52 protein-coding genes, 2 tRNA genes and 1 riboswitch (1 of these 55 cut by a window edge) are annotated in these 55,951 nt (G+C 71.3%); of the genes, 25 read left to right on the forward strand and 29 right to left on the reverse strand.

Annotated features, from left to right (window positions below):
• Positions 1-114: 114 nt before the first annotated feature.
• Complete coding sequence (locus tag ACZ4A5_RS20815; protein WP_398870390.1) at positions 115-705, reverse strand: PPA1309 family protein; 591 nt, start codon at positions 703-705, stop codon at positions 115-117.
• A 145-nt stretch (positions 706-850) separates the two neighbouring features.
• Here ACZ4A5_RS20815 and ACZ4A5_RS20820 point away from each other — a divergent pair, with 145 nt between their 5' ends.
• From ACZ4A5_RS20820 to ACZ4A5_RS20835, 4 genes are all read left to right on the forward strand, one after another.
• On the forward strand, positions 851-3,730 hold the full coding sequence (locus ACZ4A5_RS20820; RefSeq protein WP_467586135.1) for a UPF0182 family membrane protein: 2,880 nt from the start codon (positions 851-853) through the stop codon (positions 3,728-3,730).
• A 54-nt stretch (positions 3,731-3,784) separates the two neighbouring features.
• Positions 3,785-3,858 (forward strand) — tRNA-Met (locus tag ACZ4A5_RS20825).
• A gap of 235 nt (positions 3,859-4,093) precedes the next feature.
• Positions 4,094-5,977: a tetratricopeptide repeat protein gene (locus ACZ4A5_RS20830; RefSeq protein WP_467585916.1), complete on the forward strand. Its 1,884-nt coding sequence runs from the start codon at positions 4,094-4,096 to the stop codon at positions 5,975-5,977.
• Positions 5,978-6,252: 275 nt separating this feature from the next.
• Positions 6,253-6,326: transfer RNA gene (locus ACZ4A5_RS20835), tRNA-Met, on the forward strand.
• A 61-nt stretch (positions 6,327-6,387) separates the two neighbouring features.
• Here ACZ4A5_RS20835 and ACZ4A5_RS20840 read toward each other — a convergent pair.
• Positions 6,388-6,810 (reverse strand): Fur family transcriptional regulator, encoded by a 423-nt coding sequence (locus ACZ4A5_RS20840; RefSeq protein ID WP_361535283.1) that lies wholly within the window; start codon positions 6,808-6,810, stop codon positions 6,388-6,390.
• A gap of 159 nt (positions 6,811-6,969) precedes the next feature.
• Between ACZ4A5_RS20840 and ACZ4A5_RS20845 the strand changes: the two genes are divergently transcribed.
• Positions 6,970-8,445 carry a catalase gene (locus ACZ4A5_RS20845; RefSeq protein WP_467585919.1) on the forward strand — a complete coding sequence of 492 codons (1,476 nt, stop codon included), beginning with the start codon at positions 6,970-6,972 and terminating at the stop codon, positions 8,443-8,445.
• Positions 8,446-8,590: 145 nt separating this feature from the next.
• On the opposite strand, the gene ACZ4A5_RS20850 is transcribed toward ACZ4A5_RS20845, so the two are convergent.
• Complete coding sequence (locus ACZ4A5_RS20850) at positions 8,591-8,992, reverse strand: CBS domain-containing protein (protein ID WP_467585922.1); 402 nt, start codon at positions 8,990-8,992, stop codon at positions 8,591-8,593.
• Positions 8,993-9,176: 184 nt separating this feature from the next.
• Positions 9,177-9,971, reverse strand: a complete 795-nt coding sequence (gene hisN / locus ACZ4A5_RS20855) for a histidinol-phosphatase (protein ID WP_398870396.1) — start codon at positions 9,969-9,971, stop codon at positions 9,177-9,179.
• Between the two features lie 125 nt (positions 9,972-10,096).
• On the opposite strand from hisN, the gene ACZ4A5_RS20860 reads away from it, so the two are divergent.
• A complete protein-coding gene (locus ACZ4A5_RS20860; RefSeq protein WP_467585926.1) occupies positions 10,097-10,756 on the forward strand; it encodes a TetR/AcrR family transcriptional regulator in 660 nt (219 codons plus the stop codon).
• Positions 10,757-10,919: 163 nt separating this feature from the next.
• Here ACZ4A5_RS20860 and ACZ4A5_RS20865 read toward each other — a convergent pair whose 3' ends face one another.
• The 4 genes from ACZ4A5_RS20865 to ACZ4A5_RS20880 all read right to left on the reverse strand — a co-directional run bounded on the left by ACZ4A5_RS20865 (position 10,920) and on the right by ACZ4A5_RS20880 (position 14,454).
• Positions 10,920-11,243, reverse strand: coding sequence for a DMT family transporter (locus ACZ4A5_RS20865; RefSeq protein ID WP_361531828.1), 324 nt, complete (start codon positions 11,241-11,243; stop codon positions 10,920-10,922).
• A gap of 87 nt (positions 11,244-11,330) precedes the next feature.
• Positions 11,331-12,335, reverse strand: coding sequence for a ribosome small subunit-dependent GTPase A (rsgA, locus tag ACZ4A5_RS20870; RefSeq protein WP_398870398.1), 1,005 nt, complete (start codon positions 12,333-12,335; stop codon positions 11,331-11,333).
• A gap of 18 nt (positions 12,336-12,353) precedes the next feature.
• A complete protein-coding gene (gene aroA / locus ACZ4A5_RS20875) occupies positions 12,354-13,712 on the reverse strand; it encodes a 3-phosphoshikimate 1-carboxyvinyltransferase (RefSeq protein WP_467585929.1) in 1,359 nt (452 codons plus the stop codon).
• 28 nt (positions 13,713-13,740) lie between these two features.
• A complete protein-coding gene (locus tag ACZ4A5_RS20880) occupies positions 13,741-14,454 on the reverse strand; it encodes a M50 family metallopeptidase (RefSeq protein WP_467585933.1) in 714 nt (237 codons plus the stop codon).
• A 41-nt stretch (positions 14,455-14,495) separates the two neighbouring features.
• Here ACZ4A5_RS20880 and ACZ4A5_RS20885 point away from each other — a divergent pair, with 41 nt between their 5' ends.
• The 8 genes from ACZ4A5_RS20885 to def all read left to right on the forward strand — a co-directional run bounded on the left by ACZ4A5_RS20885 (position 14,496) and on the right by def (position 22,236).
• The gene (locus ACZ4A5_RS20885) at positions 14,496-15,308 is read left to right on the forward strand and encodes an SOS response-associated peptidase (protein WP_467585936.1); all 813 of its coding nucleotides are present in this window, start codon (positions 14,496-14,498) and stop codon (positions 15,306-15,308) included.
• A 249-nt stretch (positions 15,309-15,557) separates the two neighbouring features.
• Positions 15,558-16,184, forward strand: a complete 627-nt coding sequence (locus tag ACZ4A5_RS20890; protein ID WP_467585939.1) for an alpha/beta hydrolase family protein — start codon at positions 15,558-15,560, stop codon at positions 16,182-16,184.
• 279 nt (positions 16,185-16,463) lie between these two features.
• On the forward strand, positions 16,464-17,144 hold the full coding sequence (locus ACZ4A5_RS20895) for a sigma-70 family RNA polymerase sigma factor (RefSeq protein ID WP_467585942.1): 681 nt from the start codon (positions 16,464-16,466) through the stop codon (positions 17,142-17,144).
• Positions 17,141-17,488 carry a mycothiol system anti-sigma-R factor gene (gene rsrA, locus ACZ4A5_RS20900; protein ID WP_467585945.1) on the forward strand — a complete coding sequence of 116 codons (348 nt, stop codon included), beginning with the start codon at positions 17,141-17,143 and terminating at the stop codon, positions 17,486-17,488. The genes ACZ4A5_RS20895 and rsrA overlap by 4 nt, the downstream gene beginning before the upstream one ends.
• A gap of 204 nt (positions 17,489-17,692) precedes the next feature.
• Complete coding sequence (locus tag ACZ4A5_RS20905) at positions 17,693-19,021, forward strand: HD-GYP domain-containing protein (protein WP_467585948.1); 1,329 nt, start codon at positions 17,693-17,695, stop codon at positions 19,019-19,021.
• Positions 19,018-20,292 carry an HD-GYP domain-containing protein gene (locus ACZ4A5_RS20910; protein WP_467585951.1) on the forward strand — a complete coding sequence of 425 codons (1,275 nt, stop codon included), beginning with the start codon at positions 19,018-19,020 and terminating at the stop codon, positions 20,290-20,292. The genes ACZ4A5_RS20905 and ACZ4A5_RS20910 overlap by 4 nt, the downstream gene beginning before the upstream one ends.
• Before the next feature lie 257 nt (positions 20,293-20,549).
• Positions 20,550-21,536, forward strand: coding sequence for a tetratricopeptide repeat protein (locus tag ACZ4A5_RS20915; RefSeq protein ID WP_116215906.1), 987 nt, complete (start codon positions 20,550-20,552; stop codon positions 21,534-21,536).
• A 70-nt stretch (positions 21,537-21,606) separates the two neighbouring features.
• Positions 21,607-22,236 carry a peptide deformylase gene (def, locus tag ACZ4A5_RS20920; RefSeq protein WP_398870406.1) on the forward strand — a complete coding sequence of 210 codons (630 nt, stop codon included), beginning with the start codon at positions 21,607-21,609 and terminating at the stop codon, positions 22,234-22,236.
• 236 nt (positions 22,237-22,472) lie between these two features.
• Here the strand turns inward: def and ACZ4A5_RS20925 are convergent, their stop codons facing one another.
• The 9 genes from ACZ4A5_RS20925 to ACZ4A5_RS20965 form a co-directional block, all read right to left on the reverse strand.
• The gene (locus tag ACZ4A5_RS20925; protein WP_467585960.1) at positions 22,473-23,720 is read right to left on the reverse strand and encodes an RNA polymerase sigma factor; all 1,248 of its coding nucleotides are present in this window, start codon (positions 23,718-23,720) and stop codon (positions 22,473-22,475) included.
• Positions 23,721-23,733: 13 nt separating this feature from the next.
• Entirely contained in the window at positions 23,734-24,162 is a 429-nt protein-coding gene (locus ACZ4A5_RS20930; RefSeq protein WP_467585965.1) for a YciI family protein, read from the reverse strand.
• A gap of 123 nt (positions 24,163-24,285) precedes the next feature.
• Entirely contained in the window at positions 24,286-25,299 is a 1,014-nt protein-coding gene (locus ACZ4A5_RS20935) for a ribonucleotide-diphosphate reductase subunit beta (RefSeq protein WP_467585968.1), read from the reverse strand.
• Positions 25,299-27,677 carry a ribonucleoside-diphosphate reductase subunit alpha gene (locus ACZ4A5_RS20940; RefSeq protein ID WP_467585973.1) on the reverse strand — a complete coding sequence of 793 codons (2,379 nt, stop codon included), beginning with the start codon at positions 27,675-27,677 and terminating at the stop codon, positions 25,299-25,301. The genes ACZ4A5_RS20935 and ACZ4A5_RS20940 overlap by 1 nt, the downstream gene beginning before the upstream one ends.
• 169 nt (positions 27,678-27,846) lie before the next feature.
• A riboswitch (adenosylcobalamin-variant (AdoCbl-variant) riboswitch) is annotated at positions 27,847-27,945 on the reverse strand.
• Between the two features lie 466 nt (positions 27,946-28,411).
• Positions 28,412-30,037 (reverse strand): monocarboxylate uptake permease MctP, encoded by a 1,626-nt coding sequence (mctP, locus tag ACZ4A5_RS20945; RefSeq protein WP_467585976.1) that lies wholly within the window; start codon positions 30,035-30,037, stop codon positions 28,412-28,414.
• A complete protein-coding gene (locus tag ACZ4A5_RS20950; RefSeq protein WP_398870413.1) occupies positions 30,034-30,312 on the reverse strand; it encodes a DUF3311 domain-containing protein in 279 nt (92 codons plus the stop codon). Before ACZ4A5_RS20950 ends, mctP begins: the two co-directional genes overlap by 4 nt.
• 111 nt (positions 30,313-30,423) lie before the next feature.
• Positions 30,424-31,293 (reverse strand): hypothetical protein, encoded by an 870-nt coding sequence (locus ACZ4A5_RS20955; protein WP_467585979.1) that lies wholly within the window; start codon positions 31,291-31,293, stop codon positions 30,424-30,426.
• A 293-nt stretch (positions 31,294-31,586) separates the two neighbouring features.
• A complete protein-coding gene (gene cutA / locus ACZ4A5_RS20960; protein WP_467585982.1) occupies positions 31,587-31,910 on the reverse strand; it encodes a divalent-cation tolerance protein CutA in 324 nt (107 codons plus the stop codon).
• Positions 31,911-31,960: 50 nt separating this feature from the next.
• Positions 31,961-32,737, reverse strand: a complete 777-nt coding sequence (locus ACZ4A5_RS20965; RefSeq protein WP_467586138.1) for a GntR family transcriptional regulator — start codon at positions 32,735-32,737, stop codon at positions 31,961-31,963.
• Between the two features lie 240 nt (positions 32,738-32,977).
• Here ACZ4A5_RS20965 and ACZ4A5_RS20970 point away from each other — a divergent pair, with 240 nt between their 5' ends.
• From ACZ4A5_RS20970 to ACZ4A5_RS20985, 4 genes are all read left to right on the forward strand, one after another.
• Positions 32,978-34,249: an extracellular solute-binding protein gene (locus ACZ4A5_RS20970; RefSeq protein WP_467585985.1), complete on the forward strand. Its 1,272-nt coding sequence runs from the start codon at positions 32,978-32,980 to the stop codon at positions 34,247-34,249.
• A gap of 91 nt (positions 34,250-34,340) precedes the next feature.
• Positions 34,341-35,312 (forward strand): carbohydrate ABC transporter permease, encoded by a 972-nt coding sequence (locus ACZ4A5_RS20975; protein WP_467585988.1) that lies wholly within the window; start codon positions 34,341-34,343, stop codon positions 35,310-35,312.
• Entirely contained in the window at positions 35,309-36,139 is an 831-nt protein-coding gene (locus tag ACZ4A5_RS20980) for a carbohydrate ABC transporter permease (protein ID WP_467585992.1), read from the forward strand. Before ACZ4A5_RS20975 ends, ACZ4A5_RS20980 begins: the two co-directional genes overlap by 4 nt.
• A gap of 11 nt (positions 36,140-36,150) precedes the next feature.
• Entirely contained in the window at positions 36,151-37,626 is a 1,476-nt protein-coding gene (locus tag ACZ4A5_RS20985) for a glycoside hydrolase family 3 protein (RefSeq protein WP_467585995.1), read from the forward strand.
• Positions 37,627-37,930: 304 nt separating this feature from the next.
• On the opposite strand, the gene nagB is transcribed toward ACZ4A5_RS20985, so the two are convergent.
• Entirely contained in the window at positions 37,931-38,716 is a 786-nt protein-coding gene (nagB, locus tag ACZ4A5_RS20990; RefSeq protein ID WP_398870506.1) for a glucosamine-6-phosphate deaminase, read from the reverse strand.
• 531 nt (positions 38,717-39,247) lie between these two features.
• Between nagB and ACZ4A5_RS20995 the strand changes: the two genes are divergently transcribed.
• Complete coding sequence (locus ACZ4A5_RS20995) at positions 39,248-40,717, forward strand: sensor histidine kinase (protein WP_398870507.1); 1,470 nt, start codon at positions 39,248-39,250, stop codon at positions 40,715-40,717.
• Positions 40,718-40,953: 236 nt separating this feature from the next.
• On the opposite strand, the gene ACZ4A5_RS21000 is transcribed toward ACZ4A5_RS20995, so the two are convergent.
• The gene (locus ACZ4A5_RS21000) at positions 40,954-41,211 is read right to left on the reverse strand and encodes a WhiB family transcriptional regulator (RefSeq protein WP_004937597.1); all 258 of its coding nucleotides are present in this window, start codon (positions 41,209-41,211) and stop codon (positions 40,954-40,956) included.
• Positions 41,212-41,532: 321 nt separating this feature from the next.
• Positions 41,533-42,501: a diacylglycerol/lipid kinase family protein gene (locus tag ACZ4A5_RS21005; RefSeq protein WP_467585999.1), complete on the reverse strand. Its 969-nt coding sequence runs from the start codon at positions 42,499-42,501 to the stop codon at positions 41,533-41,535.
• A gap of 126 nt (positions 42,502-42,627) precedes the next feature.
• Between ACZ4A5_RS21005 and ACZ4A5_RS21010 the strand changes: the two genes are divergently transcribed.
• A complete protein-coding gene (locus ACZ4A5_RS21010; protein ID WP_467586002.1) occupies positions 42,628-43,122 on the forward strand; it encodes a hypothetical protein in 495 nt (164 codons plus the stop codon).
• Between the two features lie 47 nt (positions 43,123-43,169).
• Here ACZ4A5_RS21010 and ACZ4A5_RS21015 read toward each other — a convergent pair whose 3' ends face one another.
• From ACZ4A5_RS21015 to ACZ4A5_RS21030, 4 genes are all read right to left on the reverse strand, one after another.
• Positions 43,170-44,105 carry an RNA polymerase sigma factor SigF gene (locus ACZ4A5_RS21015; protein WP_467586005.1) on the reverse strand — a complete coding sequence of 312 codons (936 nt, stop codon included), beginning with the start codon at positions 44,103-44,105 and terminating at the stop codon, positions 43,170-43,172.
• A gap of 16 nt (positions 44,106-44,121) precedes the next feature.
• Entirely contained in the window at positions 44,122-44,535 is a 414-nt protein-coding gene (locus ACZ4A5_RS21020) for an ATP-binding protein (RefSeq protein WP_361524905.1), read from the reverse strand.
• A gap of 209 nt (positions 44,536-44,744) precedes the next feature.
• Positions 44,745-45,290, reverse strand: a complete 546-nt coding sequence (locus tag ACZ4A5_RS21025) for a GNAT family N-acetyltransferase (RefSeq protein ID WP_467586009.1) — start codon at positions 45,288-45,290, stop codon at positions 44,745-44,747.
• Positions 45,291-45,353: 63 nt separating this feature from the next.
• Positions 45,354-45,614, reverse strand: a complete 261-nt coding sequence (locus ACZ4A5_RS21030; protein ID WP_467586012.1) for a UBP-type zinc finger domain-containing protein — start codon at positions 45,612-45,614, stop codon at positions 45,354-45,356.
• Positions 45,615-45,670: 56 nt separating this feature from the next.
• Here ACZ4A5_RS21030 and ACZ4A5_RS21035 point away from each other — a divergent pair, with 56 nt between their 5' ends.
• Positions 45,671-47,272 (forward strand): Na+/H+ antiporter, encoded by a 1,602-nt coding sequence (locus tag ACZ4A5_RS21035; RefSeq protein WP_467586015.1) that lies wholly within the window; start codon positions 45,671-45,673, stop codon positions 47,270-47,272.
• A 359-nt stretch (positions 47,273-47,631) separates the two neighbouring features.
• Here ACZ4A5_RS21035 and ACZ4A5_RS21040 read toward each other — a convergent pair whose 3' ends face one another.
• Together ACZ4A5_RS21040 and ACZ4A5_RS21045 are read right to left on the reverse strand one after the other, a co-directional pair.
• A complete protein-coding gene (locus ACZ4A5_RS21040; RefSeq protein ID WP_467586018.1) occupies positions 47,632-48,549 on the reverse strand; it encodes a 1-aminocyclopropane-1-carboxylate deaminase/D-cysteine desulfhydrase in 918 nt (305 codons plus the stop codon).
• Between the two features lie 31 nt (positions 48,550-48,580).
• A complete protein-coding gene (locus ACZ4A5_RS21045; protein ID WP_467586021.1) occupies positions 48,581-49,171 on the reverse strand; it encodes an N-acetylmuramoyl-L-alanine amidase in 591 nt (196 codons plus the stop codon).
• A gap of 166 nt (positions 49,172-49,337) precedes the next feature.
• On the opposite strand from ACZ4A5_RS21045, the gene ACZ4A5_RS21050 reads away from it, so the two are divergent.
• Both ACZ4A5_RS21050 and ACZ4A5_RS21055 read left to right on the forward strand, forming a co-directional pair.
• Positions 49,338-50,249, forward strand: coding sequence for a glutaminase (locus ACZ4A5_RS21050; RefSeq protein ID WP_467586024.1), 912 nt, complete (start codon positions 49,338-49,340; stop codon positions 50,247-50,249).
• 54 nt (positions 50,250-50,303) lie between these two features.
• On the forward strand, positions 50,304-50,516 hold the full coding sequence (locus tag ACZ4A5_RS21055) for a hypothetical protein (RefSeq protein ID WP_467586027.1): 213 nt from the start codon (positions 50,304-50,306) through the stop codon (positions 50,514-50,516).
• Between the two features lie 267 nt (positions 50,517-50,783).
• Here ACZ4A5_RS21055 and ACZ4A5_RS21060 read toward each other — a convergent pair whose 3' ends face one another.
• From ACZ4A5_RS21060 to tatA, 3 genes are all read right to left on the reverse strand, one after another.
• Entirely contained in the window at positions 50,784-51,722 is a 939-nt protein-coding gene (locus ACZ4A5_RS21060; protein ID WP_467586030.1) for a beta-ketoacyl-ACP synthase III, read from the reverse strand.
• 176 nt (positions 51,723-51,898) lie between these two features.
• Positions 51,899-53,278: an alkaline phosphatase gene (locus tag ACZ4A5_RS21065; protein WP_467586034.1), complete on the reverse strand. Its 1,380-nt coding sequence runs from the start codon at positions 53,276-53,278 to the stop codon at positions 51,899-51,901.
• A 97-nt stretch (positions 53,279-53,375) separates the two neighbouring features.
• Entirely contained in the window at positions 53,376-53,636 is a 261-nt protein-coding gene (tatA, locus tag ACZ4A5_RS21070; protein ID WP_467586037.1) for a Sec-independent protein translocase subunit TatA, read from the reverse strand.
• Between the two features lie 186 nt (positions 53,637-53,822).
• Between tatA and ACZ4A5_RS21075 the strand changes: the two genes are divergently transcribed.
• Positions 53,823-55,328 carry an LCP family protein gene (locus tag ACZ4A5_RS21075; protein ID WP_467586039.1) on the forward strand — a complete coding sequence of 502 codons (1,506 nt, stop codon included), beginning with the start codon at positions 53,823-53,825 and terminating at the stop codon, positions 55,326-55,328.
• A gap of 191 nt (positions 55,329-55,519) precedes the next feature.
• Positions 55,520-55,951, forward strand: partial view of a hypothetical protein gene (locus ACZ4A5_RS21080; protein ID WP_467586042.1) — the beginning only. The gene runs 924 nt beyond the window's last position; only the first 432 of its 1,356 coding nucleotides appear in the window; it begins with the start codon at positions 55,520-55,522; its stop codon lies beyond the right edge, outside the window.

Genomic DNA, 55,951 nt, shown 5'->3' on the forward strand with positions numbered 1-55,951 from the left:
CCCCCCACCCCCCCCCCCCCCCCCCCCCCCCCCCCCCCCCCCCCCCCCCCCCCCCCCCCCCCCCCCCCCCCCCCCCCCCCCCCCCCCCCCCCCCCGCCAAGGGAGCGGTGAGGGTCAGTCCTCGAAGGTGGCCGCCAGGGCCTCCGCCAGACCCGGGACCAGATCGGCGCCGGTGAGGACCTCCGTGGGGGAGTCCTTCTCGCGCAGCCGCACCGCGGACTCGCGGGCGCCGTCGCGCAGCACCGCGACCGTCATCCGGACCTCCTGGCGGTCCGGGTGCGCGGCGACCCACTTGGCGAGCTGCTTCTCGTTCAGCCCGTTGGGCACGGTGCCCTCCGCCGACGGCGGCAGCATCAGGCGCTCCACGGTCAGGGCGCAGCCGGTCACCGCGTCCGGCCAGGCGATGGTGCCGAGGAACTTGTCCAGGGCCGTGCCGGCCGGCACCTCGTCCTGTTCGATCGGGGTGAGCGAGGACGTGGCGTTCTCGTCGAGGCCGAGCTGGGAGGCCAGGCCGGGCTCCTGGGCGCGCAGCTTGGCGGTGTCGACCAGGGCGAAGAGCCGGGCGGGCTGGTCCCAGCCCAGGGTGGAGGCGTACTCGTCGATCTCGAGCACGGCGCGGGTGAGCGGGCCGGCCGCCATCGGGGTATTGGGCAGCGCGGGCCCGGAGGAGTCGGCGGGGTCGGGAATGCTGGAAGTGCTGGACATGCTCAATATCGTGCCCTGAGAGTGACCAAAAATGGGAACTGAGTAAAGCCTCGGTAAGTTGCCACACTGGGCCCTAGGATCGCTGGGCCCTGATCGACAAGCTCCACTCACAGCGAACTTCGAGGTGCGCACCTTGGCTTTCCAGATGCCGGACCGCGGCGGAGGCCCGACAGGGCCACGTATCAGAGTCGGCCGCCCGTCCCGGCGGATCCGGACCCTGCTGATGACCTTGGGCGTACTGGCCGCGCTGGTCATGCTCTTCGTGATGTTCGCCGGGTTCTGGACGGACTGGCTCTGGTACCGCTCGGTGCGGTACTCCTCCGTCTTCACCACCACGCTCGGCACCAAGGTCGGCCTCTTCGCCGTCTTCGGGGTGCTCATGGCGCTCGCGGTGGGGATCAACATCTGGCTGGCGCACCGGCTGCGGCCGCCGCTGAGCGCGATGTCGATGGAGCAGCAGAACCTCGACCGCTACCGGATGAGCATCGCGCCGTACAAGAAGTGGGCGCTGCTGGCGGTCGCCACCCTCGTGGGGCTGGTGGCGGGCGCGTCCGCGGCCGGGCAGTGGCGCACCTGGCTGCTGTGGATCAACGGTGTGCCGTTCGGGCAGAAGGACCCGCAGTTCCACAAGGACATCTCCTTCTACACCTTCGACCTGCCGTGGTTCCGCTTTCTGCTGAGTTTCGGCTTCGCGGCCGTCGTCCTCTCGCTGATCGCCTCCGCCCTGGTGCACTACCTCTACGGCGGCCTGCGGCTCACCAGCCCCGGCGGCCGGGCCACCGCGGCGGCCACCGGGCACCTTTCCGTGCTGCTCGGCCTTTTCGTGGGCCTGAAGGCCATCGCGTACTGGCTGGACCGCTACGGGCTGGCGGTGAAGTCCAGCGGGCTGAAGTCGACCGACGGCTGGACCGGCCTGCGTTATGTCGACGCCAATGCCTATCTGCCGGCCAAGACGATCCTCTTCATCATCGCGCTGATCTGCGCCGTGCTGTTCTTCGCGACGCTGTGGCGCCGCACCTGGCAGCTGCCGGTCATCGGATTCGGTCTGATGGTGCTCTCGGCGGTGCTGATCGGCGGGCTCTATCCGGCGATCGTGCAGAAGTTCCAGGTCCAGCCCAATGAGCAGGCCAAGGAAGCGCCGTACATCAAGAAGAACATCACGGCGACCCGCGAGGCGTACGGGATCGACGGCACCGATGTGAAGGACTACGCGGGCAAGGGCGACCCGAAGGACAAGGACAAGCTGCGCGCGGACGTGAACGACACGGCCAGCCTGCGGCTCCTGGACCCGAATATCGTCTCGCCCACGTTCCAGCAGCAACAGCAGGTGCGTGGCTATTACCAGTTCCCGTCCACGCTCGACGTCGACCGCTACAAGAAGGACGGCAAGGAGCAGGACACGGTCATCGGTCTGCGCGAGCTGAACATCAAGGGGATTCCCGAGCGCAACTGGATCAACGACCACTTCAAGTACACCCACGGCTACGGCGCCATCACCGCGAACGGCACCTCCATCACGGGTGAGGGTGAGCCGGACTTCACCGAGAAGAACCTGCCCACCGAGGGCATGCTCGGGAAGTACGAGCAGCGGATCTACTACGGCGAGAAGACCAGCCAGTATTCGATCGTGGGCGGCCCCCAGGCCGAGCTGGACTACTCCAGCGACCAGGGCGAGAAGGGGTACACCTACCAGGGCAAGAGCGGTGTGAACCTCTCGAACCCGGTCAACCGCGCCGCTTACGCCGTGGCCTTCGGTGAGCCGAAGATGCTCTACTCGGGCGCCATCGGCAAGAATTCGCGGATTCTCTACAACCGCACGCCCAAGGAGCGCGTCGAGGCGGTCGCCCCCTGGCTGACCATCGACGGCGACGCCTATCCGGCGGTCGTGGACGGCCGTATCCAGTGGATCGTGGACGCGTACACCACGACCAACGGCTATCCGTACGCCTCGCGCACCACGCTCGGTGACACCACGGCGGACTCGCTGACCACCGGAGCGCGCTCGGTGGTGGCCCAGCAGAACCAGGTCAACTACATCCGCAATTCGGTCAAGGCGACCGTGGACGCCTATGACGGCACGGTCAGCCTGTACCAGTGGGACACCAAGGACCCGGTGCTGAAGACCTGGATGAAGTCGTTCCCGGGCACGGTGAAGCCGAAGAGCGAGATCAGTTCCGCGCTGATGGACCACCTGCGTTATCCGCAGGACCTCTTCAAGGTGCAGCGTGAGCTGCTGACCCGCTATCACGTGACCGACCCGGGCACGTTCTACACGGGCAGCGAGCGCTGGCAGGTGCCGGACGACCCGACCACCAAGGAAGGCAACGCGGTCCCGCCGTACTACCTCAGCATGAAGATGCCGGACCAGCAGAAGCAGACCTTCTCGCTGACGACGACCTTCACGCCGAAGAGCCGGCCGAACCTCGGTGCGTTCATGGCCGTCGACGCCGACGCGAAGAGCCCGGACTACGGGGCCATCAGAGTGCTGAAGCTGCCGTCCGAGACCACGGTCTGGGGTCCGCAGCAGGCGCAGAGCAAATTCAACAGCGACGCGGCCGTCGCCAATGCCATCAACATCTGGAAGAAGGGCGATTCCGAGGTCGAGTACGGCAATCTGCTGACCGTCCCCCTGGACGGCGGGCTGCTGTACGTCGAGCCGGTCTACCTGCGCGGCGCGGGCACGAATTACCCGCTGCTCAAGAAGGTGCTGGTGAACTACGGCGAGAAGATCGCCTTCAAGGACACCCTCGACGAGGCCCTCGACGAGGTCTTCGGCGGGAAGGCGCCGGACAACGGCACCAAGCAGCCGCCGGGGCAGCCCTCGGGCCAGCAGCCGCCCGCGAACCAGACGGTCAAGCAGGCCGTGAAGGACGCTCAGGACGCCTATGACGCCGGTCAGAAGGCGCTCGGGGACAAGGACTGGGGCGCGTACGGCAAGGCCCAGAAGGACCTGAAGGACGCCCTCGACCGGATCGCCAAGGCGGAGACCGGCTCTTCGGACAAGAACGGCAAGCCGGGCAGCTGACACCCATTCGGGAGATCCACCCCGCGCCACCGTGGTACGGTTGTCACACAACGGCGCGGGGTGGAGCAGCTCGGTAGCTCGCTGGGCTCATAACCCAGAGGTCGCAGGTTCAAATCCTGTCCCCGCTACTCAAAGACAAGGCCCGGAGTCCTCGGACTCCGGGCCTTGTCGTGTGCCCGGAGTCCGAGCGGTAGTAGTACCGCGAGGTGTCCGGGAGGGCGCGGTGTGTGCGGGTTGTGTGCGGGGCTTCTGTGGAGAGTTTGGAGCCCCGTCGTGTCGGGAAGTCGGGAAGTCGACAAAACGCTGAAGTGACCTCACTGGCTGCGGCATACCAGGTGTACGCGGGTTGCGGGTGGTGCGACGATGGGGCTTATGGGGGACAGGACGAGGCTGTGGGAGACACGTCGGCTTGTAGAGGCTCCCGGTGACGGGAGCGAGCAGGATCTGACGGCGTACGGGCCGCAGGCGGCGACCGCCGACGCAGGCGACCCCGCCGACCTCGAGTTGGAGACCGCGCGCCGCCGGGCCGCGGAGGCCGGCGACCCGGCTGCCCTGAGCATGCTCGGCGCGCTCCTGCTGCGCCGTGGCGACCTCGACGGCGCCGAGCGCCACCTGCGGGCCGCCACCGCCGACGGGGACCGCTCCGCCGCCAACAACCTCGGCGTGCTGCTGCACCAGCGCGGCTACGGCGACGAGGCCGCCGGCTGGTGGCGCATCGCCGCCGTGGCCGGCTCCGCCGCCGCCGCGCACGCGCTCGGTCGCTACCACCGCGAGCGCGGCGACGAGCCCGCCGCCGAGTACTGGCTGCGCCAGTCGGCTGAATCCGGACACGCGCTGGGCGCCTATGCCCTGGCCGACCTGCTGGAGCACCGCAGCGACGTCGGCGCCGAGCGCTGGTTCCGGGCCGCCGCCGAGCGCGGCCACCGGGAAGCCGCGTACCGCCTGGCCCGCATCCTGGACGGCAGGGCGCCCCGCGCCCGCGCCGAAGGGCTCGCCGGCGGCCTCGGCCCCGGCGGGGTGGAGACCTCCGTCCGCGAACTGCGGGCCGCCGCCGCGGACGGCCGCGAGGGCGGCCCCGCCCGTGAGGCCGAGCAGTGGTACCGGCAGGCCGCCGCCCGCGGCCACCGCCGCGCCGCGCTGCACCTCGGCACGCTGCTGGAGGGCCGCGGTGAGACCCAGGAGGCCGCGCGCTGGTATCTGACCTCCGCCAAGGACGGCGAGTCGCGTGCCGCGTGCGCGCTCGGCTTCCTGCTGCGCGACGCCGGTGACTGCGAGAGCGCCGCCGTCTGGTGGCGCCGCGCCGCCCAGGACGGCGACGGCAACGCCGCCAACGCCCTCGGCGCCATGCACGCCGACCGCGGCGAGTCCGGCGAGGCCGAGCGCTGGTACCGCACGGCGCTCGACCACGGCGACGTCAACGGCGCGTACAACCTCGGCCTGCTCTGCGCCGAGCAGGGCCGCACCGCGCAGGCCGAGCAGTGGTACCGCCGCGCCGCCTACGCCGGGCACCGCGAGGCGGCCAACGCGCTGGCCGTGCTGCTGCTCCAGGGCGGCGACGCGGCCGGTGCCGAGCCGTGGTTCTCCAAGGCGGCCGAGGCGGGCAGCGTCGACGCCGCGTTCAACCTGGGCATCCTCTACGCCGGGCGCGACGAGGAGCGCACGGCCCTCCAGTGGTACGAGCGCGCGGCCACCGCCGGGCACACCGAAGCCGCCCTCCAGGTCGCCATCGCCCTCCTGCGCGACGGCGACGAGGAGGCCGCGGAGCGCCATCTGCGGATCGCCGTGCGCGGCGGCAGCGCCGAGGCCGCCTTCCGGCTGGGCTCGCTGCTCGACCGCGACGACCACGCGCGCGAGGAGTGCGAGGAGTGGTACGGCCGGGCCGCCCGGCAGGGCCACCGGCGCGCCCAGGTGCGGCTCGGCATGCTCGTCGCCGAGCGGGGCGACGTGGTCGAGGCCGCGCACTGGTACCGCGAGGCGGCCGAGGCGGGCAGCCGCAACGGCGCCTTCAACCTCGGGCTGCTCCTCGCCCGCGAGGGCAGCGAGCCGGAGGCGGCCCTCTGGTGGGCGCGGGCGGCGGAGGCCGGGCACGGGCGCGCGGCGCTGCGGCTGGCCCTGCTGGCGGCGCGGCGCGGCGATCTGACCGAGGGGCGGCACTGGTGCGACTGCGCGGTGCGGCTGGGGCCCGCCGAGGTCGCGGAGCGGGCCGCGCGGCTGCGGGACGCCCTCCAGCAGGAGCTGACCGCCTGAGCGCCCCGCCGGAAGTGCCGTGAGACGTGTAGTGAGACGTGCCGTCGGCCGTCCGCGGCGCCGTCGTGGCCGGTCGCGCCCACGCGGCGGAGCCGCTCATGGCCACAGCCCCGAGCCCCTTCAGGGCGCTGCCGAACCGCAGGGCGCTGCCGAACCGCAGGGGACCTCACCCGGCCTGCTGAGGGACCGCGCCTGTCGGAGCCTTCGCCGTACGGCCGACGACTGCGGAGCCGTTTGCTTCTGCTGCGCCGAGCGGGTTAAGGTTGGTTCACTGACGCGGGGTGGAGCAGCTCGGTAGCTCGCTGGGCTCATAACCCAGAGGTCGCAGGTTCAAATCCTGTCCCCGCTACTCAAGGGCAAAGGCCCGGATCCTCAGGATCCGGGCCTTTGTCGTGCTTGCCCGGCCGCCCTCACCCGGCGGCGGAGGTGCAGTTCGGGCAGATGCCGCGGTAGGTGACCTCGACCGCCGCGACCTGGAAGCCGAAGCGCTCCTCCTGCGGGAGCTCCGCGAGCAGGTCACCCGAAGGGTGGACGTCGCGGATGGTGCCGCACCGGGAGCACACCAGGTGCTGGTGCGCGTGGTGGGCGTTCGGGTCGTAGCGCTTGGCGCGGCCGTCCGTGCTCACCTCCAGGACCTCGCCCAGGGAGACCAGCTCCCCGAGGGTGTTGTACACCGTCGCGCGCGAGATCTCCGGCAGCAGGTGCGCCGCCTTGGCGTGCACTTCGTCCGCCGTGTAGTGCACGTGGTCCCCGTCGAGGACCTCGGCGACCACGCGTCGCTGCGCGGTCAGCCGCCAGCCGCGTCCTCGGAGCCGTTCCAGCAGGTCACTCATGCCATTCACCTATCAGTCAGATAGGACCAGCGTAGCAGCGGCCCTCGTCCACCCCTGGATCCGATATCGCCATGGGAGGCATCTTGACTTAGACACGGTCCAATGTAGGATCGATCTCGGCTCAGGCCAAGGTGGCAGGACGATCAGACGGAGGCGAACGTGTCGGTTCAGGGCGAGGCCAGGACGAATGCGGGCCCGCTGACCACGGAGTCCGGTGCTCCGGTCGCGGACAACCAGAACAGCGAGACCGCAGGCATCGGCGGCCCGGTCCTGATCCAGGACCAGCTGCTGCTGGAGAAGCTCGCGCACTTCAACCGCGAGCGGATCCCGGAGCGCATCGTGCACGCCCGCGGCGCCGGCGCGTACGGCACCTTCACGCTCACCCGCGACGTCTCGCAGTGGACGCGGGCGAAGTTCCTCTCCGAGGTCGGCAAGCGGACGGAGACGTTCCTGCGGTTCTCCACCGTCGCCGGCAACCTCGGTTCGGCCGACGCGGTGCGCGACCCCCGCGGTTTCGCGCTGAAGTTCTACACCGAAGAGGGGAACTACGACCTCGTCGGCAACAACACCCCGGTCTTCTTCATCCGGGACGCCATCAAGTTCCCCGACTTCATCCACACCCAGAAGCGCGACCCGTACACCGGCTCGCAGGAGGCGGACAACGTCTGGGACTTCTGGGGGCTGTCGCCGGAGTCCACGCACCAGGTGACCTGGCTGTTCGGCGACCGCGGCATCCCCGCGACGCTGCGCCACATGAACGGCTACGGCTCGCACACCTACCAGTGGAACAACGAGGCCGGCGAGGTCTTCTGGGTCAAGTACCACTTCAAGACCGACCAGGGCATCAAGAACCTCACCCAGGCCGAGGCGAACAAGCTCGCCGGTGAGGACCCCGACAGCCACCAGCGCGACCTGCGCGAGGCCATCGAGCGCGGCGACTTCCCGTCCTGGACCGTGCAGGTGCAGATCATGCCCGCGGCCGACGCGGCCACGTACCGCTTCAACCCCTTCGACCTCACCAAGGTGTGGCCGCACGAGGACTATCCGCCGATCGAGATCGGCAAGCTGGAGCTCAACCGCAACCCGGAGAACATCTTCGCCGAGGTCGAGCAGTCCATCTTCTCCCCGGCGCACTTCGTCCCGGGCATCGGCCCGTCGCCCGACAAGATGCTCCAGGGCCGCCTCTTCGCCTACGGCGACGCCCACCGCTACCGCGTCGGCATCAACGCCGACCACCTGCCGGTGAACCGCCCGCACGCCACCGAGGCGCGCACCTACGGCCGCGACGGTTACGCGTACGACGGCCGCCACGGCCGCGCCAAGAACTACGAGCCCAACAGCTTCGGCGGCCCGGCGCAGACCGGCCGTCCGCTGTGGCAGCCGCTGAGCGTCACCGGCGCCACGGGCACCATCGAGACCCCCTCGCACGCCGAGGACAACGACTTCGTCCAGGCGGGCAACCTCTACCGGCTGATGTCGGAGGACGAGAAGGGCCGTCTCATCGACAACCTCGCCGGCTTCATCGCCAAGGTGTCGCGCGAGGACATCGCCGAGCGGGCGATCAACAACTTCCGCCAGGCGGACCCCGACTTCGGCAAGCGGCTGGAAGCCGCGGTCCAGGCCCTGCGCGGCTGACCCCGTCGGCCGGCTGATCCGCCGTCACGGCGGTGCGCCGGCCGGGGTCGTCCCGACCAGTGGCTTGCCGAAAGAACCGGAGAGGCCGGACGCCAATGGGCTCCGGCCTCTCCGGCTGCCCGCTCGCGGTGCCCCGGCGCGGCCGTCAGTGCGTCAGCGCGTCCGCCCGGGCCCGCGCGGGCGCCCAGCAGCGGATGATGTCGCGCACCGACACCACGCCGACCGGACCCTGGCCGTCGAGGACGATCAGATGCCGGAAACCGCCGCGCGCCATGGCGGACGCGGCCTCGTCCAGCGTCCACCCGGGGGCCGCGAAGACGACGTCGGTGGTGGTGTGGGCGTGGGCCGTCTCGCGGTCCGGGTCCTGGCCCGCGCCGACGGAGTTGAGGATGTCGCGCTCGGTGAGGATGCCGAGCCCGCAGGTGTCGGGGTCGAGTACGACGGCTGCGCCGATCCTGCGCGCGGACATCAGCCGCGCGGCCTGCCGAAGGGTGTGCGCGGGGCCGATGGTGAGGACCACCGTGCTCATGGCGTCGCGGACGAGCATGGTCGGAGCCACCTCCTTGGCGACTGTGCACCCGTGAACGCCCTTCCCTCGAGAAGGTGTTCACAAGTTCACAAGCGTGGGGCTCCTCATCGTCACATGTTCGCGGGGACACAACAAGAGGCGCGTGGAGCCGGAATTCCGCTTCTCCCCGCTCCCGCGCCCAGGTTTGAACCGGGGGCGCGACCTACGTACGCAGATAGCCCAGCAGCTCGTCGTGCAGCAGTCCGTTCGACGCCGCCGCGTCACCGCTGTGCGGTCCCGGCCGGCCGTCCAGGCCGGTGAAGCGGCCGCCCGCCTCCTCGACGATGACCACGTTCGCCGCCATGTCCCACAGCGACAGCTCCGGCTCCGCGCAGATGTCCACCGAGCCCTCGGCCACCATCATGTACGGCCAGAAATCGCCGTAGCCGCGCGTCCGCCAGCAGTCGCGTGTCAGGTCCAGGAAGCCGGGCAGCAGGCCGCGCTCCTCCCAGCCGGTCAGCGAGGAGTACGCGAACGAGGCGTCCTCGATCCGGCCGACCCGCGAGACCTGGAGCCGGCTCGCCGAGAGCAGGCTGCGCCCGGTGAAGGCGCCCGAGCCCTTCGCCGCCCACCAGCGGCGGCCCAGCGCGGGCGCCGAGACCACGCCGACGACCGGCTCGAAACCGCCCTCGACCTGCACCATCAAGGAGATCAGGGTGGCCCAGACCGGCACCCCGCGCACATAGTTCTTGGTGCCGTCGATGGGGTCGATCACCCAGCGGCGCGGGCCCGTGCCCTCGCTGCCGAACTCCTCGCCCAGCACGGCGTCGCGCGGCCGGGCGCGCTGGAGCTGACCGCGGATCAGCTCCTCGGCGGTCCTGTCCGCCTCGCTCACCGGAGTCATGTCCGGTTTCGTCTCGACCTTGAGGTCGAGGGCCTTGAACCGGTCCATGGTCGCCGCGTCGGCGGCGTCCGCCAGGACGTGGGCCAGGCGCAGATCATCGTGGTAGTCGGACATGGCTGAACAGTACCTGTGGGCACCCTCAGGACCTCGACGGCCCGCCCGGGCTCTTGACACCGTCCGGACGCACGTCAATTCTGTGGCCACTACCGCCGTGCGGCCGCACGGCCGGGGAGGCGACGATGCCCGCGGCACGAGAACTCCTGCTGGACGCGGCCTACGCGGCGCTCGACAGACGGCCCTGGAGCGGGGTCCGGATGGTCGACGTCGCGGCCGCGGCCGGGGTGTCCCGGCAGACGCTCTACAACGAATTCGGCAGCAAGGCCGGCCTGGCGCGCGCCCTGGTGCGCCGCGAGGCGGACGCCCTGCTCACCGGTGTCGAGCGGGCCCTGGCCGAGGCGGGCACCACCGCCGACGCCGGTGACCGCTGCGCCGCGGCGGCCGGCTGGATCCTGCGCACGGCCCGCGCCAACCCCCTCGTACGGGCCGCGCTGACCGGCTGCCGAGGCGAGCGGCTGCCCGCCGTCGCGGCCCCCGCGGTGCCCGCCCCGCGCGGCCCGTCCGGGCCCGCCCCGGCGCGCGGCACCCCCACGCCCTGGGCGCTGGCCGACGGGATCCGCGACCGTGCGGCCCGCGCGGTCACGGCGGACCTGGGGCCGGGGGCCGCCGCGGAGACGGTGCTCTGGGCCTGCGAGGTGGCCGTCCGGCTGACGCTGTCCTACGTGGTCGCCCCGGCCGCCTCGCACGAGGAGGCGGCCGGCCAAGTCGCCCGTCTGGTCCGCGCCCTTCTGAGCGACGAGGGAGGCGCCTCGGAGGGCGACCGCACTGTTTCAGCCAACTGACCGGTGCGGAGGGGGCTCTCGCCATCGGGCGGCTCGCGCCTGTGGGGATGTGGCGGTCCGGTCCGTGGCCGCGGGTTGTACGCGGCTTGTCGCGCGGCTCCCCGCGCCTCTGATGGTGCGCGAGCGCGGCCGGCGACGGCGGGCAGCCCCGCGTAAGAGCCGCTCAGTGCGCCGAGCCCGAGAGCTGGAGGCCCATCACGCCCAGGATCACCAGGCCGATCGACACGAGCTTCAGGGTCGAGACCAGGTCGCCGAGGAAGATCATGCCGTAGATCGCCGTGCCCGCCGCGCCGATGCCCGTCCACACCGCGTACGCCGGGCCCACGTCGAGCTTCTTCAGGGACAGCGTCAGGAGCCCGAAGCTGCCGAGTGCGAAGCATGCGAACGCGATCGTCGGCCACAGCCGCGTGAAACCGTGCGAGAGCTTGAGACAGACGGCGAAGCCGGTCTCCAGCAGGCCCGCGACCACGACCAGCAGCCACGCCATCAGTTGCCTCCCGAGTCTTGGTGACCGCCGCTCGTACCGGTGTGTTTGTTGCACTTGCCATCGGCGGTCACTCGCAAACGTAGGCGATCAATCGCCTTCGCGCCGCTCCCTCGTGGCAAGCAGTCGTCGCAAGGAGTAGAGCCGCTGCGGGTCGGCGTGTCCGTCCTCGACCCACTGGTCCAGTGCGCAGTCCTGCTCGTCGTGGCTGCACGCGCGCGGGCAGTCCTCGGTGCCCGGCACCAGGTCGGGGAAGGCGAGGATGACGCGGGAGGGGTCCACGTGGTGCAGGCCGAAGGACCGCACGCCCGGGGTGTCGATGACCCAGCCGGTGCCGTCGGGCAGGGGCAGGGCCAGCGCCGAGGTCGTGGTGTGCCGGCCCCGGCCGGTGACGGCGTTGACGTGGCCGGTGGCCCGCTGCCGTTCGACGAGGGCGTTGACGAGCGTGGTCTTGCCGACGCCGGAGTGGCCGACGAAGGCGGTGACCCGGTCCGTCAGCCGCTCCCGGACCCGCTCGGCGGCCCCGCCGCTCGCCAACTCCTCGCGGCTGGTGACCACATGCGGCACGCCCAGCGCGCCGTACGACTCCAGCAGCTTGTCCGGCGAGGCCAGGTCCGACTTCGTGAGGACGAGCAGCGGCTCCAGGCCCGCGTCGTACGCCGCGACCAGGCAGCGGTCGATCAGGCGGGGGCGCGGCTCGGGGTCGGCGAGGGCGGTGACGATCGCGAGCTGGTCGGCGTTGGCGACGACGACCCGCTCGAAGGGGTCGTCGTCGTCGGCCGTACGGCGAAGCACGGAGGAGCGCTCCTCGACCCGGACGATCCGCGCGAGGGTGTCCTTGGCGCCGCTGAGGTCACCGACCACCGCGACCCGGTCCCCGACCACGGCCCCCTTGCGCCCCAGCTCACGCGCCTTCATCGCGATGATGGTGCGGTCCTCGACGAGGACGTGGAGCCGGCCCCGGTCGACGGTGAGGACGAAGCCCTCGGCGGCGTCCTCGTGCTTCGGGCGGATGTTGGTCCGGGGCCGGTTGCCCTTGCGGTTGGGGCGGACGCGGATGTCGTCCTCGTCGGGGTTCTTGCCGTAGCGGCGCATGGTGCTCTTCCGCTCTTCTCAGGCTCTCGACACCGTCGTCGCCCCCGCGACGGGTCCCAGCATCCCGGTCCACAGCTCCGGGAAGTCCGGCAGGGTCTTGGCGGTCGTCGCGACATTCTCCACCTGGACGCCGTCGACGGCGAGGCCGATCACGGCCGCCGCGGTGGCCAGCCGGTGGTCCTCGTAGGTGTGGAAGACGCCGCCGTGCAGCGGGCGCGGGCGGATGCGCAGGCCGTCCTCGGTCTCGGTGACGTCGCCGCCGAGCTCGTTGATCTCCTTGGCGAGCGCGGCCAGCCGGTCCGTCTCGTGCAGCCGCAGGTGCGCGATGCCGCTCAGGACCGACTCCGAGCCGGCGAGCGCGGCGACCGCCGCGATCACCGGGGTCAGCTCGCCGACGTCGTGCAGATCGGCCTCGATGCCGGTGATCCGGCCGGTGCCGGTGAAGGTCAGCCCGGCGTCGGACAGTTCGCAGCTGCCGCCCATCGCGGTGAAGATCTCGCGCAGCGCGTCGCCGGGCTGCGTGGTGCGCTCCGGCCAGTCGGGGATGGTGACCCGGCCGCCGGTGACCAGGGCGGCCGCCAGGAACGGCGCCGCGTTGGAGAGGTCCGGCTCCACGACGATGTCGCGGCCCAGGAGCGCGCTGGGGGAGACCCGCCACACATCGGCCTCGCCGCCCGACTCCGGGGTGTCGACCTGGGCGCCCGCCATGCGCAGCATGTCCACGGTCATCCGGATGTGCGGCATCGACGGCAGGGCGGTGCCGGTGTGCCGCACCTCGACGCCCTGGTTGAAGCGCGGCGCGGACAGCAGCAGGGCGCTGACGAACTGCGAGGACGAGGACGCGTCGATCTCGACCGTCCCGCCGTCCAGCGCGCCGCCGCCGTGCACGGTCAGCGGCAGCGCGCCCCGCTCGTTGTCGTCGATGCGGGCGCCGAGCGCGCGCAGCGCGTCGATCACGCCGTGCAGCGGCCGCTCGTAGCTGCGCGGATCGCCGTCGAAGCGGATCGGGCCGTCGGCGAGGGCCGCGACGGGCGGCAGGAAGCGCATGACGGTGCCGGCGTTGCCGACGTCGACGGTGGCCGGGCCGTGCAGCCGCGCGGGGATCACCCGCCACGCCTCGCCCGAACCGGCGCCCGTGGAGGACGACGAGACGGTCTCCTCGATGCCCACGCCCATGGCGCGCAGCGCCTCGGCCATCAGCAGGGTGTCCCGCGAGCGCAGCGGGCGGCGGATCCAGCCGGGCTCGGCGGCCAGCGCGGCGAGCACCAGTGCGCGGTTGGTGACCGATTTCGATCCCGGCACGGTGACGGTCGCGTTGACGGCCCCGCTCGCGAGGGGGGCAGGCCAGAGGTCGGTGTGTGCAGGGCTCTCGGTCATGCTCTTTACCTTAGTGGCTCGAACGCGGTCACAGCCCGAGCAGCCAGCGGCCCCCGCCGGTCAGCGCGCACAGCGAGACCACGTGGAAGAAAAGCAGCCAGACGAACGGGGGCGCGTTCGTGAGGCGGGCGAGCTGGTCGGCGTCGGAGTCGCCCGCGTGGCCGTGCCGCCGCTTCGCCTGGAGCTCGAAGGCCGGCCGGACGCCGCCGAGCAGCATGAACCAGACGACCCCGTACGCGAACAGCGCCTGCACCGCCGGGCCCGCGAGCCAGGAGACCAGGACGAAGGCGGCGCCGGTCAGCACCACGGTCAGCACGCCGAAGGCGTTGCGGACCATCACCAGCAGTGCGGCGAGCAGTGCGGTGGCTCCCCACAGGAGGGCCGTGATGTGCCCGGCGGCGAGCAGCCAGGCGCCGCCGAGGCCGAGCAGCGAGGGGGCGGTGTAGCCCGCGGCGGCGGTCAGGATCATGCCGAGACCGGTGGGCCTGCCGCGGGAGACCGTCAGCCCGGAGGTGTCGGAGTGCAGCCGGATGCCGTCCAGGCGGCGGCCGCTGAGCAGGGCCACGAGGCCGTGGCCGCCCTCGTGGGCGATGGTTATCGCGTTGCGGGTGATCAGCCAGACGCGGCGCGGGACGACCGCGGCGAGCGCGACGACCCCGGTGGCGACCACCAGCCACAGCGTGGGGTCGGGCTGGGTCCCGACCACCCGGTCCCACAGGGCGGTGGCGTTGGTGCTGTCCATTTGTGCGCGGCTCCTCGGGGGTCCGTGGCAGGGTGGCGAACATGTGTGGTCGATATGCGGCGAGCCGGAGTCCCGAGGACCTCGTGGGGCTCTTCGGCGTCGAGAAATGGGAACCGGCGGAGACGCTCGCCCCGGACTGGAACGTCGCGCCGACGAAGAGCGTGCACGTGGTGCTCGAACGTCCTCTGAAAGACGCCAGGGAGCGCGGTCCGGTTCGCCAGCTCCGCGCACTGCGGTGGGGATTGGTTCCATCCTGGGCGAAATCGCCCGAGGGCGCCGCGAAGATGATCAACGCGCGGGCGGAGACGGTCCACGAGAAGCCGTCCTTCCGGCGGGCCTTCGAGTCGCGCCGCTGCCTGATACCCGCCGACGGCTATTACGAGTGGGTCACCGGCGCGGACGAGCGCGAGCTGGAGGAGCGCGGCCGCCGGAAGCGGGCCCGTAAACAGCCGTACTTCGTGACCCCGGAGGACGGCTCGGTCCTGGCCATGGCCGGCCTGTACGAGTTCTGGCGCGATCCGGCGCTGCCCGCCGACCATCCCCAGGCGTGGTGGGCCACCTGCACGGTGATCACCACGGAGGCGTCCGCCGAGCCGTTCGCCGCCGCGGGCGGGGAGGGGCCGCGGTCCCTGGCGGAGATCCACCCGCGGATGCCGGTGGTGCTGCCGCGGGAGCGGTGGGGGGCTTGGCTGGATCCGTCCTGTACGGATGCCGGCGCGCTGCGAGGGGTGTTGTCGTCCGGAGCCGCGGCTGTACGGGCCTATCCGGTGCGGACGTCGGTGAGTGATGTGCGCAACAACGGGCCTGAGCTTGTCGAGGAACTTCCGGCTCCGGAGGAGTCGACGCTGTTCTGAGGGGGTTTCGCCGCGTTGTCCTCAATCGCCGGACGGGCTGATTGTGGTGGGGCTACGGTCCGCACATCCAGCCCGCCCGGCGATTGAGGACGCGCCCGCAGGGCGCTCCCGCCGCAGGCGGCAGACGGATCCGCAGCCGGGAGTCTGGGGCGCGAGCCCCAGTTCGGGAAGGGGCGGGGCTGGGGAAAAGCCCGCCGCAGGCGACACCGTGCCACGCCACCCCGCCGTACCCACCGGCAAGATGGACCCGTGATCCAGACAGCCCCCACCCCCGTCGGCGACGCCAGGATCCACTGGTTCGGCGCCGCGAACGCGAAGCTCACCCTCGCCCTCGGCCACGGCGCCGGCGGCGGCGTGGAAGCGCGGGACCTGCGAGCGCTCGCCGCCGCGCTGCCGGAGCGCGGCGTCACCGTCGCCCTCGTGGAACAGCCCTGGCGCGTCGCCGGTAAGAAGGTCGCCCCGGCGCCGAAGACACTCGACTCCGCGTGGACGGCCCTGTGGCCGGTGATCGCGGAGCGCGGCGGGCCGGTCGTCGCCGGGGGCAGGAGCGCCGGTGCGCGCGTCGCCTGCCGTACGGCGAAGGAGCTGGGCGCCGTCGCCGTCCTCGCGCTGAGCTTCCCGCTGCACCCGCCGGGCAAGCCGGAGAAGTCCCGCGCGGAGGAGCTGACGGGCGCCGGCCTGCCCACCCTCGTCGTCCAGGGCGCGAAGGACCCGTTCGGCCGTCCCGAGGAATTCCCGCCCGGCACGCGCCTGGTCCCGGTGCCGGACGGCGACCACGGCTTCGCCGTGCCGAAGAAGGCGGCCATCGGCCAGGACGGCGCCCTCGCGGTGATCACCGAGGCGGTCGCCGAATGGCTCGCGGGGCTGCCCGGCTGACCCGTTCGGCCGCCGTTCGATCACGTCCCGCCGACCGGGAATGCGCGGCCGGGCACCGCTGTTGTGCACAACGTCACCACGCACTGGCACGACAGAGGAATGGGAGCTCGCAGCATGGGTTCGACCGCATGCCTGTCCCGCCCGCAGACGCCTGACCTGGGGTGGTCGGCGCTGCATGTGGCGCAGCCCGCTTCTCCTGAAGCGGCGGACGGGCCGGATCGTCGTCTATTCTCCGATTCGAGCGGGTCCGTTTCCGGTTCCGCCAGGCTGTCGGAGGAGGTGGGTCCGGTCGCTGGGACCGACGAGGGGACCGATGACGGAGCCGTCGGCGCCGAAAGCGCCGCCGAACGCAACGCCCGCTTCGAGCGGGACGCGCTGACCTTCCTCGACCAGATGTACTCGGCCGCCCTGCGCATGACGCGCAATCCCGCTGACGCGGAGGACCTGGTCCAGGAGACGTACGCGAAGGCGTACGCCTCCTTCCATCAGTTCCGCGACGGTACGAACCTCAAGGCGTGGCTGTACCGCATCCTGACCAACACGTTCATCAACTCCTACCGCAAGAAGCAGCGTGAGCCCCTGCGCAGCGCGTCGGAGGAGATCGAGGACTGGCAGCTCGCCCGCGCCGAGTCGCACATGTCGACCGGCCTGCGCTCGGCCGAGTCCCAGGCCCTGGACCACCTCCCGGACTCCGACGTCAAGGAGGCCCTTCAGGCCATTCCCGAGGAATTCCGCATAGCGGTCTATCTCGCGGATGTGGAGGGCTTTGCGTACAAGGAGATCGCGGACATCATGGGTACGCCCATCGGCACGGTCATGTCCCGGCTGCACCGGGGCCGCCGCCAGCTGCGCGGAATGCTGGAGGATTACGCCCGCGAGCGCGGTCTGGTCCCGGCGGGTACGGCCCCGGCGCCGAACGGTTCCGACGAGTCGCACAATCGGAAAGGCTCGGACTCATGAGCTGCGGAGACCCGCACGAGACGGACTGCTCTGAAGTCCTCGACCATCTCTACGAGTTCCTCGACCACGAGATGCCCGACGGCGACTGCGCCAAGTTCGAGGTGCACATCGACGAGTGCTCCCCCTGCCTGGAGAAGTACGGTCTGGAGCAGGCGGTGAAGAAGCTCGTCAAGCGCTGCTGCGGCCACGACGACGTCCCCGCCGACCTCCGCTCCAAGGTCATGGGCCGCATCGAGCTGATCCGCTCCGGGCAGTCGGTGCCGGACCACGACGTGGTGGCCGAGGCCCGGGCGGCGGAGGCCGCCAGGTCGGCCGAGGCGGCGGGCAGGCTCGCGCAGGACTGAGCCGGGCCACCCCCTCCCACCTGCGCTCTTTCTTCAGGACCGCAGAGCAAACACCCTCCCCGGGGAACATCACCCGAAGGTGTGCAACCGGTCGGTTCGGCCGGGGTAATACCCGAATGCGCCGTTCCTGGGCGTCCCCTCAGCCTATTCTCCCCATCCTGACGGCAAGCTGGCCTGCTTCGTACGGGACGGGGAGGACGCGCCATGTGGACAATTCCGGCGGTGGCACGCGGTTGTGTCGCGTGTGCCGTGGTCGCCGCGGCCCTGTGCGCCGCGCCCGCCGTGCGGGCCGGAACCGCGGCCCCCTGGACCGCGATCGCCCTGCTCGCCGCGGTCTGCGCGGTCTGTGAACGGCTGCCCCGCCGCACGCTGACCCTCCCCGTGCTGCTCGCCGGGGCGTTCCTGCTGCCCCCGGCGGCCGCCGCGCTCGTCGCCGTGCCCGGCGCGCTCGCGGGCCGCGTCGAGCAGCGCCCGGTGTGGGTGCGGCGCTGGTGGCACGCAGCCCAGCTGTCGCTCGCCGCGTGCGCCGCCTCGTACGTCTTCGCCGCCATGGCCCCCGGCCGCGCCGCGTTCACGGTGGCGCTCGTGCCCGCCCTCGCGGCCGCGCTCGCCTTCTGCCTCGTCACCGCCGTCCTCGACGGCGTCATCCGGTTCACCGCCGAGCGCCGCTCGCCGCGGGCCGCCTGGCGCGGCCTGCTGCCGGGCCCGCTGCTGCCCGCGCTGGTGCACGGGCCGACGGGCCTGATGACGGCGGTGCTCTGGCGCAGCGCGTACGGACCGCCGGCCGCGCTGCTCGTGCTGCTGCCCATGTGGGTCTCGTCCTGCTTCCTGGACCGCTACGAGCGCGAGCGCGGCGCCCACCAGGCCACCATCCGGGCCCTGGTGCAGGCCGTCGACCTCAAGGACCGCTACACCCGCGGCCACAGCGAGCGCGTCGGCCGCGCGTCCGTGCTGATCGCCCGCGAGCTGGGCCTGGCGGGGGAGCGGCTGGAGGCGCTGCGCTTCGCGGGCATCCTGCACGACATCGGCAAACTCGGCATTCCCACCCGGCTGTTGCGCAAGGACGGCCCCCTGACGCCCGAGGAGCGGCGCCTCATCGAGCTCCACCCGGAGTACGGCCACGAGATGGTCCGCGGCATCGGCTTCCTGGACGAGGCGCGCGCCGCGATCCTCCACCACCACGAGCGGCTGGACGGCAGCGGCTATCCGTACGGGCTCAGCGGCCGGCAGATCCCGCAGTTCGCGCGGATCGTCGCCGTCGCCGACGCCTTCGACGCGATGACCTCCACCCGCAGCTACAGCCGCGCCCGGCCGGTCGCCGTCGCGATGGCGGAGCTGCACCGCTGCTCCGGCACCCAGTTCGACCCGCGCATGGTCGACGCGCTGGAGGCCGCGCTCGACCGGCACGGCTGGCACCCGGCCGTCACCTCGGAGGGCTCCCTGCTCACGGAATGCATAATTCTGCCCAGCGGAAACGTCCCTTCTGTGAGGGAATCGGTCACCGGAGCGACCCGTCACGGCGGCGAGGGATGATCGCGTCTTCGGCATCGACGACATGTCCGGACGGCACCCTGGTCGTCCGCTGGGTGCACACCGCCGCCGCGGCCGCCGCTGTGACCGCGCTCGTGTGGACCGTCCGGCAGGGGATGGCCCAGCCCCAAGTGGCCCTGGCCTTCGGCGTGTTGATCACCTTGGGTGAGGCCGTCCGGCGCCGTCCCACCGCTGCCGCGGAGGCCCGCGAGCCCGCGCCCGTCGGCGCCGCCGGGGCGCTCGCCTACGCCCTGCTCGGCGAGGTCGGCGGGCGGCCCACCACGCACGGCCCGGCCCAGGTCGTATCCGTCGTCCTCGCCGCCACGCTCGCCGGCGCCCTCGGCCGCCCGCCCGCGCGCGACCACCTCGCGCGCCGCCTGCTCACCACCGGCTTCGCCGCCGTCTGCTTCCAGCCCCTGCACAACTCCGGCGCCCTCGACCGCTGGCCCGGCCACAGCCCGTACTACGCGCCGTTCCTGCTGCTCCTGCTCGCGCTGACCGCCCTGTGCGACGCCGTCCTGGCCGCCGCCCTGTCCCGTGCCCGCACCGGCGGCCCGTACGGCCCGGCGCTGCGCGACGAGCTGCGCGCCCTGCCCGGCATCGGCACGGCGATCTGCGCGACCGGCGTGGTCATGGCCCTCGCCGTGGCCGTCGCCGGGCTCTGGGCGCTTCCGGTCTTCTGCCTGCCGCTGCTGCTCACCCAGCTGTCCTTCCGCCGCTACACCGCCGTGCGCGCCACCTGCCACCAGACCATCGCCTCCCTGGCGCGCTCCACCGAGATCGCCGGGCACACCCCGGCCGGACACGCCCGCCGCGTGGCCGCGCTCAGCCGCGCCACCGGGCGGGAGCTCGGCCTGGCCGAGGCGGATCTCACCGTGGTGGAGTACGCGGCGCTGATGCACGACATCGGCCGGCTCTCGCTGCTGGATCCCGTGCCCGCCGGGGCGACCGAGCTCCTGCCGCCCGCCGAACGCCGCCGCATCGCCCTGCTGGGCGGCGCGGTCGTCCGGCAGACCGGGGTGCCCGCCGAGGTCGCGGTGGTCGTGGAGCGCCAGGCCGACCCGTTCCGTGAGCAGCCGCTCACCGCCCGGATCGTCCGCACGGTCAACGCCTACGACGACCTCGCGGGGGCCGCCGCCTGCGGCCCGCTGCGTGCCCTGGAACGGCTGCGGCTGGCCACGGCCCACGACCACGATCCCCAGGTCGTGGAGGCCCTGGCCCGGGTGCTGGCACGGGCCCCCTGCCCGCCCCGGACCCCGCCCCCGGAGCCGTAGGAGTCCCGCCGAAACCCGTGCGGCCGCTGAACCCACGGGTAATGAGCGGGCGTCCAAAGGGGCATGGTTGGATGCGAAGAGAAGAAAACGACACACAGAGCGCGGACTACGGGGGGTGCCGCGCGCGTCGCCATCGAGGAGTGGCGGGCGCAGCTTCCCGGAGCAAGAGAGATGTGGCAGGTTGTCGTCAGGGAGGACGGCGGCCGTCACCTGGGTCATCCGGCGTGGTCGCACGCAGAAACCGGCAGGCGGGAATCGTGAGGATCTTCGGCAAGGTACGGCATCGGCCTTCCGCCTCGTGGCGGCAGGCCACCGACCGTGCTTTCACTTTGATCGGCGACGGCCGGTACGAGGACGCGGGAGCGCTGCTGACCCGTGCCGCCGACATGGAGCCGTGGCTGTCCGAGTCGTGGTTCAACCTCGCTCTGCTGCACAAGTTCCGGCACGACTGGGAGCAGGCCCGCGCCGCCGGGCTGCGGGCCGTCGCCCTGCTGGACCGCGAGGCGGGCGCCCCCGACTGGTGGAACGTGGGCATCGCCGCCACCGCCCTCCAGGACTGGCCGCTGGCCCGCCGCGCCTGGCAGGCGTACGGCCTGCGGGTGCCCGGCGAGGCGGCCCCGGCGGGGGAGCCGGTCGGCATGGAGCTCGGCAGCGCGGCCGTACGGCTCTCGCCGGAGGGCGAGGCAGAGGTCGTCTGGGGCCGCCGGCTCGATCCGGCCCGGATGGAGGTCCTCTCCATCCCGCTGCCCTCCTCCGGGCGGCGCTGGGGCGAGGTCGTGCTGCACGACGGCGTCCCGCACGGCGAGCGGGTCACCGCCGCCGGGCCCTCCTACCCCGTCTTCGACGAGATCGAGCTGTGGGCCCCCTCGCCCGTGCCGACCTGGGTGGTCCTCCTGGAGGCCGCCACCGAGGCCGACCGGGACGCCCTGGAGCGGCTCGCCGCCGACGCGGGCTTCGCCGCCGAGGACTGGTCCTCCTCCGTGCGGCTGCTGTGCCGCACCTGCTCGGAGAGCCGGATGCCCAGCGACGAGGGCGACGGCGAGCACCTCGACCCGCACGACCACAGCGAGCCGGGCCACCCGGGCCCGCTCGGCCACCGCACGGCCGGCTCCGGCTCGCTCTGGGTGCCCGAGCGCGAATGCGGCATCGCCGCCCCCGCCGGGCTCGTCCGCGGTCTGCTCGACGGCTGGGTCGCCGACAGCCCGGACACGCGTGAGTGGCGCGATCTGGAAGAAGTCTGCTGAGGGCGCCCCGCGGCTCCCTTACACTGTAAAGGCATCATTTTTTCGGGTTTTGAGAGAGGCGTACGGCGGAATGGCGCAGCAAGAGACTCAGCAGCCGGTGAACGACGAGTTCATCGTGGACACCGAGGACTGCGAGGAGCGCGAGCGCGCGCACCGTGAGCGCGGCACGTCCCGTCCGATCACCGTCGTCGGCAACCCCGTGCTGCACAAGGAGTGCAAGGACGTCACCGAGTTCGGCGACGAGCTCGCGCAGCTCATCGACGACATGTTCGCCAGCCAGCGCACCGCCGAGGGCGTGGGCCTGGCCGCCAACCAGATCGGCGTCGACCTGAAGGTCTTCGTCTACGACTGCATGGACGACGAGGGCGTACGGCACGTGGGCGCCGTCTGCAACCCCGTCCTCGACGAGCTCCCGGCCGACCGCCGCGTCCTCGACGACTCCAACGAGGGCTGCCTGTCCGTCCCGACCGCCTACGCGTCGCTGGCCCGCCCGGACTACGCGGTCGTCCGCGGCCAGGACGCCAAGGGGAACCCCATCGCTGTCGAGGGCACGGGCTATTTCGCGCGATGCCTCCAGCATGAGACGGATCACCTCTACGGCTACCTCTACATCGACCGGCTCTCGAAGCGGGACCGCAAGGACGCTCTTCGCCAGATGGCGGAGGGGACGCCGCGGTATCCGGTGGTGGCCAACGACTGATTCGGGGGGCGGGTGGCTACGCGCCTCGGACCCCCGCAACACGCTTCGCGCGTTGTCCTCAAACGCCGGACGGGCTGATTTGGCTGAGCTCAGCCATATCCAGCCCGTCCGGCGTTTGAGGACGCGCCCGCAGGGCGCTCCCGCCGCAGGCGGCGAACCGGCCCGCAGCCGGGGGTCTGGGGCACGCGCCCCAGTTCGGGAAGGGGCGGGGCTGGGGAAAAAGCCCGCCGTAGGCGTCAGATGCCGCAGTCCTCCGCCCGCCGGCGCAGAAGAACCCGCTCCCTCTCGTTCCGCGTGAGCCCCGCCGCCCGCAAGAACTCCGCCCGGGCCTCCGCCCGCCGGCCCAGCCGGAAAAGGAGATCGCCCCGGACACTCGGCAGCAAGTGATAGTCCCGCAAGGCCGGTTCGGAGGAGAGCGCGTCCACCAGCCGCAGGCCCGCCTCCGGCCCCTCCGCCATCGACACGGCGACCGCGCGGTTGAGTTCCACGACGGGGGACGGCGTGCGCTCGGCGAGGGTCGCGTAAAGGGCGGCGATGCGCGGCCAGTCCGTGGCCTCGGGGGTGTGCGCCCGCGCGTGGCACGCGGCGATCGCGGCCTGGAGGGCGTACGGACCGTACGCGCCGCCCAGTTCCTCCGCGCGGGCCAGAGCCGCGAGGCCGCGCCGGATCAGCAGGTGGTCCCAGCGGCCGCGGTCCTGATCCAGGAGCAGGACGGGCTCGCCCGAGGGGCCCGTGCGCGCGGCCGAGCGTGACGCCTGGAGCTCCATCAGCGCGACCAGCCCATGGACCTCCGCCTCCTTCGGCATCAGCGTGGCCAGGACCCGGCCCAGCCGCATCGCCTCCTCGCACAGCGCCGGCCGCATCCAGTCGTCGCCCGCCGTGGCCGCGTAACCCTCGTTGAAGATCAGGTAGATGACCTCCAGCACGGAGGAGAGCCGGTCGGCGAGCTCGTCGGCGCCCGGCACCTCGAAGGGCACCTCCGCCGTGGCGAGGGTCCGCTTGGCGCGCACGACGCGCTGGGCCACGGCCGGCTCGGAGACCAGGAAGGCGCGGGCGATCTCCGCGGTCGTGAGGCCGCCGAGCAGCCGGAGCGTGAGCGCGACCCGGGCCCGGGTGGACAGCACCGGGTGGCAGGCGACGAACACCAGCCGCAGCAGGTCGTCCTCGACGGCGGCCGGCTCCGGGGCCGGCCACTCCGTCTCCAGGCCGTGGCCGAGCAGGGCCAGCTTGCGCGCGTAGGTCTCGTTGCGGCGGATCAGATCGATCGCGCGGTGCTTGGCCGTGGCCATGAGCCAGGCACCCGGATTGTCAGGGACGCCCGAATCGGGCCACTTCTCCAGCGCGGCCACCAGAGCGTCCTGCGCGAGCTCCTCGGCGATGCCGAGGTCGCGCACGATGCGGGTCAGCCCGGCGATCAGCCGGGCCGACTCCACACGCCACACCGCCTCGATCGCGCGATGGGTGTCGGAGGTCGTCACGACCACCCATCGTACGAAGCTACCGCCCCGTCCGCTTGCGCAGCTCCTCGCGCATGGCCGCCTCGCGCGCCGCGTCCTCGGCACAGAGGACGTCCTCCGGGAAGTCCGTGATCTCGAAGACCGGGCGGACCTCGATCTCACCGTCCTGGAAGGGCACTCGCCGGGCCCACTCGAGGGCCTCGTCGCGGTCCTTCACCTGGATGATCCAGAAGCCGGCGATCAGCTCCTTCGTCTCGGCGAAGGGCCCGTCGGTGACGGTCGGCCTCCCGCCCGAGAACGAGACCCGCGCGCCCTCGGAGGAGGCCCGCAGGCCGTCGGCCGCGAGCAGTGCCCCGGCCTTGACCAGCTGTTCGTTGTACTGCCCCATCTCGGCGAGCATTTCCTTGGTCGGCAGTACGCCGGCCTCGGACTCCTCGGTCGCCTTGACGATCATCATGAAGCGTGCCATCGCGCGTCTCCTGTCCGGGTGGGGGCGGGACGCCGGGCGGGGATTTCCGCCCGGCCGTTCCCGGCCCTTCACCTATACGTCGAACGGCAGACGCGCGGATCGACACGCCGCACGAAGATTTTTCTAGAACTCGTCGTCGAAGGAGACCGAGCCCTCGACCGCCACCTGGTACGCGGACGCGCGGCGCTCGAAGAAGTTGGTCAGCTCCTGGACGTTCTGGAGCTCCATGAAGGAGAACGGGTTCTCCGAGCCGTAGACCGGGGCGAAGCCGAGGCGCTGGAGGCGCTGGTCGGCGACGCACTGGAGGTACTCGCGCATGGACTCGGTGTTCATGCCCGGCAGGCCCTCGCCGCACAGGTCGCGGCCGAACTGCAGCTCCGCCTCGACGGCCTCCTTCAGCATGTCGGTGACCTGCTGCTGGAGCTCGTCGTCGAAGAGCTCGGGCTCCTCCTGGCGGACCGTGTCCACGACCTCGAACGCGAAGTTCATGTGCATGGTCTCGTCACGGAAGACCCAGTTGGTGCCGGTGGCCAGGCCGTGCAGCAGACCGCGCGAGCGGAACCAGTAGACATACGCGAAGGCGCCGTAGAAGAACAGCCCCTCGATGCACGCCGCGAAGCAGATCAGGTTGAGCAGGAAGCGACGGCGGTCGGCCTTCGTCTCCAGCCGCTCCAGCTTCTCGACCTCATTGATCCACTTGAAGCAGAACTGGGCCTTCTCGCGGATGGACGGGATGTTCTCCACCGCGTCGAAGGCGGCGGCACGGTCGTCCGGGTCGGGGAGGTAGGTGTCCAGCAGCGTCAGATAGAACTGGACGTGCACGGCCTCCTCGAACAGCTGCCGCGAGAGGTAGAGCCGCGCCTCGGGGGAGTTGATGTGCTTGTACAGCGTCAGCACGAGGTTGTTCGCCACGATCGAGTCACCGGTCGCGAAGAACGCGACCAGGCGGCCGATCATGTGCTGCTCACCCGGGGACAGCTTGGCGAGGTCGGCGACGTCGGAGTGGAGGTCGACCTCCTCGACGGTCCAGGTGTTCTTGATGGCGTCGCGGTAGCGGTCGTAGAAGTCCGGGTACCGCATCGGCCGCAGGGTGAGCTCGAAGCCGGGGTCGAGCAGGTTCTTCTCGGTGGAGCTCATTACTGGCAGGCCTCGCAGGACTCGGGGTTCTCAAGGGAGCAGGCGACGGCGTCCGCGTCCGGGGTGGCCTGCTGTACGGGGATGGTGGCGGCGGCACCGGCGGAGCGCGCGATCCGGGTGGCCGGGCGCGAGCGCAGGTAGTACGTCGTCTTGATGCCCTGCTTCCAGGCGTACGCGTACATCGAGCTGAGCTTGCCGATGGTGGGCGAGGCCATGAAGAGGTTCAGCGACTGGCTCTGGTCCAGGTACGGCGTACGCGCCGCGGCCATGTCGATCAGGAAGCGCTGCGGGATCTCCCAGGCGGTGCGGTAGAGGTCGCGCACCTCCTTGGGGATCCACTGCATGTCCTGGATCGAGCCGTTGGCCTCGGTCATCGCGTCGCGCGTGGTGCGGTCCCACACGCCGAGCTTCTTCAGGTCCTCCACCAGATAGGTGTTGACCTGGAGGAACTCACCGCTGAGCGTCTCGCGCTTGAAGAGGTTGGAGACCTGCGGCTCGATGCACTCGTACACGCCCGCGATGGAGGCGATGGTGGCCGTCGGGGCGATCGCCAGCAGCAGCGAGTTGCGCATGCCGACCTCGGCGATGCGGGCGCGCAGCGCCTCCCAGCGGTCGGCCCAGCGCTGCTCGGCGTTCGGGTAGTGGTCCGGGTGCAGCACGCCGCGGGCGGTGCGGGTCGCGGACCAGGCCGGGTGCGGGCCGTGCCGCTCGGCGAGATCGGCGGACGCCTCGTAGGCCGCGAGCATGATGCGCTCGGAGATCCGGGTGGACAGCTCCTTCGCCTCGGGGGAGTCGAAGGGCAGCCGGAGCCGGAAGAAGACGTCCTGGAGACCCATCAGGCCCAGGCCCACCGGGCGCCAGCGGCTGTTGGAGTTGCCGGCCTGCTCGGTCGGGTAGAAGTTGATGTCCACGACGCGGTCGAGGAACGTCACGGCCGTACGGACCGTACGGTCGAGCTTCTCCCAGTCCATCTCGCCGTCGGTACCCAGGTGCTGCGCCAGGTTGACCGAGCCGAGGTTGCAGACGGCCGTCTCGCCGTCGTCCGTGACCTCGAGGATCTCGGTGCACAGGTTCGAGGAGTGGACGACCTTGCCGGGCTCGGCGGTCTGGTTCGCGGTGCGGTTGGACGCGTCCTTGAAGGTCATCCAGCCGTTGCCGGTCTGCGCGAGGGTGCGCATCATCCGGGAGTACAGCACGCGCGCCGGGATCTGCCGGACGGCCTTGCCCTCGGCCTCGGCCTTGCGGTACGCGGCGTCGAACTCGTCGCCCCACAGGTCGACCAGCTCGGGCGTGTCGGCCGGGGAGAACAGCGACCAGTCGGCGTCCGCCTCGACGCGGCGCATGAACTCGTCCGGGATCCAGTGCGCGGTGTTGAGGTTGTGCGTGCGGCGGGCCTCCTCACCGGTGTTGTCGCGGAGCTCCAGGAACTCCTCGATGTCCGCGTGCCACGTCTCCAGATAGACACAGGCCGCGCCCTTGCGCCGGCCGCCCTGGTTGACCGCCGCCACGGAGGCGTCGAGCGTGCGCAGGAACGGCACGATGCCGTTGGAGTGCCCGTTGGTGCCCCGGATCAGCGAACCGCGCGAGCGGATGCGGCTGTAGGACAGGCCGATGCCGCCGGCGTGCTTCGACAGGCGCGCCACCTGGTGGTAGCGGTCGTAGATCGAGTCCAGCTCGTCCAGCGGCGAGTCCAGCAGATAGCAGGAGGACATCTGCGGGTGGCGGGTGCCGGAGTTGAAGAGCGTGGGGGAGGAGGGCAGGTACGACAGGGTGCTCGTCAGCCCGTAGAGCTCGGCGACGTCCTCCAGGGCCCGCACCGAGTGGTCCTCGGCCAGGCCGCAGGCCACGCGCAGCAGGAAGTGCTGCGGGGTCTCGATGACCTGCCGGGTGATCGGGTGGCGCAGCAGGTAGCGGCTGTGCAGGGTGCGCAGGCCGAAGTAGCCGAAGCGGTCGTCGGCGCCGTCGGCGAGCGCCTTCTCGACGAGCTCGTCGAGGCGCGCGGCGTGGGTCGCCACGAAGGCGGCGGTGTCGTCGGCGATCAGGCCCTCGCGGTGGCCGGTCGCGACGGACGCGGAGAAGGAGACGGCGCCCTGTCCGGCGGCCTCCTCGGCGATGGCGAGGGTGAGCAGGCGGGCCGCGAGCTTGGAGTACTCGGGCTCCTCGGCGATCAGGCCGGCGGCGGCCTCGGTGGCCAGGGACCGCAGTTCGGCCTCGTCCGAGCCCGGGTGGCGGCCCCGCAGCGCGGCGGCGGCGACCTTTCCGGGGTCGGTGGCGGACAGATCGGCGGTGAGGTCGGTCAGGGTGCGCAGCAGCGCGGTCCCGGGGCCGCCGGTCGCTTCCGCGGATGCTGAGACCGGATCGGCGGGCGCGATGGTCACTGAGGCTCTCCCTCGCTCGGCAAGGGGCCGGGCGGGTGGCGCGCGACGGGCGCGTACGGGCATGCCTGAGGCATCAGGGCATGCTCGTAGCGTCCATCGGCCCAACCCGCGAGGCCCGGACGAATACAAAACGCCCGGTGCGAGCCGGTGCGGCTCAGCGGTGGGCGTGCTGTCGGCAGGTACTCGGACTCCTGCATGCGTCATTACGGCATACATGCACCGTTGCGGGACAGTTCCGGATTTCCACCGGATTCCCCTGCGACGACAGCGAGGACGAGCATACATCTAGTGCTGGCCGTCGCATGCACCACCACATCTTGTGTCGCGCGGTAATCGCGCGGGTCGGAATGTGCTAACAGGGCCTGCCCGCAAGGGGCATGACGAAGGGCCGCCACGCGCCCTGTCGAGCGCGCCGCGGCCCTGGGTGGGGCGCGGGGTGGGTGGGGGTGCGGCGGTGCGTCTGGGGGGTGTCTGGGGGTGTCGGTGGGGCCCCGGGGCCCCGGCCGCGGGTTTCGCTGCGGCCTGCGGTCATGTCCAGCGGCCTGCGGCCGCGTCCTCAATCGCCGGACGGGCTGGTTTTGGCTGATGTGGGTACGCCATTCAGCCCGTCCGGCGTTTGAGGACAACGCGCGAAGCGTGTTGCGGGGTCTGGGGCGGCGCCCCCACGCGGCGGAGCCGCACATCGGACGCAGCCGGGAAGGGGCGGGGTAGGGGAACAAAGCCCGCCGCAGGCGTCAGTGACCCCCCGGCGCCCCCGCCGTCGCAGGCGGCAATTCCTCCACTACGCCCGGATCGCCCACATCAGCCGTGTAATCGGACGGTTGGGTCTCGTCCACGCCATCCCGCACACCCACCGCCTTGAACACCACCGTGAGCACCACCGCGACAAGCACATTCAGGACGAAAGCCGTAAGCCCGATATACCCCTTCTCCCCGATGAACGGAATAAGGTTCGTATTCCCGAAATGATCCTGAGTCGCACTGGGCGTGTCATACGCCCGCCACGTCCCGTACGCCATACCGACCGCCCACCCCGCCAGCAGCCCCCACCGGTGGAACCAGCGGGTGAAGAGCCCGCCCACGAGTGCCGGGACGGTCTGGAGGATCCAGATGCCGCCGAGCAGCTGGAAATTGATCGCGACCGTTTTGTCCATCGTCAGGACGAAGACGAGCGCGCCGACCTTCACCAGCAGCGAGGCGAGCTTGGAGACCTTCGCCTCGCGCTCGGGCGAGGCGTCCGGCCGGATGAAGTCCTTGTAGATGTTCCGGGTGAAGAGATTCGCCGCGGCGATGGACATGATGGCCGCCGGCACCAGCGCGCCGATCCCGATGGCCGCGAAGGCGACGCCCGTGAACCAGTCCGGGAACATGTCCTCGAAGAGCTGCGGGATGGCCAGCTGGCCGTTCTTCACCTTGACGCCCGCGGCGATCGCCATGAAGCCGAGCATGGCCAGCAGGCCCAGCATCAGCGAATAGAGCGGCAGGATCGTGGTGTTGCGGCGGATGACGTTGCGGCTCTTGCTGGAGAGGACCGCGGTCACCGAATGCGGATAGAGGAACAGCGCCATCGCCGAGCCGAGCGCGAGCGTCGCGTACGCCCATTGCGCGTCCGGACCGCTCACCAGGGAACCGCGCGGTTTGCCCGTCGCCGGATTCTTCTCGGCGAAGGCGTCCCCGGCCTTCGCGAAGATGTGCTCGAAACCCCCCAGCCTGATGGGGATGTAGATGATGGCCACGATGATCACGATGTAGATCAGCGCGTCCTTGACGAAGGCGATGAGCGCGGGAGCCCGCAGTCCGGCCGAATACGTATAGGCCGCGAGCACGCCGAAGGCGATGAGCAGCGGCAGGTCCTTCATGAACCAGTTGGAACCGCCACCGACCCCGAGCACGTCCAGCACGGCCTGAATGCCGACGAGTTGGAGCGCGATGTACGGCATGGTCGCGAGCAGCCCGGTCAGCGCGAGCGCCAGCGACAGCCCCTTCGACCCGAACCGGCCGCGCACGAAGTCCGAGGACGTCACATAACCGTGCTTGTGCGCCACCGACCAGAGCCGGGGCAGGAAGGTGAACACCAGCGGATAACACAGGATCGTGTAAGGCACCGCGAAGAATCCCGCCGCGCCCCCCGCGTAGATGGCCGCCGGCACGGCGACGAAGGTATAGGCGGTATAGAGGTCGCCGCCCAGCAGGAACCAGGTGATCCAGGTACCGAACGACCGCCCGCCCAGCCCCCATTCGTCGAGGTTGTCCGCGTTCTCCGCGCGCCGCCACCGGGAGGCGACGAACCCCATCACCGTGACGACGAGGAAGAAGAAGATGAACACGGCGAGCGCCACGCCGTTCACGCCGTCCTTCACGCCCGCTCACCCGCCTTACGGATCCGCTCGTTCCGCTCGTGTCGTCGCACGAGCGTGTACGCGATGACGGTGAGCGCGGTCGAGATCAGCACCCACAGCATCTGGTACCAGTAGAAGAACGGGATCCCGATGAACGCGGGCGTGAGCCGCGCGTAGGAGTCGACCCACAGCATGGCGACGAAGGGAATGGCGAGACACACCCCGGCCACGACCATCGGCACCGTGACAACGGGCCCGCGCCCGCGCTCCGGTGGCTCCATCGGTGGTTCTGTCATGGTGGCGACTCCCCCCTAGGTGATCACTGCGTGATGCGCAGGAAATCTAGGTCAGGGTCCTGCTGGGAGTCACCCCCTGTCCGCATATCGGTATGGCAACGTCATCTGAGGTCAGGTGACGGGCCTCGGCCATACGCAAGCCTCCAGCGCGGCCCGAACGGCGCTCATGCCGCGCTGAGTTGCCCCTTCCGCCCCGGAAGCGTCGCTTCCGGCTGTCTCCAGCCGGCAGTCGCGGCACGTGGTCTCGTCGGCGACGGGCCGGATCACGCGGCCGCAGGTGCCGGTGCAGGCGCGCAGTGGCTGTGGCCGTGGAGCGGGCTCGGGGGCGGGATCCGGCATCTTGCGTGTCAGCCGGTCGCGGAGGATCCCGACGGGGGAGTGGACGCGCTCCGGCAGCCCCTCGGTGAGCGCTTCCCGCATCTCCTGGAGCGTCGCCCCGCGCGACAGCCACTCCCCGGCGAGCGGCGCGAGCCGCTCGACGTCCCGCCCGGAGAGCCGCAACCGCCGCTCCGCGTGGCACACGGCGACGATCGCCCGCGCGCCGCGCTCGGCGAGCGGGTGGGAGGTGTTCTCCCCGGTGTTCTCTTCCGGGGAGCGACCGACGGCCGGACGGCTCGGCCGACCGGCGGCCGGTGCCACGGCACTCGGCGGGGCGCCCCCATCCCGTACGGCCACGGCCTCCTCGGCGGTCAGCGGCACGTTCGACACCAGCTGCCTGGTCCTCCACAGCCCACCGGCGCCCTGCCCCCGCCACTCGTGGAAATACCCGGCGGCGGCCAACTCCCGCTTGGCCCGCGTGAACGCGGTCTTCTTTATCCCGGCCTGCTCGGCGGTCTTCGACAGCGGCTGATCGACACCATCGGGAAGCGACAGCTGCCAGGTCAGCAGCCGAACGGCTTCGGCGGACAGCCGGGGGTGCCGGATGATCTCATTGGGCACCTGCGAGAAGAAGCGCGCGGGGGCGCTAACATGCTTCAGCATTTGCTGGGAGCTCCTGACTCCTGGTGGGTGCAGACCCCCTTCGCCGGTTGCCGCCGGCGTTGGGGGTCGCTTCGTCTCGTCGTGGCACGAAGCGGAAGAATCCTGGCCACCGTATCGCGAGGACATGGTGGGGCGGAGTCCCTCTTATGGGTTAACTGGCCTGTATTCCGACCGAGTTGCCGCAGTCATGGCCGACGACCCAGAAATGCTGCGTGGAGAAGCCGGGCGTGAAGCTGCTTTCCGGCGGTCGGCGAAAAGCCGCGCGTACCGGCGGCTGATCACCGGGGCAGCCCTCAGCCACCCGTCTCCGCCGTCACCCAGGTCAGATACGCCGCGCTGCCGCCCACGACCGGGACGGCGACGACCTCCGGCGTGTCGTAGTCGTGGAGGGCGACGACGCGGTCGCTCAAGGCGGGGACGAGGGCCGTGCGGGTCTTGAAGTCGACGCGCCATTCCTGGGCCTGCTCGACCTTGCCCTCCCAGCGGTAGACGGAGGAGACCGGGTGGATCTGGGCGCAGGCGGCCAGTTGGGCGTCGATGATCTCGGCGGCCAGGGAGCGGGCCTTGGCCTCGGTGTCGGTCGTCGTGGTCACCACGGCGTGCTCTGGGGGCGTCATGGGGGTGAGCCTAGAGGGGGCCTGACCGGTGGCCGGGTCGGCCGGCCCCGCTACTCCGTCGGCCGGCGCAGCCGGGCCACGAACTTGTAGCGGTCGCCCCGGTACACCGACCGTACCCACTCCACCGGCTCGCCCTGGGCGTCCAGGGAGTGGCGGGAGAGCATCAGCATCGGGAGGCCGACGTCGGTGCCCAGGAGGCCGGCCTCGCGGGGGGTCGCCAGGGAGGTCTCGATGGTCTCCTCGGCCTCCGCGAGGCGGACGTCGTAGACCTCGGCCAGGGCGGTGTAGAGCGAGGTGTACTTCACCAGGCTCCGGCGCAGCGCCGGGAACCGCTTCGCGGACAGGTGCGTGGTCTCGATCGCCATCGGCTCGCCGCTGGCGAGGCGCAGGCGCTCGATGCGCAGGACGCGGCCGCCCGTGGTGATGTCGAGGAGCGAGGCGAGCCGGTCGTCGGCGGTGACGTAGCCGATGTCGAGGAGCTGGGAGGCGGGCTCCAGGCCCTGGGCGCGCATGTCCTCCGTGTAGGAGGTCAGTTGCAGCGCCTGGGAGACCTTCGGTTTCGCGACGAATGTCCCCTTGCCCTGGATGCGCTCCAGGCGCCCCTCGACCACCAGCTCCTGGAGGGCCTGGCGGACGGTCGTACGAGAGGTGTCGAACTCGGCGGCCAGCGTCCGCTCCGGCGGCACGGGAGTGCCGGGGGGCATGGTTTCGGTCATTTCCAGCAAGTGCCGTTTGAGGCGGTAGTACTTGGGGACGCGCGCGACCCGCGCGCCGCCCGACGCGCCACTGCCGTCCGCCGCACCCGCCGTACCACCCTCGGTCACCATCGTGTGCCTTCCCGACTCCGATCCTGCTGCTGTCACCGGCTCCTCCGTCTGTCGCGGTCACATCGTGGCACGGGCAGCGCCCGAGGAGCCCTGGGACGCCAGGTCGACCTCGAGGTGTCGGTCCGGTAACGGAGCCGACAGCGACTCTTATACACCCTTGACACCCCAAAAGGTCTAGGCCAAGCTGCGGGCACTGGTCTAAACCATTAAAGACCACATTCGGTCCTTGAGGAGAGTGCTGTGAAGCGTGGGCTCATAGCGGCGACGGGTGTCGCGGCCATGTTGGTGAGTGTTGCTGCGTGTGGGTCCAGCGACAGTGACAAGGGATCGGACGGAAACGGTTCCAAGGACAAGAGCCTGACCGTGTGGTTCATGGACGGCTCGAACCCGCCGGGCTGGACGAAGTCGGTGCAGGCCGAGTTCGAGCAGCGGACCGGCGCCAAGCTGAACATCCAGGTCCAGCAGTGGAACGGCATCCAGCAGAAGCTGACCACCGCGCTCTCCGAGTCCTCCCCGCCCGACGTCATCGAGATCGGCAACACCCAGACCCCCTCGTACGCCCAGACCGGTGGCCTCGCCGACCTCGGCGACCTCAAGAAGGAGATCGGCGGGGACTGGACCGAGTCCCTCAACAAGCCCGCCGTCTTCGAGGGCAAGCAGTACGCGGCCCCCTGGTACGCCGCCAACCGCGTCGTGATCTACAACAAGAGGATCTGGGCGGAGGCGGGCATCAAGGACGTCCCGAAGACCCGCGACGAATTCTTCAAGGACCTGGACGCCATCCAGAAGAAGGGCGACGCCGAGCCGCTCTACCTGCCCGGCCAGAACTGGTACTTCCTCGACGGCCTCACCATCGGCACCGGCGCCGACCTGGTGAAGAAGGACGGCAAGAAGTACGTCTCCAACCTCGGCGACCCCAAGGTCGCCAAGGCCATGGACATCTACAAGCAGTACCAGGCGTTCAGCAAGGCGCCCAAGGACAAGGACGAGGCCACCCCGCAGCAGGCCGACGTCTTCGCCAAGGGCAAGACCGGCGCCTTCATCGGCATGGGCTACGAGGCGCAGACCGCCATCAAGGCGAACCCGGCCATCGAGAAGGAGATCGGCTACTTCACCATCCCCGGTGAGAGCGCCGACAAGCCCGAGGGCGTCTTCCTCGGCGGCTCCAACCTCGCCGTGGCCGAGGGCAGCAAGAAGCAGGACCTCGCGAGGGAGTTCCTGAAGATCGCGCTGTCCGACAAGAACGAGGCCGCGATGTCCAAGGAGGTCGGCTCGCTCCCCAACAAGACATCGCTGCTGGCGAACGTGAAGGGCAACGGGGCCGCCGAGGCCGCCGCCCCCGCCGCCAAGGGCGGTGGCACCACCCCGCTGATCCCCGAGTGGGCCGAGGTGGAGAACGCCCCGAACCCGATCAAGGCGTATATGACGGCCGTCCTCAACGGCAAGTCGCCGGAGGACGCCGCCAAGCAGGTCGAGGGCGAGATGAACAAGCGCCTCAGCAAGAAGCAGTGACCCGTCCGGTGGTACGGGGGCCGGCCCGCACCGGCCCCCGTACCACCGCGCACCACGCAATACCGTTCGACAGGGGAGAAGGCGGACGACTATGTCAGCGCAGATCGAAGAGGCGACGGCCGAGCCCGCCGCCCGGATCAGCCGGGGCGGCGCCCCGCCACCCCGCCGCGGCCGGACCGCGGGGGGCCTCCCGTACCTCCTGATCCTCCCCGCCGCCCTCGTCACGGTGGCGCTGCTCGGCTGGACGCTGGTCAAGAACGGGCTGCTGTCCTTCCAGGAACTGGGCCGCCGGCAGCTGATCCGGCACCTCACCGAGTGGATCGGATTCGACAACTACCGCGCGCAGCTCGGCAGTTCCGACTTCTGGAAGGTCACCGGGCGCTCGGTGGTCTTCACCGCCGCCAACGTCGTCCTGATCATGGTGCTCGGCTGCCTCGTCGGACTGCTGCTCGCGCGCCTGGGCACCAAGCTGCGGCTGCTGCTCTCGCTCGGCCTCGTCCTCGCCTGGGCCATGCCCGTCGTGGCCGCGACCACCGTCTTCCAGTGGCTGTTCGCCCAGCGGTTCGGTGTCGTCAACTACGTGCTGGACAACCTCGGCTGGCACTCGATGGCGGAGTACAACTGGACCAGCACGCAGTTCTCCACCTTCTTCGTGGTCACCGTGCTCATCGTGTGGCAGTCGATCCCCTTCGTGGCGATCAACCTCTACGCGGCGACCACCACGATCCCCAAGGAGCTCTACGAGGCCGCCTCGCTGGACGGCGCGGGCAGCTGGAAGCAGTTCACCTCGGTGACCTTCCCCTTCCTCAAGCCGTTCTTCCTCGCCACGACGTTCCTCGAAGTCATCTGGGTCTTCAAGTCGTTCACCCAGATCTTCGCGATCAACGAGGGCGGGCCCGACCGGCTCACCGAGACCCTGCCGGTCTACGCGTTCGTCGAGGGCATGGGCAACCAGCACTTCGGCGCCGGGGCCGCGATCTCCATCCTCACCATCGTCATCCTGCTGGCACTGACGGCGTACTACCTGCGCCTTGTCCTCAAGCAAGAGGGGGACGAGCTGTGAACCGCTCGCTTCTCGGCCGCGCCTGGCCCGGGGCGGCCGCCGTCGTCCTCTTCGCGGTCTTCGCCTTTCCCGTCTACTGGATGTTCTCCACGGCCTTCAAGGCCAACAAGGACATCGTCGGCGACACCCCCCAGTGGTTCCCCACGAGCCCCACCTTCGAGCACTTCACCAAGGCGGTGGACGCGGACGGCTTCTGGACGCTCGTCGGCAACTCCCTCACGGTGACGCTGGTCGCCGTCGCGCTGTCCCTGGTGATCGCGCTGCTCGCGTCGTTCGCCGTGGCACGGATGCGCTTCAAGGGCCGCAAGAGCTTCATCCTCGTGATGATGATGGCCCAGATGGCCCCCTGGGAGGTCATGGTCATCGCGTACTACATGATCGTGCGCGACGCCGAGATGCTGAACACCCTCCCGCCGCTGATCGCCATCTACACGGTCATGGTGCTGCCCTTCACCGTGCTCACCCTGCGCGGCTACGTGGCCGCCGTGCCCAAGGAGCTGGAGGAGTCCGCGATGGTCGACGGGTGCACCCGCACCCAGGCGTTCATCAAGGTGATCTTCCCGCTGCTCGCCCCCGGCGTGATGGCCACCTCGCTCTTCGGCTTCATCACCGTCTGGAACGAGTTCCCGATGGTCCTGATCCTCAGCAAGGATCCCGGCGCGCAGACGCTCCCGCTCTGGCTCACCAGCTTCCGCTCCACCTTCGGCGACGACTGGGGCGCCACGATGGCCGCCTCTTCGCTCTTCGCCCTGCCGATCCTCATCCTCTTCGTCATCCTCCAGCGCAAGGCGGTCGGTGGCCTTACGTCCGGCGCAGTGAAGGGCTAGCACTTACTTCCATGGACACGCTCACCCGGGACGCCCTCACGGTCCTCCAGCCGGGATTCACCGGCACCACCGCCCCCGGCTGGCTGCTGCGCAGACTCGGCGAAGGGCTGGCCGCCGTCGGCCTGTTCGGCCGCAACATCACCTCGCCGGAACAGCTCGCCGCCCTCACCGGCGAACTGCGGGCGGAACGCGCCGACGTGCTCGTGGCGATCGACGAGGAGGGCGGCGACGTCACCCGCCTGGAGGCCCGTACGGGCTCCTCCTTCCCCGGCAACCTCGCGCTCGGCGCCGTCGACGACACCGCGCTGACCCGGGCCGTCGCCCGGGAACTCGGCCGCCGCCTCGCCGCCTGCGGCGTCAACCTCAACTGGGCGCCCTCCGCGGACGTCAACTCCGACCCGGACAACCCGGTCATCGGCGTACGGTCCTTCGGCGCCGACCCGGCGCTGGTCGCCCGGCACACCGCCGCCTACGTCGAGGGGATGCAGGCGGCGGGCGTGGCCGCGTGCACCAAGCACTTCCCCGGCCACGGCGACACGGCCGTCGACTCCCACCACGACATGCCGCGCATCGACGCCGGCCTCGCCACGCTGCACACCCGGGAACTGGTGCCCTTCCGGGCGGCCGTGGCCGCGGGCACCAAGGCCGTGATGAGCGCGCACATCCTGCTGCCCGCGCTCGACCCCGCCTTCCCCGCGACCCTCAGCCCGGCAGCGCTGCACGGCCTGCTGCGCGCCCCCGCCACCGAGGGTGGCCTCGGCTTCGACGGCCTGATCGTCACCGACGGCATGGAGATGCGGGCCATCGCGGCGACCTACGGCATCGAACGCGGCAGCGTCATGGCCGTCGCCGCGGGCGCCGACGCGATCTGCGTCGGCGGCGGCCTGGCCGACGAGGAGACGGTGCTGCGGCTGCGCGACGCGCTGGTCGGCGCGGTGCGCTCCGGGGCGCTGCCGGAGGAGCGGCTCGCCGACGCGGCCGCGCGGGTACGGGCGCTCGCGCGCGACGTGGCCCGCCGGCCGGAGCCGGGCGCGCCCGACCCCGGCATCGGCCTGGCGGCCGCGCGGCGCGCGCTGCGGGTGACCCGCTCGGCGGACCACGAGCCGCTCACCGGCCCCGCGCACGTCGCCGCCTTCACCCCCGTCGCGAACATAGCCGTCGGCGACGAGACCCCATGGGGCGTCGCCGCCGAGCTGACCCGGTTGCTGCCCGGGACGACGACCGGCACGTACGCCTCCGGCGAGGCCGGTGCCGACCGGGTGCTCCGGGACGCCGGCCCCCGGCGGATCGTGGCCGTGGTCCGGGACGTCCACCGCCATCCGTGGATGGCGAAGGCGCTCGACGCGCTGCTCGCCGCGCGGCCGGATGCGGTGGTCGTGGAAATGGGCCTGAACGTGGCGCCTCCGGCGGGGGCGCTGCATGTGGCTACGCATGGGGCGGGGCGGGTGTGCGGGGTGGCTGCGGCGGAGGTTGTTGCGGGGGGCTGATGGGTGTGCCGGGGTGCGGGTCGGCTGCGCCTGCGGCGGGCTTGTTCCCCAGCCCCGCCCCTTCCCGGCTGCGTCTGATGTGCGGCTCCGCCGCGTGGGGGGCTGCGCCCCGGACCCCGCAACACGGCTTCGCCGCGTTGTCCTCAAACGCCGGACGGGCTGGATATGCGGCTAGGGTCCGCGAAATCCAGCCCGTGGGGGCACCTCTCAGCGGTAGCTGGGGGAGATTGAGGACACCGCGCGAAGCGTGTCGCGGGGTCTGGGGCGAAGCCCCAGGCCGGGAAGGGGCCCTGGCAGGGCGCGCCTACAGCCCCTGCCAGCCCGGCTTGTTCGCGTACGTGTGCCGGAAATAATCCGCGAGCTTCAGCTTCGACGCCGCACCCTCGTCCACGACGACCGTCGCATGCGGGTGGAGCTGCAGCGCGGAAGCCGGGACCAGCGCGGAGACCGGTCCCTCGACCGTCGCCGCGACCGCGTCGGCCTTGCCCTCGCCCGTGGCCAGCAGGACCAGGTGGCGGGCCTCCAGGATGGTGCCGATGCCCTGGGTGATGACGTGGTGGGGCACCTGGTCGATGTCGCCCTCGAAGAACCGCGCGTTGTCGACGCGGGTCTGCTCGGTGAGCGTCTTGATCCGGGTGCGGGAGGCGAGCGAGGAGCACGGCTCGTTGAAGCCGATGTGCCCGTCGGTGCCGATGCCGAGCAGCTGGAGATCCACGCCGCCGGCCTCGGGCAGCGCCCGGTCGTACGCCTCGCAGGCGGCCTGGACGTCCTCGGCGGTGCCGTCGGGGCCCATGAAGGAGTCCTCGGTCAGCCCGAGCGGCTCGACGACCTCGCGCAGCACCACCGAGCGGTAGGACTCGGGGTGGTCGGCGGGCAGGCCGACGTACTCGTCGAGCTGGCAGACGCGGGCGCGCGAGGCGTCCACCGCGCCCGCGCGGACCTTGGCCGCCAGCGCTTCGTAGATGGGCAGCGGGGTGGAGCCGGTGGCCACGCCCAGCAGGGCGTCCGGCTTGCGACGCAGGAGCTCGGCCATGGCCTCCGCGATGAGCTCGCCGCCTGCCTTGGCGTCCGGGACGATGACAACTTCCACGCTGTGCCTGCCGATCTGGAGAGTGGGCTGTGGGGTTGTGGTATAGACCAATCTAACAGAGTGGGCCGTCCGGAAGACGCTTCCCCTCCCGGCCCGCCCGCGTACCGGGGGAGCGGTCGGCGAGCCGTGATACCGAGCCGTGAAGACGGGGCCCGCGGAGTTTGAGGACGAAGCGAGGCCGGGGATATCGGCGGGGGTGGCGGCCGGAGGTGGGAGCCGAGGGGGGACGCGCCACTACGGGCCGCGGCGCCTGGCCGGGACCCTCGGCCCGGCCGGCACCGCAGCCCGGAGCCGGCATCGGCCCACCGGGCGCGGGGTGTGCGGTCCCCGGGCGCGGTGCGGCCGATCGGAGGCCGCGGCGCGATCAGGGCAGAAGACGCCGGGCCTCGATCCACCCTCCTGTGCGGGGAAGGCGGAGACTTTGCTTACTCATTGTGGACTAGACCATTCGCCGGTGTCCATGCCCGTGCGGGCACCAGGTGGAACAAAATGAGGCCGCCGGGCGCGGGTAGGCTCACAGCCGTGCCCTCCATGAACGACCTCGTACGCCAGCACACCGCCCTGGGCGACTCCGACCTGGAGTGGCTCCACCTGCTGGTCTCGGAGTGGCAGTTGCTCTCCGACCTGTCCTTCGCCGACCTCGTCCTGTGGGTCCCCACCCTCGACGGCACCCGCTATGTGTCCGTCGCCCAGATGCGGCCCAACACCGGACCCACCTCCTACCAGGACGACATGGTCGGCCACCTGGTCCCGCGCGGCCGCCGCCCCATGCTCGACGCCGCGCTCGACGAGGGCCGGATCGTCCGCGAGGGCGACCCGGAGTGGCGCGAGGAGGTCCCGGTGCGGGTCGAGTCCATCCCCGTACGCCGGGAGGGGCGGGTCCTCGGGGTCATCGCGCGCAACACCAATCTGCTGACCGTGCGGACGCCGAGCCGGCTGGAGCTCACCTATCTCCAGAGCGCCTCGGACCTCGCCCAGATGATCGCGAACGGCACCTTCCCGTTCCCCGGTCAACAAGTCGACATGGATGCCTCGCCCCGCGCCGGTGACGGTCTGATCAGGCTCGACGCGGACGGCATCGTGCAGTACGCCAGCCCCAACGCGCTCTCGGCCTATCACCGGCTCGGCCTCGCCGCCGACCTCGTGGGGCATCATCTGGGCGAGACCACCGCTCAGTTGGCGCCCTCGCGCGGACCGGTGGACGAGTCCCTCGCCAAGCTCGCCAGCGGCTGGGCGCCGCGCGAGTTCGAGGTCGAGGGCAGCGACGGCGTCATCCAGCTCCGGGCGATTCCCCTCAAACCCAAGGGAAATCACATCGGTTCACTCGTACTCCTGCGCGACGTCACCGAACTGCGTCGCCGCGAGCGTGAGTTGATCACCAAGGACGCGACCATCCGGGAGATCCACCACCGGGTGAAGAACAACCTCCAGACCGTGGCCGCGCTGCTGCGCCTCCAGGCCCGCCGGATCGGCTCCGCCGAGGGGCGCGAGGCGCTGGAGGAGGCGGTCCGCCGGGTCGGCTCGATCGCGATCGTCCACGAGACGCTGTCGCAGAATCTCGACGAGCGTGTGGAGTTCGACGAGATCGCCGACCGCGTCCTCGCCATGGTCGCCGAGATCTCCCCGGGCCGGGTCGCCGGGCGGCGCACAGGGCGCTTCGGCATCCTCGACGCCGAGGTCGCGACGCCGCTGTCGATGGTCCTGACCGAGCTGCTCCAGAACGCGATGGAGCACGGCTTCGGGCCGGGGGAGACGGGCACGGTCGAGGTCACCGCGGTCCGCAGCGGCACCCGCAAGGAGGCGCGTCTGCTGATCTCCGTCCAGGACGACGGGCGCGGCCTGCCGGAGGGCTTCGACCCCCAGCGCGCGGGAAATCTCGGCCTCCAGATCGTGCGGACGCTGGTGGAGGGCGAGATGGGCGGCACGTTCGGCATGCTGCCGGCACCGGGCGGCGGCACGAAGGTGGTCCTGGACCTGCCGGTCAGGGCCGACAAGCCGTAGCGCCTCCGGCCCGGCGCACTCCCGGGCACCGGGCGGGCCGGATCTTCCGGCCCGTGGCCCTTGGGACCGCGGGCCGGCACGGGCCGCATCGAGCTCGCCCGAGGACGTCTCCCGCCGCGGGCGGCCATGCCGCCCCCAACGCAACGAGCCCCGGACCAGATGAGGTCCGGGGCTCAAAGCTATGCGCATCGGGGGGTACTGCGCGCTGCGGCTCGGGTGGCCGAAGGGGTGTCGGCTCAGGCGGTCGCGTTACGCGCCCGGTTGCGAGCGGCACGGCGCTTCATCGCGCGGCGCTCGTCCTCGCTGAGTCCACCCCAGACGCCGGAGTCCTGGCCGGACTCGAGCGCCCACTGCAGGCACTGCTCCATGACGGGGCAGCGGCGGCAGACGGCCTTGGCTTCCTCGATCTGCAGCAGCGCAGGACCGGTGTTGCCGATGGGGAAGAACAGCTCGGGGTCTTCCTCGCGGCAAACGGCGTTGTGACGCCAGTCCATGGCTGCTCCATCTCCTCGTTATTGCGGCTACGTTGCTTGTGAATGTGAACGCTTTCACGAATCCCCCCGCAAGGGAAGGGCTGACGCCCAGTCGAAACTGGGGCAGTCCAGGAAAAAGGGAGGGGGTTCGGGCTGTGTCGGGGAGCCTTGTTTGAGCGGCCGTCCCGAGCGCCATGAAGAGACTCGCAAACCTCGGCGGCGGATACAACCCCTTCTGGAAAGTTTTTTTTGATTCCTCGGTGTCGGCTAGGTCACAGCCGTACTTCCAGGGGGTGGAACCCAGCCTAAACGTTCGAGTGGAAGGACTTTCGGCCCTACCGCTCACACAATCACACGCAGTGCACGGCGTACGCCTGTGAACGTCACGCTCGTACGCAGCCCGAGGTGGTCACCGTCCATCTGGAAGGGCAGCGGGACCTGCGAATGCAAGGTGAAGGCGGTCTGGTCGTGCAGGGATACGGCGTGCTTTCCGTGCGGTCCTCGTTCGGGCGTCGACCGCATCAGCTGAGCGAGGTGGCGACCGGCCGCCGCCGTCGACAGCTTGGTGAATCCCAGCACGTCAAGGGCGGTGTCGAAGGACGCCTGCGGCGAGGCGTAGAGCGGGCGGTTGCCCAGGTACGACCACGGCGCGGTGTTGCAGATTATCGACATGACGAGATTCTCGAGTGGGTCCTCGCCCGGTCGTTCGAGGGTGATCGTGCCGTGCCGCCGATTCGGTTCGCCGACGAATTGACGCATCACCTGTCGCACATACAGAGCGTGTGTCGAACGCTTGCCGCGCTCGCGCTGCTGCTCCACCCGGCCCACCACACCGGCGTCGAATCCGAATCCGGCACAGAAAGTGAACCAGCGGGCGGGAACACCCTCGTCCGCCGTGCCCGGGGTGCCCCCCGCGAGGCCCAGGCCGACCGTGCGTTCGGTGCCCTGGCGCAGCGCGTCGAGCAGGGCGCCCGTCGCCTCCACCACGTCGTTGGGCAGCCCCAGCGCGCGGGCGAAGACATTCGTCGAGCCGCCGGGCACCACCGCGAGGCGGGGAAGGCTCTCCGGGTCGGGGCCGCCGTGCAGGAGGCCGTTGACCACCTCGTTGACCGTGCCGTCGCCGCCGAGGGCGACCACGAGGCCGGTGTTGCCGTCCTCCGCGGCCCGCCGCGCGAGGTCCCGGGCGTGCCCCCGGTACTCCGTGGTGGCGACCTCCAGCTTGAGGTCGCTGGCGAGCGCGTGCACCAGGACATCACGGGTACGGGCACTGGTGGTGGTGGCCGACGGGTTGACCACAAGGAGCGCACGCATGCGCGCCAGCCTACCTACCTGTCGGTACACGCCCCATCCCCGGCCCGCGGTCCACCGGTGTCCCGTCGGTCACGTCGAGCGCCCGCCGGACCCCCGTACGGAAGGGGCCAGGGCTACCCTGACGGGGTGAGCAGCAAGCAGTCCGCGCAGAAGTCCGCCCGTAAGAGCACCCGTGACGCCCGGGCCGGCGGCGAGAAGAGTCACACCCCCGCCGCCCCCGAGCCCGCCGGCCCCCGGCCGGCGCGGCTGACGGCGGCGGCCGTGCTCACCGCTCTGGAGGGCGTCACCCTGCTGGTCGGCGGGGTGTATCTGCTGGTCATGGGCTTCGCCGGGAAGCCGGACAGCCCGCAGCAGGCGGAGATGCTCGCGGTGACCGTGCTCGCCCTCGCCGCGCTGCCGCTGGCGGCGGCCCGGGGGCTGTGGCAGCGCAAGCGCTGGAGCCGGGGCCCCGCGATGATCACCCAGCTCATGGCGCTGCCGGTCGCCTGGACGCTCGCCCACGCCGGGGGCGCGCTGATCGCCGCGGGCGTGGTGCTCGCGCTGGTGGCCGTGGCCACCCTGGCGCTGCTGGTGAACCCCACCGCGACCGAGGCGCTCGGCATCGGCCCGCGCGAAAGCTGACGCACGGGCCCCGAAGGGCCCGGTCCGTCCGGTGCGGTCCCCGCCGGCTACTCCTCGATGAGCAGGCGGTCCCGCAGCTGGGCGAGGGTGCGCGCCAGCAGCCGGGAGACGTGCATCTGCGAGATCCCGACCTCCTGGGCGATCTGCGACTGGGTCATGTTGCCGAAGAAGCGGAGCAGCAGGATCTTCTTCTCGCGCGGCGGCAGATCCTCCAGCAGCGGCTTGAGCGACTCGCGGTACTCCACGCCCTCCAGCGCCTCGTCCTCCGCGCCCAGGGTGTCCGCGACGGCCGGTGACTCGTCGTCCGTGTCGGGGACGTCCAGGGAGAGCGTGCTGTAGGCGTTGGCGGACTCCAGCCCCTCCAGCACCTCCTCCTCGGAGATCCCCAGCTGCTCGGCCAGCTCGTGGACGGTGGGGGCGCGGCCGTGCCGCTGGGAGAGCTCGGCGGTGGCCGTGGTCAGGGCCAGCCGCAGCTCCTGGAGGCGGCGCGGCACCCGCACCGCCCAGCCCTTGTCGCGGAAGTGCCGCTTGATCTCGCCGACGACCGTGGGCGTCGCATACGTGGAGAACTCGACCCCGCGGTCGGGGTCGAAGCGGTCGACCGACTTGATCAGACCGATCGTGGCGACCTGGGTGAGGTCGTCGAGCGGCTCCCCGCGGTTGCGGAACCGCCGGGCCAGGTGCTCCACCAGGGGCAGGTGCATCTGCACCAGGTGATTGCGCAGCTGAGCCCGCTCGAGCGAGCCGTCCGGCAGCGCCCGCAGCTCGATGAACAGGGCACGGGCTCCACTGCGGTCCTGCGCGGTGGGGTGCTGGTGCCACTGTTGATGCTGGTGCTGTTCCATGTGGTCCGCCCGCTCTGGTGGGTCGCTCGCCTCGCCCGGCGCCGGCGTCACCGGGTCACCCGGTTCCGCCGGAAGCGGCCGGGCGGGCTGCTGCGGGATGGCCGGGGCACGCACTCCCCGCGACGATGCAGTACTCACGGAGCCCCCTCTTCCGTCACGGCTGTCCGGGGCCGGCGCCGCGCTTCTTGTGCAGGCTGATGCTGACCGTACGGTCGGCGGCGACCGTCGAGTCGACCTCGCCGGCCAGGGCGGAGAGCACCGTCCAGGCGAAGGTGTCGCGCTCGGGCGCGCGGCCGTCCGTCGTGGGTGCCGAGACGGTCACCCGCAGCGCGTCGCCCACCAGGCGGAAGACGCAGCTGAGAACGGAGCCGGGCACGGCTTGTTGCAGAAGGATCGCGCACGCCTCGTCCACGGCGATACGCAAGTCCTCGATCTCGTCGAGGGTGAAGTCCAAGCGGGCCGCGAGACCGGCCGTAGCCGTCCGCAGCACCGACAGGTAGGCACCCGCAGCGGGCAGCCGGACTTCCACGAAGTCCTGGGTCCCGGGCTCGCCTGCGATCTGGGACACCCTCACCTCCAAGGTGGCACAAGCTTCTTGAGCTGTTACGAGCACCGGCCCCGCGCTGACCGCCCCTCGGGTGAAGGACTTTGGCACGGCCCGGTGCGGCACGTGGTTCGGCTGCGACGCTATCGCGATCTGGGGTTCTGTGGAGCAGCCCCGCGACTGTCACTCATGGTAAACCCATGAGCACGGACAGTGGCTAGAGCCTTGCGGTCTCAAATCGAAAGAGCAGTCGCCCTGTTGGGATTTTCGTCACTCTGCGCGAGCGCCGCAAGAGTGTGGAGCGGTTCTCCGGACATCCGTCGCACCGTCCACTCCTCCATCGGCTCGGCGCCGAGCGACTTGTAGAACGCGATCGAGGGTGCGTTCCAGTCCAGCACTGACCATTCGAAACGCTGGTAGCCCCGGTCCACGCAGATCCGCGCGAGGGTGGCGAGGAGGGCCTTGCCGTGGCCCGCGCCGCGCGCCCGCGGGCGGACGTAGAGATCCTCCAGATAGATACCGTGCGTACCCGTCCAGGTGGAGAAGTTGCGGAACCAGAGCGCGAAGCCGACCGCCTCGCCCGCCGGTATCCCGTCCTCGACGCTTTTTCCGTCACTCTCCGCTATCAGTGCGAAGACCGCCGGGGCCGTGCCGAAGAGGGCTTCGCGCAACTGCTCCTCGGTCGCCTTCGCGTCCCCCAGCGCCCTTTCGTACTCCGCCAGTTCGCGGATCATGGTGTGGATGGCGGGGACGTCGTCGGGCGTGGCGGGTCGGATCATGTCTGCATGCTAGCGGTCGGGGGTGAGCGCGCCGCGGCAACCGCGGGCACCCGCCGCGCTCCCTCAGACGATCCGCCGGTCCGTATAGCACCAGCGCCAGGTCTGGCCCGGCTCGAAGCTGCGCATCACCGCGTGCCCGGTCTCCTCGAAATGCCCCGTCGCGTGGCGGTACGGCGAGGAGTCGCAGCAGCCGACATGCCCGCAGACCAGGCACAACCGCAGCTGCACCGGGTGGCTGCCGACGGCCTCGCACTCCGGGCAGGTCGGGTGCAGCGGCGCGGGCTCGGGGCGCGGCAGCTCGGGAACATGCGGGCACTCGCTCATGATTGCCAGACTAGTTCGCACTGCCGAGGGCTTCGAAACGGAGAGCGCCGGGACCGATGGATGTCATGCCACTGCTCATGCTGATCGCGGCCAGTGCCGCGGTCGCGGGCGCCGCCCGGCGGACCCCGGTGCCCGCGCCCCTGCTGCTCGTCGCCGTCGGGCTGCTCGCCTCCTACGTGCCCGGCGTGCCCGAGTACACCCTCGACCCCGCGATCGTGCTCCCCCTGATCCTGCCGCCGCTCCTGCACACGGCCGCGCTCGACAGCTCGTACCTCGACATCCGCGCCAACATCCGCCCGGTGGCGCTGCTGTCGGTCGGATATGTCCTCTTCGCGACCTTCGCGGTCGGCTATGTGGCATACCTGGTCGTGCCCGGACTGCCGCTCACCGCCGCGCTGGTGCTCGGCGCGGTCGTCGCCCCGCCCGACGCCGTCGCGGCCACCGCCATCGCGCGCCGCCTCGGGCTGCCCTCCCGCATCACCACGATCCTCCAGGGCGAGTCCCTGGTGAACGACGCCACCGCGATCACCGCCTACAAGGTGGCGCTCGCCGCCGCTGTGGGCGAGGGCGCGACCTGGGGCGAGGGCTTCCGTGAATTCGCCGTCGCGTCGCTCGGCGGCATCGGGGCCGGGCTGATCCTCATGGTGCCGCTGCACTGGCTGCGCAAGCGGCTGCGCGAACCGCTCCTGCAGAACACCCTCTCCCTCCTCATCCCCTTCGCCGCCTACGCCGCCGCCGAGGTGGTCGGGGCCTCCGGGGTGCTCGCCGTCGTGGTCGTCGCCCTTTACCTCGGCCACCACTCCTGGCAGGTCGACTTCGCCACCCGCCTCCAGGAGGCCGCCGTCTGGCGCGTGGTCGCCTTCGTGCTGGAGTCCGCCGTCTTCGCGCTCATCGGGCTCCAACTGCCCGTGGTGATGCGCGGACTGGGGGAGTACGACCTGGGGCAGGCCGCCCTCTGGTACGCCTCCGCGGTCTTCGCCGCCGTCGTGGCCGCCCGCTACGTCTGGGTCTTCCCCGCGACGTTCCTGCCGAGGGTCCTCTCCGCCCGCATCCGCGAACGGGAGCCCGACACCACGTGGAAGGCGCCGCTCATCGTCGGCTGGGCCGGGATGCGCGGCGTGGTCTCCCTCGCCATCGCCTTCTCGATCCCCGTGACCACGCACCACGGGCAGCCGTTCCCCGCCCGCAACCTCGTCCTCTTCCTGACCTTCACGACCGTCATCGGCACGCTCGTCGTCCAGGGCCTCACCCTGCCCCCGCTCATCCGCCGGCTGCGGCTGCCCGCGCCCCACCCGACCGCCGGGACCCTCGCCGAGGCGCAGGCCCAGAGCGAGGCGTCGGCCGCCGCCGAACGCCGCCTCGACGAACTCCTCGCCGACGACCGCAACACCCTCCCCGAACCCCTCGCCGACCGCCTCCGCACCGTCATGGAGCGCCGCCGCAACGCCGTCTGGGAGCGCCTCGGCGCGGTCGACGAGGTGACGGGCGAATCGGCGGACGACACGTACCGGCGGCTGGCCCGGGAGATGATCGGCGCGGAGCGGGAGGTGTTCGTGTCCTTGCGGGACGCCCGGCGTATCGACGACGAGATGCTTCGGACGCTGTTGCGGCGGCTGGATCTCGAGGAGGCGGCGGCTTACCGGGAGGAGGCGGGGTAGCAGGCTGCTGCCCCTTTCGTCTGGGTGCGGGTGCGTTGCCGGGTGCGGGTTGCTTGTGCCTGCGGCGGGCTTTTTCCCCAGCCCCGCCCCTTCCCGGCTGCGTCTGATGTGCGGCTCCGCCGCGTGGGGGCAAGCCCCCAGACCCCCGCAACACGCTTCGCGCGTTGTCCTCAAGCGCCGGACGGGCTGAGTGTGCTGGTCACGGTCCGCACAATTCAGCCCGTCCGGCGATTGAGGACGCGCCCGCAGGGCGCTGGGGGTCCGGGGGTCTCCCCCGGTTTCGGGAAGGGGCGGGGCTGGGGAAAAGCCCGCCGCAGGCGCCCCCGCGCGGCGGGGCCGCAGATCGGGACAAGCGGCCGTCAGAGCCCCGGGTCCGCGCCCGTGATCACCGCCGCCACCGTCGTCCCCCGGGCGAACGCCCCCTCCGAAGCCAAGGCCGTCAGGCCGAAGAGCATCTTCGCCACATACAACCGCTCCACCCGCGGACCGTGCCGAGAAGTGAAATCGGAGGCGAAAGCGAGAAGCTCCGGGGAGAGGCGGGCGTAGCCGCCGCAGTGGAAGCGTTCGTCGAGGGTCCAGGCGCCTCGCGGGCCACCGAACGCCGCCCGTTGCAGGTCGCGTATCTCCTCGCCCAGGAAGCCGCCCTTGAGGACGGGGAAGCCGATCGCGCGCTGCGAAGCGGCGAGGCCCGCGGCGAGGCCGGCGAGGGTGCCGCCGGTGCCGCAGGCGATGCCGACGACGTCCGCCGTGCCGCGCAGCTCCCGGCCGAGGGCGGCGCAGCCGCGCGCGGCGGCCGCGTTGCTGCCGCCCTCGGGGATGACGAAGCAGTCGCCGCCGGCCAGCTCGGCGAGGACGTCGGGCTCGGCCTTGCGACGGTACGTGGCGCGGTCGACGAAGCGCAGCCGCATGCCGTCGGCCACACAGGCCGTGAGCGACCAGTTGAGCGGCCGGTCGGCGAGCTCCTCGCCCCGGACGACGCCGACCGTGGCGAAGCCCAGCAGCCGGCCCGCGGCGGCGGTCGCCCGCAGGTGGTTGGAGTACGCGCCGCCGAAGGTCAGCAGCGTGCGCTGCCCGGCCTCGGCGGCGGCCCGCAGATTGGGCTCCAGCTTGCGCCACTTGTTGCCCGGGAGCTCGGGGTGTATCAGGTCGTCGCGCTTGAGCAGCAGCCGTACGCCCCGGCGGGTGAACCGCTCGTCCCGCAGCTCTTCGAGCGGGGACGGCAGCCGTGGCCGCAGCGCGGCGAGGGCGGCGGAGGCGGTGGGGAGGTCGCTGGTCACGCCCCCATTCTCGCCGTGGCGCGCGTGGTCGTCACTTGAGCCGCTCGCCGATGCGCTCGCGCAGCCGCTCCATGGAGAAGCCGGTCGGGTCGAGCTTGCCCGGCCGCCATTCGAGGTGCCCGATCACCGATCGCTCGGTCCAGCCGTGGAAGCGGCAGATCGCGGCCGCCACCTGCTCGACGGCCAGCAGCTGCTCCTCCGGCCAGGGGTCCTTGCCGTCACCGAGGTTGACGCATTCGAAGCCGTAGAAGTGGACATTGCCGTCGGTGTCGGCCCAGCGGACGGGCGGCAGCCGCTTCTCGGCGATCACCGCCTGGAGCACCTCGCCGTCGCCGCCGCCCGCGTGATTGGCGCGGCCGCAGCCGACGAGGTGGATCCGGCCGTCCTTGGCGATGACGCCGTGGCACAGCGGGCCGGGGAGCTGGTCGTAGCCGTTCCAGCAGAGGCGTACGGTGCTGTCGGTGCCCGAGGAGGCCGTGTGGTGGATCATCACGCCGTTGACCGGGCCCCAGGGCCCGTGCCCGGCACGGTTGTGGTTGCGCCAGCCGTCGACCTCGACGACCGTGGCGCCCTCGCGTCTGAGTGCGGCCAGGAACTCGTTCGCGGACATGGGTGGGGCCACGCCGCCCTCCTTGGGAAACCAGGTGGCGTACGCCGGACGCGTAGGCCGAATGACCCCCTTGTACCCAAAAGTTCGCAGGTGGGCCGGGCGTTCGGATATCGTGCGAGCCGATCCGGCCTCAGGCCGAAAATCTCATCGTCGACACGGAAGCGCGAGACCCGGGACAGTGGACTACCAGACCGTTCTCGAAGAGGTCGCCGCCTTCGCGCGGCCGCTTGTCGGCCGTGGCCAGGTGGCCGACTACATCCCGGCCCTCGCCGGCGTCGACATCGGCCGGTTCGGGATGGCCGTCGTGGACATCGACGGCGGGGTCTACGGGGTCGGCGACTGGGAGCGGCCGTTCTCCGTGCAGTCCATCTCCAAGGCGTTCAGCCTCGCGCTCGTGCTGGCCGAGGGCGGCGACCGGATCTGGGACCGCGTCGGAACGGAACCGTCCGGAAACCCCTTCAACTCCCTGGTGCAACTCGAATACGAGAACGGCATCCCCCGCAACCCCTTCATCAACGCGGGCGCCCTCGTCGTCACCGACCGGCTCCAGACCCTGACCGGCGACGCCAGCACCACGATGCTGGAGTTCCTGCGCGCGGAGAGCGGCAACCCGGACGTCTCCTTCGACCCGGCCGTCGCCGCCTCCGAGACCGAGCACGGCGACCGCAACGCGGCCCTCGCGCACTTCATGGCCAGCTACGGCAACCTCGACAACCCCGTGCCCACCGTGCTGGAGCACTACTTCTGGCAGTGCTCCATCGAGATGAGCTGCCGCGACCTCGCCCTGGCGAGCGGCTTCCTCGCCCGCCACGGCCTGCGCGCCGACGGCACACGGCTGCTGCCGCGCCGTGAGGCCAAGCAGGTCAACGCCGTCATGCTCACCTGCGGGACGTACGACGCCGCCGGCGACTTCGCCTACCGCGTGGGCCTGCCGGGCAAGAGCGGCGTGGGCGGCGGCATCGTCGCCGTCATACCGGGACGCTGCACGCTGTGCGTCTGGAGCCCCGGGCTGGACGCGCGGGGGAACTCCGTGGCGGGCGTCGCGGCCCTCGACCACTTCACGACGCTCACGGGCTGGTCGGTCTTCTGACGCGGTGGCGCACGCCGCCGCGGTGCCCCATCGTGGGGCGAGGAGGTGTGCTTCATGGAGCACGAGTTGCGTGCGGAGTACGTGGACGGCGGGTCGCCCGGGGCGGCGGTCAAGACGTGGCACGTCGTGCGGGAGGAATCGGCGACGGCGATGTGCGGGCGCGAGCTTCTGCCCGGGGCGGAGGTGCGGTCTGCCGATGACTGGGGGACGCCGGGGGTGGCGCTGTGTCATTCGTGCGGGGCGCTGTATTTGCGCGAAGCGCCGTAAGGGTGCCGGGGTTTGTTCCCCTGCCCCGCCCCTTCCCGAAACCGGGGATACCCCGGACCCCAGCGCCCTGCGGGCGCGTCCTCAAACGCCGGACGGGCTGATTGTGCGGACCGTAGCCAGCACACTCAGCCCGTCCGGCGTTTGAGGACAACGCGCGAAGCGTGTTGCGGGGCCTGGGGCGGCAGCCCCAGTTTCGGGAAGGGGCGGGTAGGGGAAAGGCCCGCCGCAGGCGTACCCGGCGGCGGCGCCGCGCCCAGGCCCGTACCCCTACGGGCAGCGCACCACTTGCCCCGCGTAAGAGAGATTGCCACCGAAGCCGAAGAGAAGGATCGGCTCGCCGGAGGCGACCTCGCCTCGGGCGACCAGTTTGGAGAGGGCGAGCGGGATGCTCGCGGCGGACGTGTTGCCGGACTCGGTGACATCCGTGGCGATCACCGCGTTGACCGCGCCGAGCTTCCGCGCCACCGGCTCGATGATCCGCAGATTCGCCTGGTGGAGCACGACCGCGGCGAGATCCTCCGGCGCCACCCCGGCCCGCTCGCAGACGCCGCGCGCGATCGGCGGCAGCTGCGTCGTGGCCCAGCGGTAGACCGCCTGCCCCTCCTGGGCGAAGCGCGAGGGCGTGCCCTCGATCCGTACGGCGTGCCCCATGTCCGGCACCGAGCCCCAGACGACCGGGCCGATCTCCGGGGTGGCCGAGGCCGTGACCACCGCGGCGCCCGCGCCGTCGCCGACCAGGACGCAGGTCGTGCGGTCGGTCCAGTCCGCGACGGCGGTGAACTTCTCCACGCCGATGACCAGCGCGTTCGTGGCGGCCTTGGCCCGGATCGCGTGGTCGGCGCTGGCGAGCGCGTGGGTGAAGCCGGCGCAGACGACATTGACGTCCATGACGGCGGGGGAGGGCAGGCCGAGCGCGGCGGCCACGCGGGCGGCCGTGTTGGGGCTGCGGTCGACGGCCGTGCAGGTGGCGACGAGCACGAGGTCGATGTCGTCGGCGCCGAGCCCGCTGTTCGCGAGGGCCTTGGCCGCCGCCTGGGTGGCCATCGCCGCGACGGTCTCGCCGGGTTCGGCGACGCGGCGCGTACGGATCCCGACGCGGGAGCGGATCCACTCGTCGCTGGTGTCGACCATGGTCGCCAGCTCGTCGTTGGTCAGCACCCTGGCGGGCTGGTAGTGGCCGAGGGCGAGGATGCGGGACCCGGTCATCGACGGTTCCTCCTGCGCGGGGCGGACGGACGGTGGTGGTACGGGATTGCCAGTCTCGACGCTCCGGGGCCGCTCGGGGGTATGTGATCCACCAATGTTCCGCCCGTATAACTGGCACAACCCGCAGGGGCCCGGCCGCCAGCGGCGAACGGGCCCACCTCCCTACCGAGCGGTAATCACCGCAGCGACAGCGCCGTGCGGATCGTGGTGAACAGCTGGGTCTGGTCGGTGACCCCGAGGACGCGCTCCGCCTGCGGGCCCTGCGCGGCGATGCGCACCTGCGTACCAGTGTGCTCCTGCGAGGCGCCGGGTGTGTTGGTCGAGTAGTTCACCTTGAGTGGCTGCCCCTCGTTCGTGACCAGCGTCGAGGACAGGCCGGGCGGGTTGGCCTCCAGCGGGACGATCTGGCTGGTGTGGGCGTGGTCGGCGGTGGTGACCACGAGGGTGTCGGGGTGCTCGGCGGCGTACGCGCGGGCGACCTTCACCGCGCGGTCCAGCGCCGCGGTCTCGCCGATCTGGCCGCAGGGGTCGGCCGCGTGGTCGCGCTTGTCGATCGACGCGCCCTCGACCTGGAGGAAGAAGCCCTTCTTCCGGTCACCGGCGCCCTTCTGCTTCCGCTCCAGCAACTGGAGCGCCTTGCGGGTCTGCGCCTCCAGGCTCGGGGTGCCGGCCGCGCGCTCGGGGTTGCCCGTCACACAGCGCTGCGGGTCCGTGCCGCCCCGGGCGGCGGGCTTGCCGGTCCACTCGACGGGGACGTTGCCGGGGGCGAAGAGGCCGAGCACGGGCTTGCCGGGGCGGGCGTCCTGGAGGGCCTTGCCGTCGGTCACCACCTGATAGCCGAGCTTTCGCGCCTGCTCGGTGACCGTCATGCCCTGGTACGGGCCCTCGGTGATCTTCTGGTCGAAGCGGGCCCTGCCGCCGCCGAGGAGGACGTCCACCTTGTGGTTCACGCTCTGCTCGGCGATCGAGCCGGGGCCGCCCTTGGCGATGGTGTCGGCCGGGCACGCCTTCATGTCGGCCGGGCCCTGGCAGCTGCGGTCGGTGGCGTGCGAGGCGAGCACGGCGGGGGTGGCGTCGGTGAGTTCGGCGGTGGTGACGCTGCCGGTGGCGAGGCCGTTCCGCTGGGCCAGCTCCAGGATCGTCGTCATCGGCTTGTCCGTGCCGGGCGACTTGGATATCCGGCCGTTGACCGTCTTGTGGCCGGTCGCCCAGCCGGTGCCGCTGGCCGCGGAGTCGGTGACGTAGTCCGGCTTGCCGTTCTTGTCGACGGAGTACGTGGTGTACGCGCCGGTCAGCGGGAACGCGTCCATGTCGAGCCGGCCCGCCGCGCCCACGGTGTAGTCGCGGGCCAGGGTGATCTCCGAGTCGCCCATGCCGTCACCGATGAGCAGGATGACGTTCTTGGCCTTCTTCGCGCCGTGGCCGGCGCTGAGCGCGGAGACGTCCGCGGCGCCGCCCGGCCGCGACGCGGAGGCCGCCGCGGGCACCGCGGCCCCGGCGACGAGCAGGGCGGCGGCGCCCCAGACGAGACGGCGTCCGTACGGACGAGAACCCATGGTGTTTCCTCCCTCGGTGTCCCGGCGGGGTCGCCGGGCCCGGGGGAAGCTCACCAGGGGCGGGTGTACCGGAGGAGGCGGCCGAGTGGCCCGTGGGTCACCTGGGGCTGTCGGCGGGGTGTGCGGTGGTGGGGGCCACGTTGTTGGCCGTGGTCACCGTGGCCGCGGGGGCCGGGGTCACGACGGGACCGGCCTCGGCGCCGCCCTCGTCCTTCATCGCCTTGGCCTCGCTCTTGAGGATGCGCATGGACTTGCCGAGCGCGCGGGCGGTGTCGGGCAGCTTCTTGGACCCGAACAGAACGACCACGACGAGTACGACGACGAGGATGTGCCAGGGCTCCAGGGCATTGCGCAGCATGACGGATCCACCTCTCTTCCGCGTTGATTACCGAGTCGATCATCGAGCCGACTTCCACGGCCTTCTGCATGACGGCCGCCTTCACCATACTTGCTAGATTGCGCAACTGGACAACCTGAGGCCGTGCTCGTCCGTCTACTCCGATGGGGAGACGCGCGGAGCGGGGGAGTGGATGAGGGCTCGCATATGACTGGCACCCGAGGCAGGCACACGCATCACCGGATGCGGACCATCGGCCTGGTGGCCCTGGGGTTCGTGGTGCTGCTGGCCGGAGGTATGGGCTGGGTCTATCTGAAGCTCAACGGCAACATCAGCACCTTCGGCGCGGACGGCCTCTCCGACAACCGCCCGGCCGCGGGCGCCGGCGGGCAGAACGTCCTGGTCATCGGCTCCGACTCGCGCGCGGGGAGCAACAAGGACCTCGGCGGCGGCGAGGGCGACGTGGGCCGCTCGGACACCGCCTTCCTGCTGCACGTCTACGGCGACCGCAAGCACGCCATCGGCGTCTCCATACCCCGGGACTCCCTCGTGGACATCCCGCCGTGCAAGATGCCCGACGGCAGTTGGACCACCGAGCAGACCCGGGTGATGTTCAACTCCGCCTTCTCCGTGGGTGATACGGCCAAGGGCAACCCCGCCTGCACCCAGAACACGGTGGAGAGGCTCACGGGGCTGCGGGTGGACCATACGCTCGTCGTCGACTTCGCCGGCTTCTCCTCGATGACCTCCGCCGTGGGCGGCGTCCAGGTGTGCGTGCCGAAGGACGTCTATCAGGGCGACCTCAACCCGAACCGCGGCTCGCGCGGCGACCTCCTCTTCCACAAGGGGCAGCAGAGTGTCTCGGGCCAGAAGGCGCTGGACTACGTGCGGGTGCGGCACGGCATCGGCGACGGCTCCGACATAGGACGCATACAGCGGCAGCAGGCGTTCGTCTCCAGCATGATCAAGAAGGTGCGTTCGCAGGGCTTCAGTCCCACCACCCTGCTCCCGCTCGCCGACGCGGCCACCAAGTCGATGACCGTCGACCCCGGCCTCGGCTCGGCCGACAAGCTGCTGTCCTTCGCGATGTCGCTCAAGGACATCGACCTGCACAACATCAAGTTCATCACCGTGCCCTGGCGTTACGCGGGCAACCGCGTCGACATCGTGCAGCCCGACGCCGACGCCCTGTGGGCCTCCCTCAAGGCCGACCGCACGATCGACGGCAAGGACGCGGGGGGCAAGCGCGGCGCGAGCCCCGCGTCGTCGGAGCAGCCGCAGCAGGCCATGCAGGCGGACGCGCCGGTCTCCGGCAAGGGCGTGCGCGTCGCCGTCGCCAACGGCACCACCGTCAAGGGCCTCGCCGCGCGGGCCACCAGTGCCCTCGAAGAGCACGGCTACACCGTCACCGACACCGCGACCGCCGCCGAGCGGGACCAGGGCACCACCGTGATCGAGTTCGGGCCGGGCGAGGTGGACCACGCCCGGACCGTGGCCCGGCTCTTCCCCGGCTCGTACGTACGGGGGGCGGCCGCGCCCGGCATCTCCATCGTCCTCGGCCACGACTACGCCGACGGGCCGGCCGACGCCCCGTCGGCGTCGGCCGGCCCGCCGTCCCCGGCGCACTCGGGCAGCGGCACGCTCTCGCCCGACGTCGCCGAGAAGGCCCGGTCGGCGGACGACGACCCCTGCGCCAACCTCTCCTACGGCTGAGCCGCGGGAAAGGCGGGAGGGACGGGCAGGGCGGGAGGGGCGGGCAGGGCGGGAAGGGCGGAAAAGGGAGGGGGAAGAAGAGCGGCCGAGGGGAACCCCGTGCCTGAATATTCCGTTTTGGTGGTAAGCGCAGAGTGAGTCCCGTGAGCCCGAAGAGTTCCATGAGCAGTCCTTCCCCGAGGAGCAACGCCATGCCCGCCTTCCCCCGGGCGCTGCCCAGGTCGCTGCCGGCCCTGATCGCCGCCCTGTTCGTGCTGGTGGGTGCCGCGCTGTACGCACCGTCCGCCCGCGCCGACACGAGCGCCACCGGCCTGGACGCCGCGGCGGCGGTGCTGACCAAGGGCCCGGTCTACGTCGACCCCCGGGCGGCCGACCAGCTGCCCGCGGACGACGCCCAGGCGCTCGCGAAGAAGATCCGCGACGCGGGCAAGCCGGTCTTCGTCGCCGTGCTGCCCGCCGCCTCCGAATACCCCAGGGCCACCGTCCTGCAGGACCTCCGCTCCAAGGTGGGCATCGCCGGTGTCTACGTGGTCCACCTGGGCGACGCCATCAACGCGGGCGCCGACTCGCGCGTGATGTCCAAGAACGCCACCCGCAATCTGGTCGGCTCCGTCAAGCGGTCC

The sequence above is a fragment of the Streptomyces sp. NPDC025618 genome, assembly GCF_055558795.1.

Excerpts from the sequence above, each read along its gene's own strand:
- ACZ4A5_RS20815 (WP_398870390.1), bottom strand. The coding sequence starts at position 705 with ATGTCCAGCACTTCCAGCATTCCCGACCCCGCCGACTCCTCCGGGCCC.
- ACZ4A5_RS20820 (WP_467586135.1), top strand. The coding sequence starts at position 851 with ATGCCGGACCGCGGCGGAGGCCCGACAGGGCCACGTATCAGAGTCGGC.
- ACZ4A5_RS20830 (WP_467585916.1), top strand. The coding sequence starts at position 4,094 with ATGGGGCTTATGGGGGACAGGACGAGGCTGTGGGAGACACGTCGGCTT.
- ACZ4A5_RS20840 (WP_361535283.1), bottom strand. The coding sequence starts at position 6,810 with ATGAGTGACCTGCTGGAACGGCTCCGAGGACGCGGCTGGCGGCTGACC.
- ACZ4A5_RS20850 (WP_467585922.1), bottom strand. The coding sequence starts at position 8,992 with ATGCTCGTCCGCGACGCCATGAGCACGGTGGTCCTCACCATCGGCCCC.
- hisN (WP_398870396.1), bottom strand. The coding sequence starts at position 9,971 with ATGTCCGACTACCACGATGATCTGCGCCTGGCCCACGTCCTGGCGGAC.
- ACZ4A5_RS20860 (WP_467585926.1), top strand. The coding sequence starts at position 10,097 with ATGCCCGCGGCACGAGAACTCCTGCTGGACGCGGCCTACGCGGCGCTC.
- ACZ4A5_RS20865 (WP_361531828.1), bottom strand. The coding sequence starts at position 11,243 with ATGGCGTGGCTGCTGGTCGTGGTCGCGGGCCTGCTGGAGACCGGCTTC.
- rsgA (WP_398870398.1), bottom strand. The coding sequence starts at position 12,335 with ATGCGCCGCTACGGCAAGAACCCCGACGAGGACGACATCCGCGTCCGC.
- aroA (WP_467585929.1), bottom strand. The coding sequence starts at position 13,712 with ATGACCGAGAGCCCTGCACACACCGACCTCTGGCCTGCCCCCCTCGCG.
- ACZ4A5_RS20880 (WP_467585933.1), bottom strand. The coding sequence starts at position 14,454 with ATGGACAGCACCAACGCCACCGCCCTGTGGGACCGGGTGGTCGGGACC.
- ACZ4A5_RS20885 (WP_467585936.1), top strand. The coding sequence starts at position 14,496 with ATGTGTGGTCGATATGCGGCGAGCCGGAGTCCCGAGGACCTCGTGGGG.
- rsrA (WP_467585945.1), top strand. The coding sequence starts at position 17,141 with ATGAGCTGCGGAGACCCGCACGAGACGGACTGCTCTGAAGTCCTCGAC.
- ACZ4A5_RS20905 (WP_467585948.1), top strand. The coding sequence starts at position 17,693 with ATGTGGACAATTCCGGCGGTGGCACGCGGTTGTGTCGCGTGTGCCGTG.
- ACZ4A5_RS20910 (WP_467585951.1), top strand. The coding sequence starts at position 19,018 with ATGATCGCGTCTTCGGCATCGACGACATGTCCGGACGGCACCCTGGTC.
- def (WP_398870406.1), top strand. The coding sequence starts at position 21,607 with ATGGCGCAGCAAGAGACTCAGCAGCCGGTGAACGACGAGTTCATCGTG.
- ACZ4A5_RS20930 (WP_467585965.1), bottom strand. The coding sequence starts at position 24,162 with ATGGCACGCTTCATGATGATCGTCAAGGCGACCGAGGAGTCCGAGGCC.
- ACZ4A5_RS20935 (WP_467585968.1), bottom strand. The coding sequence starts at position 25,299 with ATGAGCTCCACCGAGAAGAACCTGCTCGACCCCGGCTTCGAGCTCACC.
- ACZ4A5_RS20950 (WP_398870413.1), bottom strand. The coding sequence starts at position 30,312 with ATGACAGAACCACCGATGGAGCCACCGGAGCGCGGGCGCGGGCCCGTT.
- ACZ4A5_RS20955 (WP_467585979.1), bottom strand. The coding sequence starts at position 31,293 with ATGCTGAAGCATGTTAGCGCCCCCGCGCGCTTCTTCTCGCAGGTGCCC.
- cutA (WP_467585982.1), bottom strand. The coding sequence starts at position 31,910 with ATGACGCCCCCAGAGCACGCCGTGGTGACCACGACGACCGACACCGAG.
- ACZ4A5_RS20965 (WP_467586138.1), bottom strand. The coding sequence starts at position 32,737 with ATGGTGACCGAGGGTGGTACGGCGGGTGCGGCGGACGGCAGTGGCGCG.
- ACZ4A5_RS20975 (WP_467585988.1), top strand. The coding sequence starts at position 34,341 with ATGTCAGCGCAGATCGAAGAGGCGACGGCCGAGCCCGCCGCCCGGATC.
- ACZ4A5_RS20985 (WP_467585995.1), top strand. The coding sequence starts at position 36,151 with ATGGACACGCTCACCCGGGACGCCCTCACGGTCCTCCAGCCGGGATTC.
- ACZ4A5_RS20995 (WP_398870507.1), top strand. The coding sequence starts at position 39,248 with ATGAACGACCTCGTACGCCAGCACACCGCCCTGGGCGACTCCGACCTG.
- ACZ4A5_RS21000 (WP_004937597.1), bottom strand. The coding sequence starts at position 41,211 with ATGGACTGGCGTCACAACGCCGTTTGCCGCGAGGAAGACCCCGAGCTG.
- ACZ4A5_RS21005 (WP_467585999.1), bottom strand. The coding sequence starts at position 42,501 with ATGCGTGCGCTCCTTGTGGTCAACCCGTCGGCCACCACCACCAGTGCC.
- ACZ4A5_RS21025 (WP_467586009.1), bottom strand. The coding sequence starts at position 45,290 with ATGATCCGACCCGCCACGCCCGACGACGTCCCCGCCATCCACACCATG.
- ACZ4A5_RS21030 (WP_467586012.1), bottom strand. The coding sequence starts at position 45,614 with ATGAGCGAGTGCCCGCATGTTCCCGAGCTGCCGCGCCCCGAGCCCGCG.
- ACZ4A5_RS21035 (WP_467586015.1), top strand. The coding sequence starts at position 45,671 with ATGGATGTCATGCCACTGCTCATGCTGATCGCGGCCAGTGCCGCGGTC.
- ACZ4A5_RS21055 (WP_467586027.1), top strand. The coding sequence starts at position 50,304 with ATGGAGCACGAGTTGCGTGCGGAGTACGTGGACGGCGGGTCGCCCGGG.
- ACZ4A5_RS21060 (WP_467586030.1), bottom strand. The coding sequence starts at position 51,722 with ATGACCGGGTCCCGCATCCTCGCCCTCGGCCACTACCAGCCCGCCAGG.
- ACZ4A5_RS21065 (WP_467586034.1), bottom strand. The coding sequence starts at position 53,278 with ATGGGTTCTCGTCCGTACGGACGCCGTCTCGTCTGGGGCGCCGCCGCC.
- tatA (WP_467586037.1), bottom strand. The coding sequence starts at position 53,636 with ATGCTGCGCAATGCCCTGGAGCCCTGGCACATCCTCGTCGTCGTACTC.
- ACZ4A5_RS21075 (WP_467586039.1), top strand. The coding sequence starts at position 53,823 with ATGACTGGCACCCGAGGCAGGCACACGCATCACCGGATGCGGACCATC.